The 55946-nt window shown below is 64.8% G+C and carries 55 protein-coding genes (2 of these 55 only partly in view); 20 read left to right on the forward strand and 35 right to left on the reverse strand.

Going from position 1 to position 55946, the window contains the following annotated elements; all coding sequences use genetic code 11:
* The 4 genes from KCN53_RS15155 to KCN53_RS15170 all read left to right on the forward strand — a co-directional run.
* Window positions 1-1560: the 3' portion of an SLC13 family permease gene (locus KCN53_RS15155; RefSeq protein WP_088713172.1), read on the forward strand. The gene continues 165 nt to the left of window position 1, outside the view; only the last 1560 of its 1725 coding nucleotides appear in the window; its start codon lies beyond the left edge, outside the window; its stop codon occupies window positions 1558-1560.
* Between the two features lie 77 nt (window positions 1561-1637).
* Complete coding sequence (locus KCN53_RS15160) at window positions 1638-2693, forward strand: efflux RND transporter periplasmic adaptor subunit (RefSeq protein ID WP_088713173.1); 1056 nt, start codon at window positions 1638-1640, stop codon at window positions 2691-2693.
* The gene (locus KCN53_RS15165) at window positions 2690-5770 is read left to right on the forward strand and encodes an efflux RND transporter permease subunit (RefSeq protein ID WP_088713174.1); all 3081 of its coding nucleotides are present in this window, start codon (window positions 2690-2692) and stop codon (window positions 5768-5770) included. The genes KCN53_RS15160 and KCN53_RS15165 overlap by 4 nt, the downstream gene beginning before the upstream one ends.
* Before the next feature lie 47 nt (window positions 5771-5817).
* Window positions 5818-6159 carry a PilZ domain-containing protein gene (locus KCN53_RS15170; RefSeq protein WP_088713175.1) on the forward strand — a complete coding sequence of 114 codons (342 nt, stop codon included), beginning with the start codon at window positions 5818-5820 and terminating at the stop codon, window positions 6157-6159.
* Window positions 6160-6166: 7 nt separating this feature from the next.
* On the opposite strand, the gene lipA is transcribed toward KCN53_RS15170, so the two are convergent.
* Entirely contained in the window at window positions 6167-7087 is a 921-nt protein-coding gene (gene lipA / locus KCN53_RS15175) for a lipoyl synthase (protein ID WP_088713176.1), read from the reverse strand.
* A 55-nt stretch (window positions 7088-7142) separates the two neighbouring features.
* Here lipA and KCN53_RS15180 point away from each other — a divergent pair, with 55 nt between their 5' ends.
* On the forward strand, window positions 7143-7787 hold the full coding sequence (locus tag KCN53_RS15180) for a carbonic anhydrase (RefSeq protein WP_088713177.1): 645 nt from the start codon (window positions 7143-7145) through the stop codon (window positions 7785-7787).
* 26 nt (window positions 7788-7813) lie between these two features.
* Here the strand turns inward: KCN53_RS15180 and KCN53_RS15185 are convergent, their stop codons facing one another.
* The 11 genes from KCN53_RS15185 to eno all read right to left on the reverse strand — a co-directional run bounded on the left by KCN53_RS15185 (window position 7814) and on the right by eno (window position 19639).
* Entirely contained in the window at window positions 7814-9088 is a 1275-nt protein-coding gene (locus tag KCN53_RS15185) for an APC family permease (RefSeq protein ID WP_172406286.1), read from the reverse strand.
* 103 nt (window positions 9089-9191) lie between these two features.
* Window positions 9192-9764: a DUF4142 domain-containing protein gene (locus KCN53_RS15190; protein ID WP_088713179.1), complete on the reverse strand. Its 573-nt coding sequence runs from the start codon at window positions 9762-9764 to the stop codon at window positions 9192-9194.
* Window positions 9765-9820: 56 nt separating this feature from the next.
* Window positions 9821-11224 carry a dihydrolipoyl dehydrogenase gene (gene lpdA / locus KCN53_RS15195; RefSeq protein ID WP_088713180.1) on the reverse strand — a complete coding sequence of 468 codons (1404 nt, stop codon included), beginning with the start codon at window positions 11222-11224 and terminating at the stop codon, window positions 9821-9823.
* Entirely contained in the window at window positions 11225-11524 is a 300-nt protein-coding gene (locus tag KCN53_RS15200) for a hypothetical protein (protein ID WP_143712254.1), read from the reverse strand.
* 264 nt (window positions 11525-11788) lie between these two features.
* Window positions 11789-13159, reverse strand: coding sequence for a pyruvate dehydrogenase complex dihydrolipoamide acetyltransferase (locus KCN53_RS15205; protein WP_088713182.1), 1371 nt, complete (start codon window positions 13157-13159; stop codon window positions 11789-11791).
* Window positions 13160-13249: 90 nt separating this feature from the next.
* On the reverse strand, window positions 13250-14926 hold the full coding sequence (locus KCN53_RS15210; RefSeq protein ID WP_088713183.1) for a sensor domain-containing diguanylate cyclase: 1677 nt from the start codon (window positions 14924-14926) through the stop codon (window positions 13250-13252).
* Between the two features lie 78 nt (window positions 14927-15004).
* Window positions 15005-16396: a pyruvate dehydrogenase complex E1 component subunit beta gene (locus tag KCN53_RS15215; protein WP_088713184.1), complete on the reverse strand. Its 1392-nt coding sequence runs from the start codon at window positions 16394-16396 to the stop codon at window positions 15005-15007.
* Window positions 16396-16746 (reverse strand): DUF4440 domain-containing protein, encoded by a 351-nt coding sequence (locus tag KCN53_RS15220; protein WP_088713185.1) that lies wholly within the window; start codon window positions 16744-16746, stop codon window positions 16396-16398. Before KCN53_RS15220 ends, KCN53_RS15215 begins: the two co-directional genes overlap by 1 nt.
* The gene (pdhA, locus tag KCN53_RS15225) at window positions 16746-17837 is read right to left on the reverse strand and encodes a pyruvate dehydrogenase (acetyl-transferring) E1 component subunit alpha (RefSeq protein ID WP_088713186.1); all 1092 of its coding nucleotides are present in this window, start codon (window positions 17835-17837) and stop codon (window positions 16746-16748) included. The genes KCN53_RS15220 and pdhA overlap by 1 nt, the downstream gene beginning before the upstream one ends.
* 86 nt (window positions 17838-17923) lie before the next feature.
* Window positions 17924-18235, reverse strand: coding sequence for an FtsB family cell division protein (locus tag KCN53_RS15230; RefSeq protein ID WP_088713187.1), 312 nt, complete (start codon window positions 18233-18235; stop codon window positions 17924-17926).
* 126 nt (window positions 18236-18361) lie between these two features.
* Window positions 18362-19639 (reverse strand): phosphopyruvate hydratase, encoded by a 1278-nt coding sequence (eno, locus tag KCN53_RS15235; protein WP_088713188.1) that lies wholly within the window; start codon window positions 19637-19639, stop codon window positions 18362-18364.
* Window positions 19640-19779: 140 nt separating this feature from the next.
* Here eno and KCN53_RS15240 point away from each other — a divergent pair, with 140 nt between their 5' ends.
* The 7 genes from KCN53_RS15240 to KCN53_RS15270 all read left to right on the forward strand — a co-directional run bounded on the left by KCN53_RS15240 (window position 19780) and on the right by KCN53_RS15270 (window position 23218).
* Window positions 19780-20343 (forward strand): hypothetical protein, encoded by a 564-nt coding sequence (locus KCN53_RS15240; protein ID WP_172406287.1) that lies wholly within the window; start codon window positions 19780-19782, stop codon window positions 20341-20343.
* Between the two features lie 5 nt (window positions 20344-20348).
* Window positions 20349-20780: a phage holin family protein gene (locus tag KCN53_RS15245; protein ID WP_172406288.1), complete on the forward strand. Its 432-nt coding sequence runs from the start codon at window positions 20349-20351 to the stop codon at window positions 20778-20780.
* Complete coding sequence (locus tag KCN53_RS15250; protein ID WP_088713190.1) at window positions 20777-21076, forward strand: hypothetical protein; 300 nt, start codon at window positions 20777-20779, stop codon at window positions 21074-21076. The genes KCN53_RS15245 and KCN53_RS15250 overlap by 4 nt, the downstream gene beginning before the upstream one ends.
* Window positions 21066-21755, forward strand: coding sequence for a hypothetical protein (locus KCN53_RS15255; protein ID WP_088713191.1), 690 nt, complete (start codon window positions 21066-21068; stop codon window positions 21753-21755). Before KCN53_RS15250 ends, KCN53_RS15255 begins: the two co-directional genes overlap by 11 nt.
* 117 nt (window positions 21756-21872) lie before the next feature.
* Window positions 21873-22250: a c-type cytochrome gene (locus tag KCN53_RS15260; RefSeq protein ID WP_088713192.1), complete on the forward strand. Its 378-nt coding sequence runs from the start codon at window positions 21873-21875 to the stop codon at window positions 22248-22250.
* Between the two features lie 21 nt (window positions 22251-22271).
* Window positions 22272-22892, forward strand: a complete 621-nt coding sequence (locus KCN53_RS15265) for an MlaC/ttg2D family ABC transporter substrate-binding protein (protein ID WP_088713193.1) — start codon at window positions 22272-22274, stop codon at window positions 22890-22892.
* A 65-nt stretch (window positions 22893-22957) separates the two neighbouring features.
* Complete coding sequence (locus tag KCN53_RS15270; protein ID WP_088713194.1) at window positions 22958-23218, forward strand: DUF4170 domain-containing protein; 261 nt, start codon at window positions 22958-22960, stop codon at window positions 23216-23218.
* 184 nt (window positions 23219-23402) lie between these two features.
* Here the strand turns inward: KCN53_RS15270 and KCN53_RS15275 are convergent, their stop codons facing one another.
* The 8 genes from KCN53_RS15275 to KCN53_RS15310 all read right to left on the reverse strand — a co-directional run bounded on the left by KCN53_RS15275 (window position 23403) and on the right by KCN53_RS15310 (window position 31753).
* A complete protein-coding gene (locus KCN53_RS15275; protein ID WP_224199784.1) occupies window positions 23403-24452 on the reverse strand; it encodes a D-alanyl-D-alanine carboxypeptidase family protein in 1050 nt (349 codons plus the stop codon).
* Window positions 24453-24718: 266 nt separating this feature from the next.
* Entirely contained in the window at window positions 24719-26905 is a 2187-nt protein-coding gene (locus KCN53_RS15280) for a 3-hydroxyacyl-CoA dehydrogenase NAD-binding domain-containing protein (protein ID WP_088713196.1), read from the reverse strand.
* 54 nt (window positions 26906-26959) lie between these two features.
* On the reverse strand, window positions 26960-28171 hold the full coding sequence (locus KCN53_RS15285; RefSeq protein WP_088713197.1) for an acetyl-CoA C-acetyltransferase: 1212 nt from the start codon (window positions 28169-28171) through the stop codon (window positions 26960-26962).
* 71 nt (window positions 28172-28242) lie between these two features.
* Window positions 28243-30045 carry an acyl-CoA dehydrogenase C-terminal domain-containing protein gene (locus KCN53_RS15290; RefSeq protein ID WP_088713198.1) on the reverse strand — a complete coding sequence of 601 codons (1803 nt, stop codon included), beginning with the start codon at window positions 30043-30045 and terminating at the stop codon, window positions 28243-28245.
* Between the two features lies 1 nt (window position 30046).
* The gene (locus KCN53_RS15295) at window positions 30047-30478 is read right to left on the reverse strand and encodes a MerR family transcriptional regulator (protein WP_088713199.1); all 432 of its coding nucleotides are present in this window, start codon (window positions 30476-30478) and stop codon (window positions 30047-30049) included.
* A 31-nt stretch (window positions 30479-30509) separates the two neighbouring features.
* The gene (gene hisI / locus KCN53_RS15300; protein WP_088713200.1) at window positions 30510-30869 is read right to left on the reverse strand and encodes a phosphoribosyl-AMP cyclohydrolase; all 360 of its coding nucleotides are present in this window, start codon (window positions 30867-30869) and stop codon (window positions 30510-30512) included.
* A 90-nt stretch (window positions 30870-30959) separates the two neighbouring features.
* Complete coding sequence (locus KCN53_RS15305; protein WP_088713201.1) at window positions 30960-31490, reverse strand: hypothetical protein; 531 nt, start codon at window positions 31488-31490, stop codon at window positions 30960-30962.
* Between the two features lie 14 nt (window positions 31491-31504).
* On the reverse strand, window positions 31505-31753 hold the full coding sequence (locus KCN53_RS15310; RefSeq protein WP_088713202.1) for a DUF7218 family protein: 249 nt from the start codon (window positions 31751-31753) through the stop codon (window positions 31505-31507).
* Window positions 31754-31878: 125 nt separating this feature from the next.
* Here KCN53_RS15310 and purF point away from each other — a divergent pair, with 125 nt between their 5' ends.
* The 5 genes from purF to KCN53_RS15335 all read left to right on the forward strand — a co-directional run bounded on the left by purF (window position 31879) and on the right by KCN53_RS15335 (window position 36757).
* Window positions 31879-33336 (forward strand): amidophosphoribosyltransferase, encoded by a 1458-nt coding sequence (gene purF, locus KCN53_RS15315; protein WP_088713203.1) that lies wholly within the window; start codon window positions 31879-31881, stop codon window positions 33334-33336.
* Complete coding sequence (locus KCN53_RS15320) at window positions 33333-33995, forward strand: SDR family NAD(P)-dependent oxidoreductase (protein ID WP_088713204.1); 663 nt, start codon at window positions 33333-33335, stop codon at window positions 33993-33995. Before purF ends, KCN53_RS15320 begins: the two co-directional genes overlap by 4 nt.
* 122 nt (window positions 33996-34117) lie before the next feature.
* Window positions 34118-34633: an EF-hand domain-containing protein gene (locus tag KCN53_RS15325; protein ID WP_088713205.1), complete on the forward strand. Its 516-nt coding sequence runs from the start codon at window positions 34118-34120 to the stop codon at window positions 34631-34633.
* Window positions 34634-34718: 85 nt separating this feature from the next.
* Window positions 34719-35441 carry a response regulator gene (locus KCN53_RS15330; RefSeq protein WP_088713206.1) on the forward strand — a complete coding sequence of 241 codons (723 nt, stop codon included), beginning with the start codon at window positions 34719-34721 and terminating at the stop codon, window positions 35439-35441.
* On the forward strand, window positions 35441-36757 hold the full coding sequence (locus KCN53_RS15335) for an ATP-binding protein (protein WP_088713207.1): 1317 nt from the start codon (window positions 35441-35443) through the stop codon (window positions 36755-36757). Before KCN53_RS15330 ends, KCN53_RS15335 begins: the two co-directional genes overlap by 1 nt.
* On the opposite strand, the gene def is transcribed toward KCN53_RS15335, so the two are convergent.
* On the reverse strand, window positions 36754-37290 hold the full coding sequence (gene def / locus KCN53_RS15340) for a peptide deformylase (protein ID WP_088713208.1): 537 nt from the start codon (window positions 37288-37290) through the stop codon (window positions 36754-36756). The two genes, KCN53_RS15335 and def, sit on opposite strands and share 4 nt — an antisense overlap.
* Before the next feature lie 61 nt (window positions 37291-37351).
* On the reverse strand, window positions 37352-37948 hold the full coding sequence (recR, locus tag KCN53_RS15345) for a recombination mediator RecR (RefSeq protein WP_088713209.1): 597 nt from the start codon (window positions 37946-37948) through the stop codon (window positions 37352-37354).
* Between the two features lie 78 nt (window positions 37949-38026).
* Here recR and fmt point away from each other — a divergent pair, with 78 nt between their 5' ends.
* From fmt to KCN53_RS15360, 3 genes are all read left to right on the forward strand, one after another.
* A complete protein-coding gene (gene fmt, locus KCN53_RS15350; protein ID WP_088713210.1) occupies window positions 38027-38941 on the forward strand; it encodes a methionyl-tRNA formyltransferase in 915 nt (304 codons plus the stop codon).
* Complete coding sequence (gene truA / locus KCN53_RS15355; RefSeq protein WP_088713510.1) at window positions 38923-39663, forward strand: tRNA pseudouridine(38-40) synthase TruA; 741 nt, start codon at window positions 38923-38925, stop codon at window positions 39661-39663. The genes fmt and truA overlap by 19 nt, the downstream gene beginning before the upstream one ends.
* 216 nt (window positions 39664-39879) lie before the next feature.
* Window positions 39880-40191: a hypothetical protein gene (locus KCN53_RS15360; protein WP_143712255.1), complete on the forward strand. Its 312-nt coding sequence runs from the start codon at window positions 39880-39882 to the stop codon at window positions 40189-40191.
* A gap of 67 nt (window positions 40192-40258) precedes the next feature.
* Here the strand turns inward: KCN53_RS15360 and KCN53_RS15365 are convergent, their stop codons facing one another.
* From KCN53_RS15365 to KCN53_RS15425, 13 genes are all read right to left on the reverse strand, one after another.
* On the reverse strand, window positions 40259-42151 hold the full coding sequence (locus KCN53_RS15365; RefSeq protein WP_088713212.1) for an XrtA/PEP-CTERM system amidotransferase: 1893 nt from the start codon (window positions 42149-42151) through the stop codon (window positions 40259-40261).
* Window positions 42151-43698, reverse strand: coding sequence for an exosortase A (xrtA, locus tag KCN53_RS15370; protein WP_088713213.1), 1548 nt, complete (start codon window positions 43696-43698; stop codon window positions 42151-42153). Before xrtA ends, KCN53_RS15365 begins: the two co-directional genes overlap by 1 nt.
* A 12-nt stretch (window positions 43699-43710) precedes the next feature.
* Entirely contained in the window at window positions 43711-44946 is a 1236-nt protein-coding gene (locus KCN53_RS15375; protein ID WP_088713214.1) for a TIGR03087 family PEP-CTERM/XrtA system glycosyltransferase, read from the reverse strand.
* Window positions 44947-44949: 3 nt separating this feature from the next.
* Window positions 44950-45975 carry a FemAB family XrtA/PEP-CTERM system-associated protein gene (locus KCN53_RS15380; protein ID WP_088713215.1) on the reverse strand — a complete coding sequence of 342 codons (1026 nt, stop codon included), beginning with the start codon at window positions 45973-45975 and terminating at the stop codon, window positions 44950-44952.
* A 16-nt stretch (window positions 45976-45991) separates the two neighbouring features.
* A complete protein-coding gene (locus KCN53_RS15385; RefSeq protein WP_088713216.1) occupies window positions 45992-46828 on the reverse strand; it encodes an XrtA system polysaccharide deacetylase in 837 nt (278 codons plus the stop codon).
* A gap of 20 nt (window positions 46829-46848) precedes the next feature.
* Window positions 46849-47886 carry an ExeA family protein gene (locus tag KCN53_RS15390; RefSeq protein WP_088713217.1) on the reverse strand — a complete coding sequence of 346 codons (1038 nt, stop codon included), beginning with the start codon at window positions 47884-47886 and terminating at the stop codon, window positions 46849-46851.
* 5 nt (window positions 47887-47891) lie between these two features.
* Window positions 47892-49532 (reverse strand): porin family protein, encoded by a 1641-nt coding sequence (locus KCN53_RS15395; RefSeq protein WP_143712256.1) that lies wholly within the window; start codon window positions 49530-49532, stop codon window positions 47892-47894.
* A complete protein-coding gene (locus KCN53_RS15400; RefSeq protein WP_088713219.1) occupies window positions 49522-50442 on the reverse strand; it encodes an XrtA-associated tyrosine autokinase in 921 nt (306 codons plus the stop codon). Before KCN53_RS15400 ends, KCN53_RS15395 begins: the two co-directional genes overlap by 11 nt.
* 9 nt (window positions 50443-50451) lie before the next feature.
* Window positions 50452-51984, reverse strand: coding sequence for an XrtA system polysaccharide chain length determinant (locus KCN53_RS15405; protein WP_088713220.1), 1533 nt, complete (start codon window positions 51982-51984; stop codon window positions 50452-50454).
* Between the two features lie 38 nt (window positions 51985-52022).
* Window positions 52023-52688 carry an XrtA/PEP-CTERM system exopolysaccharide export protein gene (locus KCN53_RS15410; RefSeq protein ID WP_088713221.1) on the reverse strand — a complete coding sequence of 222 codons (666 nt, stop codon included), beginning with the start codon at window positions 52686-52688 and terminating at the stop codon, window positions 52023-52025.
* Window positions 52689-52827: 139 nt separating this feature from the next.
* Window positions 52828-54054 carry a pyridoxal-dependent decarboxylase, exosortase A system-associated gene (locus KCN53_RS15415; protein WP_172406314.1) on the reverse strand — a complete coding sequence of 409 codons (1227 nt, stop codon included), beginning with the start codon at window positions 54052-54054 and terminating at the stop codon, window positions 52828-52830.
* Window positions 54050-55546 (reverse strand): acyl-CoA ligase (AMP-forming), exosortase A system-associated, encoded by a 1497-nt coding sequence (locus KCN53_RS15420; RefSeq protein ID WP_088713222.1) that lies wholly within the window; start codon window positions 55544-55546, stop codon window positions 54050-54052. The genes KCN53_RS15415 and KCN53_RS15420 overlap by 5 nt, the downstream gene beginning before the upstream one ends.
* On the reverse strand, window positions 55543-55946 hold the 3' portion of the coding sequence (locus tag KCN53_RS15425; RefSeq protein ID WP_143712257.1) for a hypothetical protein. The gene runs 223 nt beyond the window's last position; 404 of the gene's 627 nt are visible here — the last part of the coding sequence; the start codon falls outside the window, past its right edge — the gene reads right to left on this strand; the stop codon is at window positions 55543-55545. Before KCN53_RS15425 ends, KCN53_RS15420 begins: the two co-directional genes overlap by 4 nt.

Consider the following 55946-nt stretch of genomic DNA (forward strand, 5'->3'; position numbering starts at 1 on the left):
GTCATCACGGTCGCGGCCGTTCTGATCGTCGGCCGGGCCATCGAATTGTCGGGTGTCGCCAGCGCGCTCGCCACGCGCCTGTCGCGCATGGAAGCCCCCTATGAGGTGCAGTTTTTCCTGATCCTCGCCATCGGGGCGTTGCTTTCTGCCTTCATGAACAACATCGCGGCGCTCGTCATAACCATGCCCGTCGTCTCCAAGCTGGCGCAGGATGCCAAGCGCTCGCCCACGGCGGCGCTGATGCCGCTGGCCTTTGCGACGATCCTCGGGGGCATGACCACGCTGATCGGGACTCCGCCCAACCTCATCCTGTCGTCGATCCGGCGCGAACATCTGGGAGAGGGCTTCGGCTTCTTCGAAATGAGCGGCCTCGGCATCACCGTCACCGCCGCCGGCCTGATTGCCATGGCGCTGATCGCCGACCGGCTGCTGCCGGAACGTCGCGCCGCCATCCGCGCGGCCACCAATCCGTGGCGCGTGTTCGAGCTTATCCTGCCGAAGGGCGCGCAGGATGCAGCGCGGGTACGCGCCACGCTGCGCGATCAGGGGGCCCGCATGCTCGGCATCGCGCCCCCCGGCGTGCGCCGCTGGACCGGCGGCGACATGAAGTCGGAAGGGCGCCGCGTCCTCGTGCTGTCGCGAAAGAATCCCTGGAACCTCGCCGACGACACAAATTACGCGCCGGTTCATAGCCGGAACGACGCGCCCGACGCGGTAACCGTGCGCTGTGTCGTCGCACATGGCTCCTTCCTGATCGGCAGGAATTACGACGTCGTCGCGGCGCGCACCGAAGGGCAGCTGGCTATCGTCGCCGCCGGACCCCGCGCTGCGCGGGCACGCAAGGCGATGCAGGAAATGCAGATTCAGGCCGGCGACCAGCTGTTCATCCACGGTTCCGCGCTTGCCATTGCAGAGTTCGTCTCGAACGCACGCCTCCTCGAGATCGGCCGCCACGACGCGCAGGCGATCGACAAACAGAGAGCTGCGAGCATCCTCGGCATCTTCGGCCTGGCGATCGCCGCAGCCGCGCTGTTCGGCGTGCCGCCCTCCATCGCATTCGTCGCTGCCGCCGCCGCGATCCCCGCCTTCGGTCTGATGCCGGTGCGCGAAGTCTACCAGGCCATAGACTGGCCGGTGATCGTCCTCCTCGCCGCCATGATTCCGGTCGGCATGAGCTTTGAGACCACCGGGGCGGCGGAGGGCCTGGCCCAGTGGCTGAACGGAGCCCTGTCGACCGCGCCGGCCTGGCTTGCGCTGGCGGCGCTGGGCGCGATTACGCTTCTTCTGTCGGCCATTCTCAACAATGTGGCCACCGCGATCATCATGGGTCCGCTTGCCATCCAGGTGGCGCAAATCCGCGACTTTTCCACCGATGCTGCGCTGTTGATGATTGTCGTCGGAGCCTCGGCGGCATTCCTGACGCCCATCGGCCACCAGAATAATCTGCTGGTCATGCGGCCCGGCGGCTACCTGTTCAGCGATTTCGCGCGTCTGGGCGGACCTCTGGCGGTCGTCGTTCTTGCCGTTGCGACGGCTTACCTCTCCATTTTCTACCTATAGTCCGCTGACGCTTTTGCTTGGCAAGGGCACCCATCTCCTCTACGCGCTAATTTGAGTGGAACTCAGGAGCCTTGGGGATGAGTCTTCTGCGCAAGATGGTCATACTGACCGCCGGTTTGGCGCTGGCCGGGTGCGGTCAATCGGACCCGACTCCGCAAGCAGGGCCCGAGCGGGCCCTGCCGGTCGTGCAGACGACCGAAGTCCGCCTCCTTGAAGAGCGTGCCGCCATCCCCGCCGTTGGCACCGTACGCCTGCGCAGCGAGGTGTCGCTAGGGTTCACCAGTCCTGGCCAGATTGCGAGCATAGCTGTCGATGAGGGCGACCGGGTTCGCGAGGGGCAGCTGCTCGCTTCCCTCAACCGCGAGACCGTGGAAGCCGACCTTGCCACCGCGCGGGCCGAGGCGGACCGGGCTCAGCGCGATCTCGAACGAAGCCGCGACCTGTTTACGGAAGGGTGGGTCACCCGCGCCAGGCTCGACGACGTCGAAGCCGCTGTGCGCGCTGCCGACGCCCGGGTCGATTCCGCGGCGTTCGCAGCCAGGACCGCCCGTATCGTCGCCCCCAGCAGCGGAGTGGTGCTGCAGCGCTTTGCCGAGCCGGGTCAGGTCGTCGACGCCGGCCAGCCGATCCTGTCGCTGGGACGCGCCGACCAGGGGTTCGTCCTTGCCGTCCCGCTGACCGACAGGCAGGCGGCCGCGCTGTCGGTCGGGGCCGCCGCGCAAGTTCGCGTGGAAGCACTTGGCGAGGCGCCGCTGTCCGCACAGCTCGTCGAACTCGCCGGCCGGGCCGATCCGGCAACCGGAACCTTCGCGGCGGAATTCTCTCTGCCCTCCCGCTCGGGCCTGCGAAGCGGGCAGATCGGCCGGGTCATGCTGCCTGCTACCATTTCACAGGACGGAACCGAGCCTTCGCAGCTCTTACTGCCCGCCTCCGCGCTCACGTCGGCACGCGCTGGTGGCGCCGTGGTCTGGGTGGTCGAGCCAGAGGATACGACCGCGCGCCCGCGCACGGTCGCTACCGGCGATCTTGTCGATGAGGGGGTTGTCATCCTCGAGGGGCTGAAGGCGGGCGAGCGCGTTGTGACGGCAGGCGCCGACGACCTCGTTCCCGGCCAGAAGGTCGAGGTCAGGTGAACCTGACCGGCATCGCGGTCCGGCAATGGCAGCTGACGCTGATCATTGCAGGCCTGCTGGCCGCTCTTGGCATTTCGGCCTTCCTGACCATCCCCCGGTCGGTCGATCCGCACTTCCCCATCCCCATCGTCATCATCGTCGCGGCGCAGCCGGGCGCCGATGCCGCCGACATGGAGGAGACGGTGGCAAAACCGATCGAGGAGCGGGTCCAGGGCCTTGACGACATCAACTCGATCGAGTCGTCCTCGAACGACGGGCTGTCGATCGTCACGATCGAGTTCGACTGGGGGTCCGACGCCGACGAGAAGTTCAACGACGCGGTGCGCGAGGTCGGCGCCGTCCGCGACTCGCTGCCGCCGGGCACGGCGCTGGAATATCGTCGCGCCCGCACCACCCGCGCGGCACTGGTCCAATATGCGCTGGTCAGCGAGACCGCTTCGTGGCGGCGTATGGAGAAATATGCCGACGACCTGTCGGAGCAGCTGACGCGGGTGCAGGGCATCCGCGAGTCGGAAGCCTTCGGAATGCCGGACCTGGAGGTGCGCGTTGCCATCGACCCGGCTCGCCTGGCGCAATACCGGGTCCCGGCGGGCGCCGTAGCGCAGGCGCTATCGCGCGCCGGTGCCGATCTGCCGGCCGGCGTCGTCCATGCCGGCGACACGCGCTTCAACGTAGAGGCGGGCGGCGCCTTCCGCACATTGGAGGAAGTCCGCACCACGCCGCTTCGTGCGGGCGGCGGAACCGTGCTGACGGTCGGAGACGTCGCAGAGGTCTCGTGGAGTACCGATGAGCGCCTGCACATCGTGCGCGTGAATGGGAAGCGCGCGGTCGTCGTGGCGGCGCAGCAGAAAGACGGCCTCAACGCGCTGGCCATCCGTGAGGATGTCGAGGTCCAGATGTCCCGCTTCGCGGCGTCGCTGCCGCCCGACATCGAGCTGGTGAACGTCTTCGACCAGACCATCGAAATTCGCGAAAGACTGGGGGTCCTGGCGCGCGACTTCGCCATCGCCCTCGGCCTTGTCCTTATCACCCTGCTGCCGCTTGGCCCGCGCGCCTCGGTCATCGTGATGGTGTCCATTCCGCTCAGCCTCGCCTCCGGCGTCCTCATGATGCAGCTCACCGGCTATTCGCTGAACCAGCTGTCCATTGCCGGCTTCATCCTGTCGCTGGGCCTGCTCGTCGACGACTCGATCGTGGTGACGGAGAATATCTCGCGCCATCTCAGGATGGGCGCGTCGCGGCTGAAGGCGGCGCTGGACGGGACGAAGGAAATTCAGGCAGCGGTCCTCGGCTCCACGGGCGTCCTGATTTTCGCGTTCCTCCCCATCGCCTCCCTACCGGGCGGAGCAGGTCTCTTCACGCGCAGCCTGCCGCTCGCCGTCATCTACACCGTGTCGGCCTCGCTGATCGTGTCCCTCACCATCATTCCCTTTCTCGCCAGCCGAATCCTGCGCCGCGACGACGATCCGGAGGGCAATATCTTCATGCGTGCGCTGCAGCGCGGCATCCACAAGGTCTACACTCCCATCCTCCACAGGGCCCTGGCCCGTCCGCGGCGCTGGTTTGCGGGCACGATGGCGCTCTGCCTGTCGGCGCTGGCACTGGTTCCGGTGCTTGGCTTCACCCTGTTTCCGAATGCCGACGTTCCCTTTTTCACGGTCGAAGTCCGGACGCCGGAAGGTACCGGCGTGGAAGGCACGGATCGCGTCGTGCGGCGCCTGGGCGACCGTATCGGAGAAGAGCCCGGCATTCGCTATGTCATCGAACATTCCGGCGCGGGCGGGCCGCAGGTCTTCTACAACGTCTTTTCGGACTTCGAGCGCACCCGAGAGGGCATTATCGTTGCCGTCATGGACGAATGGGACCCGAGGCGGGGCCCGGAACTCCTCGACCGCCTGCGCGCCGATTTCGATGACGATCCCGAAGCCGAAATTCTCGTGCGGCGCTTCGCCAATGGCGCCCCGGTGGCCGCGCCGCTGGCGGTGCGTGTGACCGGCCCCGACCTGCAGGAAATCAGGCGGATATCCGGTGAAGTCGCTACGCTGTTCCGAACTCATGCCGGCACGCGCGACGTGGAGAACCCGCTCTCCGAAAACCGCATCGACCTCAATCTGGGCCTCGACCGCGACAAGGCCGCAATACTCGGCGTGGCGCCGGAGGCCGTGCGCGAAACGGTGAGGCTATCTCTGCTCGGCCAGCGCGGCGGCACGTTCCGCGACGAGGAAGGCGACAGCTATCCCGTGACCGTGAGGCTGCCCATGGGCGAACGGCGCCAGGCCGAGGCGCTGCGGGACATATATGTACCCACCACGTCGGGAGACATAGTCCCGCTGGGACAACTTGCGGATCCGTTCCTCGAAAGCGTGCCCCCGCGCATCGACCGCTACCAGCTCGAGCGGGTCAATGTGGTGACCTCGTTCGTCCGCGAGGGCTTCCTGGCGTCGAAGGTGCTCGCCGATCTGGAACCCGAGCTCGCCGCCATCGATTTGCCGCCCGCCTATGCCATCGGCTTCGGGGGAGAGGCGGAGGCGACTGCCGAGAGTTTCGCCGGTCTCGGTCTCATCGCCATGCTCGCCGTGGCTGGGGTATTCGCCGTTCTCGTGGCGGAGTTCGGCCGCTTCCGCGAGACCATCGTTGTGGCCGGGGTGATCCCGCTCGGCTTTTTCGGCGGCCTGATCGCGCTGTGGATTACGGGCAACTCGATTTCCTACACCGGGGTTATCGGCTTCATCGCCCTCATCGGGATCGAGATCAAAAACTCGATCCTTCTGGTCGATTTCACCTCGAAGCTGCGCGCGCGGGGCATGGGCCTGCGAGAAGCGGTTGAAGAAGCCGCGGAAATCCGCTTCCTGCCGGTCCTCTTGACCTCGGTGACGGCCATCGGCGGGCTGATGCCGCTCGCACTTGGCGGAACTGCGCTCTACGCGCCGCTGTCGATCGTCATCATTGGCGGCCTCATTTCCTCGACGCTTCTCAGCCGCATCGTCACACCGGTGATGTATCTTCTCATCGCACGCCGTAACGCGGCGGACGAGGACGGGAACTCAGCCAGCGGCAGCTTGGAAACCGCCTCTTAACCAACGCCTTGTAGCCACAAGTCTCCGAAGTGGAGGTAGAGTCGAACATGGCCGATTTGCTGGTCGAACCCACCCGCGAGCGCGAGCGGCGGGCCCGCATTCTGAGAAGCGGCACGATCCGCGTCGACGGCGTCACAAGAAAAGCGATCATCCGCGACGTGTCGGCCGACGGCGCCCTCGTACAGAGCGACATCGAACTGAGAGAAGGCGACAGCGTCGAACTGCGCATCAAGGATGCGCAGGCCATGCTGTGCGAGGTCCGCTGGGTTCGCGACAACCGCGCCGGCGTCCAGTTCGTCCGCAAGATCGGCGTCGGTACCGGAGTCGATGCCCTCGCCGCATCGCATAGCGAGCGGCAAGCCCAGTCCTTCACGATGTGGCGCGACTAGCGCGCGGCTAGCCCTTCGCCAGCTTCGCTTCGCGCGCTGCCTTCAGACGCGCGAAATCGTCGCCCGCATGATAGCTGGACCGGGTCAGCGGCGTGGAGGATACCAACAGGAAGCCCTTCGCGCGCGCCATCTCTCCATAGCTGCCGAACTGTTTCGGCGACACGAAGTCGATCACTTCGGCATGACGCGGGGTGGGTTGCAGATACTGGCCGAGCGTCAGGAAATCGACATCCGCGGAGCGCATGTCGTCCATCACCTGATGAACCTCCAGCCGTCCTTCGCCAAGGCCCAGCATCATGCCCGACTTGGTGAAGATCGTCGGGTCGAGCGTCTTCACCCGCTCGAGCAGACGCAGTGAATGATAGTAGCGGGCGCCCGGTCGGATCGTCGGGTACAGCCGCGGCACCGTTTCCAGATTGTGATTGTAGACGTCGGGCCGCGCCTCGACGATGGCGCGCACGGCGTCGTCCGCCTTGTTGCGGAAATCGGGCGTCAGGATCTCGATGGTCGTGTTCGGCGCATTCTTGCGCAGCGACTCGATCACCTTCACGAACTGACGCGCGCCGCCGTCGGGCAGATCGTCGCGGTCGACCGAGGTGATGACGATATGTTCCAGCCCCAGCTCGCCAGCGGCGACGGCGACATGCTCGGGTTCCAGCGGATCGACCGGCCGGGGCATCCCCGTCTTCACATTGCAGAAGGCGCAGGCCCGGGTGCAGGTGTCGCCCAGGATCATCACCGTCGCATGCTTCTGCGTCCAGCACTCGCCGATATTGGGACAGGCCGCCTCTTCGCAGACCGTGTTCAGGTTGAGGCGCCGCATGAGTTTGCGGGTCTCCGAAAAGCCCTTGGAGATCGGTGCCTTCACCCGCAGCCAGTCCGGCTTGCGGCGGCGCTCGGGGTCTCTGATCGGGGTCATGTCGTTCATACCCTCCCCAGATAGCGGATGGCGGCGCATCCGCAACTGCGCTAGCGCTTGCAGCATGGTCGCATTCACAGAACTTCTTTCCGGCTATGGCCGGTTTCGCAACGCCGCCTATCTGGATCAGAAGGCCCGCTACGATCAGCTGGCCGAGGGGCAGTCCCCGGGAACGATGGTGATCAGTTGCTCGGACAGCCGGGTCTCTCCCTCGCTCATCTTCGACGCCGGCCCCGGTGAGATTTTCATGGTGCGCAACGTCGCCAACCTCGTACCGCCCTTCGAGACCGGCGGCGGCCAGCACGGTGTCTCGGCGGCGCTGGAATTCGCAGTGACCCAGCTGCAGGTCCGCGACCTACTGGTCCTCGGTCATGGCGGATGCGGGGGCTGCGGTGCCGCGCTGTCGCGCCAGTTCCACGGCAGCGATCCGGGCAAGGGTTATTTCATCGCGTCATGGATCGGCCTGCTCGACGAGGCGCGCAATGCGGTCGAGGCGCGCTGCAACGACCTGAACGGGCCCGAAGCCCAGTTGGCGATGGAGCATGAGGCCGTGCGTACGAGCCTGCGCAACCTGCGCACCTTTCCCTTCGTCGAGGACCGCCTAGCCGACGGGCGGCTGACCCTGCACGGCGGCCATTTCGCCGTCGCTCATGGCCGGCTGTCGATCCTGCAGGACAGCGGCGAGTTCGAGGACATCAATCTGTCCTGACCCGGGGACCGGCGGATGGACTGCGCCTAGTGCCCTCCTCCGCCCAGCGCCGCTTCGCCGACCACGAGGAGGACGCAGGCGATCATCCCCCCAATGGGCACCCAGACCGGATAGGTCCGGACACCGCCGCCCGCTTCGATCCCGTCGCGCTTCATTTTCACGAGCGCTGCATTGGCGGCGAAGAAGACGCCGAGGATGATATAGCTGGTCAGGCTGGCGAGCTGCTCGGTTGGCAGAAACAGCGCGAGCGCGGTGACCACGGCGCCGGAAATGACGGTAGCCAGCAGCGGTGTGTGAGTGGAGCCGTTGATGTGCGACAGCCAGGACGGGGAAACGCCGCGCCGTTTCCCTAGGTCGTGAATCACGCGGCTGGCCATGACGATCTGCGCGAGCGCACCGTTGACGATAATGAGCAGGCTGAGGCCGGTCAGCACATAGCCGCTCCGCCCCTCCTCCTTCACCACATCGACGAGCGGCGCCGCACTCTCGTCCAGCCTGTCGGCGGACAGCGTGGACACTGCGGCCGCAGCGATCAGCACATAGAAGATAAGTGAGATAACAAGCGCCGCGAAAATCGCCTTCGGCAGCGAACGCTGCGGGTTCTCGGCTTCCTCGGCCAGCGTCACAAGGTCCTCGAACCCGATAAAGGCGTAAAAGGCCAGAAATGCCGCGAGCAATATGCCGATGCCGAGGCCCCTGCCGCCGGGAAGGCTGCCTTCGGACCAGGCCTCCCCGAGCATGGCCGGGTAGCCGGCCAGGTTCGGCACCGTGAACCACAGGACGTAGAGCAGGCCGATCAGGCCCGCCGCCGTCGTGAGGCCCATGAACCATGCCGACTGCTTCACGCCGATCGCCGCCACGAAGGTGAGCGCGCCGACCAGCGCAGGTACGGCCCACCATTTCGAGACGCTCATAACTTCGCCCAGATATCCGACGAACCCGGTAGCGATCGTCGCAGCCGACACGATCCCGGTCCCGACCAGCGCCCAGCCAACGACCGCCGTCAGCCACTTCCTGTCGAACCCGTGCGCTACGAAGGCGGAGGACCCGCCCGATTCGGGAACGCGCGCACTCAGTTCGGCATAGCTGAACGCCGTCAGTGCGGCCGCAGCCGCAGCCGCAAGGAACGCGAAGGGCGCAAGCGCTCCGGCTTCTCCGATGATTTTCCCGACGACGACATAGATACCGGCCCCGAGAATGGTCCCGAGCCCGTAAACGGCGAGCATGAACGGCGAAATACTGCGCGAGAGTTCCGCATTGGCTTTTGCGTCGTCGGCGATCCGGCGTCCCCTTCCGGTCATCGGACCTCGGAGCGGCCCGACATACAACATTCTGCGAACGGGTACCCCCTGCTTCCGTTCCAAAAAGACAAGGCGTTACAGGAGAATTGTCATAGGGGCATCGTTACAAGGTGGTCAGATCCTCGCCATGCTTTTCGAACCGTGCCAGCGCCTGTTTCGACCACTGGCGCAGGGCGGCGAAGTCTCCCGTGTCGGCATAGTTCGCAAGCGCAGCTTCGATCTCGTCGCAGGCAGCCCGCGTTCGTTCGAGATACATGTCGTCGACGCTGCGGGCACCGCGAAGCTGTGCGAAGTTTCGTTCCTGCTCGTCGCTGAGAACGGTCGAAACCTGGAAGTTCTCGTTCTGCTCGGCGAGGTCTCGAAGTCCCGTCAGCATGTCCTGGTGCACATCGACGGCCTGCCGGGCGAAGGCTTTGACCTCCTCCCGCTCCGCCTGGTCCATGGCGATCTTCGCCATGCCCACCTGGATTGCACCCTGCTGGGCCAGGTCGTCTAGAAACGCCTGGGTCTCGGTGAGAACTTCCGATGAGGCGACCGCCTGCTCGCGGGCTTCCTCGGCGTCTTCCGCAGCCGCGACTTCCTCGTCGGCGGTCGGCCCCGGAGCGGGCTCATCGGCCGACGAGCAGGCCGTCAGAACGGCGGCGAGAAGGAAAGTTGAAACCGAGATCGTCTTCATGGCGGGTCAGCTCCGGCTTGTACCCGCGCTGAACGGCGTTTCCGCCGAACGGTTCCTCAATAATGAAGCGCCCGGCCATAGGCGTCGAGGACGCTCTCGTGCATCATCTCGCTCAGCGTCGGGTGCGCGAACACCGTCTGCATCAACTGTTCTTCCGTCGTTTCCAGTTCGCGCGCGACGACAAATCCCTGGATCAGTTCGGTCACTTCCGCGCCGATCATGTGCGCGCCCAGAAGCTCCCCGGTATCCTTGTCGAAGATGGTCTTGATGAAGCCGTCGGCTTCACCGAGCGCGATCGCCTTGCCATTGCCGATGAAGGGGAAGTTACCGACGTTCACTTGGCGGCCCGCCTCCTTCGCCTTCGCCTCAGTCATGCCGATGCTGGCGATCTGCGGCCGCGAATAGGTGCAGCCCGGGATATTGTCGTAGCGCATGGGATGCGGCGCATGCCCCGACCCCCTGCCCAGGGCCTCGGCGATGGCCTCGGCAGCGACAACGCCCTCATGGCTTGCCTTGTGCGCCAGCCAGGGCGGCCCGCACACATCGCCGATTGCCCAGACGCCCTCGACGTTCGTCTTTCCATAGGGATCGGTCTTGATGTGCCCGCGGTCGGTTTCGATGCAAAGCTCCTCCAGACCGATCCTCTCGCTATTCGGCGCAATGCCGATGGCAAGGATCACATGGCTGAACTCGTGCTTCGCGGTCTTCCCGTCTTTCCCCTTGATAGAAGCGGTCACGCCCTTCGCACGAACGTCGACCTTCTCGACCGATGCCTCGGTCATGATCGTCATGCCGTCCTTTTCCAGGCGCTTTTTCATGTGCGCGGAAATCGCCTCGTCCTCGACGGGGACGATACGGTCGAGCATTTCGACGATCGTCACATCGGCGCCCATGTCGCCGTAGAAGCTGGCAAATTCGACGCCGATGGCGCCCGAGCCGATGACGAGCAGCTTCGTCGGCATCTCCTTCGGCGTCATGGCATGACGATAGGTCCAGATGCGCTCGCCGTCCGCCTTCAGGTGGGGAAGCTCGCGCGCACGCGCGCCGGTAGCGACGACGATATGCTTGGCGGACAGGGTCTTGTCGCCGACCTTCAGTTTCCCCTTACCGGCAAGCGCACCCTCCCCCTCGATCACCTCGACCTTGTTCTTCTTCATCAGGTGCTTGACGCCGGAATTGAGCTGTCCGGCGACCTGCCGTGAGCGCTTAACGACCGCCTCAAGGTCGGCCGACACATTGTCCGCACCAAGCCCGTAATCCTTGGCGTGATCCATATAGTGCTTGATCTCGGACGTACGGAGCAGCGCCTTGGTCGGGATGCAGCCCCAGTTCAGGCAGATCCCGCCCAGCTTCTCGCGCTCGACGATGGCGGTCTTGAGGCCAAGCTGCGCCGCGCGGATAGCGCCCACATAACCGCCGGGCCCGGACCCGAGAACGATAAGGTCGTAGGTGTCAGGCATTCAAGATCTCTCCATGACATCTTCGCGATTTGTTCGCCCGATGTGGAAACTGATCAAGGCAATAAGAAATGACAGCAAAATGTTGAAGTAACGACTGATTCGGGCGAGCGTACCAACATCGTCGCACTCCGACATGACCCTCCGTATAGATGCATCATGCGCTACAGACTTATTGCTCAATTTAATGCTGTCTGACTGATAATCTCTGTCAAGATTCTCCTCGATGATCTGCGAAAAATCGGACACGAGCGCCTCAACTTCATCCTCGCTCAATCCCTTTGCACGAAGAGCATTCTCCATCCTAAGTCTTTCTAGTCGTAAAACTATGTCAACTAAGTCCTTATCCATTTCCATCGAACTATACCCCGCACTCATTTGGAGCGCTTCAGTAGAAAGGCGGTAATACCCGAGCAGTTTCTGATTACACTCGTTTTCTTGCTTAGATATCTCGAAGTCAAAGAACTCGGAAATGGCATAGCCGCACAAAAGCACAACCAATAAAAATATAAGCTTTTTTCGCGCCAACTTATTGAAACAAAATTTAAATTTCAATTTCTTCAGCCATCAGGCCAGCATCCCCATCGGGCTTTCGATCAGGCGCTTGAACGCGGCCATCAGCTGCGCACCGGTGGCTCCGTCGATGGCGCGATGATCGAAGCTGCCGGTCGCGCTCATCACGGTAGCGATCGAAAGCGCGTCGTCGACGACATAGGGCCGCTTCTCGCCCGCGCCGACGGCAAGGATCATCCCCTGCGGCGGATTGATGACGGCTTCGAACTGCTTGATGCCGTACATGCCGAGATTGGACAGGCTGGCGGTGCCGCCCTGGAACTCCTCGGGCTTCAGCTTCCCGTCGCGGGCGCGCGCGGCAAGGTCGCTCATCTCCTCGGAAATGGTCGACAGGCGCTTTTCCGCCGCATCGCGGATGATGGGAGTGATCAGGCCGCCGTCGATGGCGACCGCGACCGAAATATCGGCGCGGCCATAGCGGATCATCTCATCGCCCGCGAACTGGACATTCGCGTCGGGAACCTCGGTGAGCGCGACGGCGAGCGCCTTTACGAGAAGGTCGTTCACGGACAGCTTCACGCCGCGCGCTTCCAGGTCGCCGTTCAGCTGCTTGCGCAGGGTCAGCAGAGCGTCGAGATTGCAGTCTACCGTGAGATAATAGTGCGGCACGGTCTGCTTCGACTCGGTCAGGCGGCGCGCCGTGACCTTGCGAATGTTCGACAGCTTTTCGGTCTCGTAGGGCGCATCCGCACCGGCCTTTGTCTGGACGGCCGTGTCGGTCGCCTTTGCCGGGCGGTCGCTTCTGTCCCCGGCAGCCTTTGCGGAAGCCTGCGCCGGCGCTGCGGACGCACCTTCGACATCCGCCTTGACGATGCGGCCCTTGGGTCCCGTTCCCTCGACCGTCCCGAGATCGACCCCTTTCGCCTCTGCGATACGGCGTGCGAGCGGCGTGACGTTCAGGCGCTCGCCGTCCTTCACCGGCGCCGGGCCCGCCGCGGGAAGATCATCGCCGCCAGTAGCCTGCGTATCGTCACGGCCGTACCCTGCCTCCTTGGCCTTGGGGGCGGGCGCGGGTTTCGGCGCCGGCGCCTGTTCCTCGTCCTTCGTCGGCTCATCCTCCGCGCGCGCCTTCAGCTCAGGCTCTTTCTTTGCCTCGGGCGCTTCCACATCGGCGGGGTCCTCGCCCTCTTCGGCAAGTATGGCGATGGGCGTGCCGACGGCGACCTCGTCGGTGCCTTCCTCGACCAGGATCTTCGCGATGACACCGGGATCGACCGCTTCGAACTCCATCGTCGCCTTGTCGGTCTCGATCTCCGCCAGCAGGTCGCCCGGTTCGACGCTATCGCCCTCTTTCACCAGCCATTTGGAAAGGGTGCCGACCTCCATGGTGGGCGAGAGGGCAGGCATGGTAAGTTCGGTCGCCATCGGGTTCCCTTTTGCAGTGCGCCGCGTCCAGGGCGATCCCACGGACGGCAGGCGGTCTCATGTGGCCGCTCTATCGGTCCCGCGTGCCCATCACAACGCCTCCGGCGTCTCGCCCGGCGCAAGCGCGACTTCCACGCGGTCGCGGCCATGGGCCTTGGCGAGGAACAGGGCTTCGTCCGCCCGGCGATAGATGCCGGTCCAGAAGCTTTCCGGATCCGCGCGCCCCTCGGCGACCCCGAAGCTCGCCGTCAGACTGACCAGCCCCCCGTCTGGTATCGCGAAGCGGGTGGCGCGAATCTCGTCGAGAATGCGCATCGCATGGTCGACCGGCCGCTCGTCGGAATCTTCGGGCCTCAGCACGATTCCGAACTCCTCGCCGCCCGCGCGCACCAGAAGAGTGTCTCTGCTGCGCCTGCGCAGGACGTCGCCCAGCCGGGACAGCACGGCATCACCTGCCAGGTGGCCGAACCGGTCGTTCACCGTCTTGAAGTGATCCAGGTCGAACAGGATGAGCGCGATGGGCGCGCCGCGAGGCCATTCGGCAAGCTGCCGAATCAGTCCGCGGCGGTTGAACAGACCGGTCAACGGATCGATGTCGGCGACCCGGCTCAGCTCCTTCTGCCGCTCCAGCGCCTCGTCGCGTTCCCGCCGCAGTATCAGGGCACGGTAGCCAAGCGCGACAGAGATGATCAGCACCTCGAATGCCAGCGCTGCAAAAATGGACAGGTCGAGAAGGTCGGTCTGCGGCAACAGCCCGAACGCACGCAATATTCTGAGCAGGATGACGATCAGCGCAGGCAGCCAGCTGATCAGGTAGATCCAAAGGAGCTGGCTGCCGTTTCGGTACGCCGTGACACAGGCGCATACCAGCACGACCAGCGCCGGAAGATAGAGGAGGTGGTAAACCTCGAACGCCCCTTCCGGCAGGTGCAGCGCGTAGAAGCCGCAGACCACCGAGCCGGTCAGGATGATGGCCCCCGTCACCGGCAGCGCAAGGCGCTGCCACGCGGCCAGGACACGGCGTTCGAGAAACTGCGTCAGGAAGAGGAGGTTGAAGAATATCGCGCCGCCCAGCGACACCCAGGTGCCGACGAAGCGCGTCTCGAATGACAGGCCCGGAAGGATGGCGAACAGGCTGTTCGACCAGAAGACCCCATATATGAACACGCACAGCGACATGAGCGCGTAGGAGCGCTGGAACGGCTCTCTGAGCGCGTGAAGCAGTGCCAGATTGGCAAAGAGCGGCACCAGCACGACGCCCGCCAGCAGGCCGAAGAGGAACAGCATCCGGCTGCCCTGCGCCCGCACGCTACGGATCGATTCTATCGTGGCGCTTTCAGCCAGATGGCCTTCGAACGAGCGGCCGAGTTGCATGCGAATTTCTGCCGGGGGCGCTGCACCTTCTGGAAGCGGAATGGCGAAGCGGGCGGCAGCGATCCAGTTTGCGCTGGCGACGGACTGATCATAAGCGCGGCGCACGGCACTGCCGTCCGCATAGCGAAATTCGATTTCCATCCGATCGAACCGGAAGCTTCGCGGTACGAAATAGTGAACGGCCTCGGGGTCGGCGAAGCGAGTTTCGGCGACGGCATAGGTGATTTCGCCGCTGGACATCGGCGTACCGACCTCCTCGCCGCACAGGTCGACCGAACAACCGGTGATCGCCAGGTCGCGTGCCAGGGCATGCCCGCCGCTTCCCATCGCCATCAGCACAGCCACAAGAAGTGCGCACAGGAAGGCAGGCCGGATCGCGTTGGGGCAGGTCATTCCCGCTTCGAAACTCCCTGCTCACCCCATGCCAAAGGGTCCCGGCCAGGAACCGGCCGACGTCAGATTAAACCCATGCTAGTTTTTATAGCAGACCTTTTTCGCTGCCGTCACGACCTCGTCAAGTTTCAGCAGCGCAGCCTTCTCAAGATTCTCAGCGTAAGGAAGCGGTACGTCGACATTGGTGACCCGCAGGACGGGCGCATCCAGATAGTCGAACCCGTCTTCCATGCAGATGGCCTGAATTTCCGACGAGATGGAACAGGTGGGCCAACCCTCTTCCACTGCCACCAGCCTGTTGGTCTTCTTCAGCGACGCCAGCACGGTCTCGCGATCGAGCGGGCGCAGCGTGCGAAGGTCGATGACTTCGGCATCGATACCGTCGCTCTCCAGCTCCTTCGCGGCGTCCAGCGCCACTCCGACACCGATGGAATAGCTGACGAGCGTGACGTCCGCGCCTTCGCGAACGACCTTCGCCTTACCGATGGGAAGTACCCAGTCATCCAGCTTCGGGACGTCGAAGGACTGTCCGTAGAGCAGCTCGTTCTCCAGGAAGACCACCGGGTCCGGCGACTGGATGGCGGCGCGCAGCAGCCCCTTGGCAGAGGCGGCATCATAGGGCGACACAACGATCAGCCCCGGTACGCTGGCATACCAGGGTCCGTAATTCTGGCTGTGCTGCGCGCCCACGCGCGCCGCCGCTCCGTTAGGGCCGCGAAACACGATCGGACAGCGCATCTGGCCACCCGACATGTACAGCGTCTTGCCGGCCGAATTGACGATATGGTCGATGGCCTGCATCGCGAAGTTGAACGTCATGAACTCGCAGACGGGCTTCAGTCCGCCCATGGCGGCGCCGGTCGCAACGCCCGCGAAACCATATTCGGTAATCGGGGTATCGATGACGCGCTTGTCGCCGAACTCGTCGAGCAGGCCCTGGGTGACCTTGTAGGCGCCCTGATACTCGGCAACCTCTTCGCCGATGACGAAGACCTTGCCGTCCGCGCGCATTTCCTCGGCCATGGCATCGCGCAGGGCCTCTCGAACCGTCATGCGCACCATTTCCGTGCCTTCCGGAACCTCCGGCTCGACCGACAGGCTGGCAGGTTCTTCGCCCGCCTTGGGCTGTTCGGCTTCGACATCGGGCGTGGCCGAGGACTGCTGCGTCTCGCTGCTGGCAGGCGGGTCGCCGCCATCTGCAGGGATGTCCACGTCACCGGCGTCTTCGTCCTCACGAGCGATAACCGCGATCAGCGTCCCAACGGCGATATTTTCGCTGCCTGCTTCGACCAGCAGCTTGGCCACAGTCCCGCCTTCGTCGGCTTCCAGCTCCATCGTCGCCTTGTCGGTCTCGATTTCCGCCAGCAGGTCGCCGGGGTTCACCTCGTCGCCCTCAGCGACCAGCCATTTGGCGAGTGTCCCCTCTTCCATGGTGGGGGACATGGCAGGAAGTTTGATCTCGATAGGCATCAGTTGGCCAGTGTCTGCTGATGTTGAACAATGCGCCAACCATTACCGACGGCGCGGTAGGTGCTGGAGCAGAATGCGGCGTAGGCCGGCTCCTCGCTGCGCCGGCTTTCCGCGCGATAGGCGATGACGATCAGGCTCTGCGCGGGCCGCACGAGCGACCGCTCGCGCATGTCGACGCTCTCCCAGCGCGGCGCGCGCTCAATCGATTTGCGAACGGATGCGGCATTGAGCGCGCCCATTTCTGGGAACACCATCAAGGCGTCGTTGTCGAGCAGCTCCGCATAGGCGTCGGCGCCGCCGGTCCAAAGACGTTCTTCGCGCGCCCAGACATCCTCGTCGGTGATCTCCATCAGCCGTAGCTCCCCACCAGAACATCGGTGTAAAGTTCCTTCAGGTCCGGTTCGGGCGTCTGCTCGGCAAAGTCGGCGGCCTCATTGACCTGTTCGCGGATTTCTTTCTCAATCGCCTTCAGCGAGTCCTCGTCGGTGCCCATTTTCATCAGTTCGGCCTTCGCGGCCTCGATCGGGTCGCGCTTGGTCCGGACATCCTGCACTTCGTCGCGGCTGCGATACTTGGCCGGATCCGACATCGAGTGGCCGCGGTACCGGTAGGTCATATATTCGACCAGCACGGGGCCGTTTCCGCCGCGCACCCAGTCAAGCGCCGTCTCAGCGGCACCCTGGACGTCGAGGACATCCATGCCGTTCACCTGCATGCCCTCGATGCGGAAGGATTCGCCGCGCCGGTAGAGCTGGTCCTCGGCAGAGGCGCGATTGACGCTGGTTCCCATCGCATACTGGTTGTTCTCGATGATGAAGAGAGCGGGCAGCTTCCACAGTTCGGCCATGTTGAATGCCTCGTAGACTTGGCCCTGGTTCGCCGCACCGTCACCGAAATAGATGACCGCAACGCCGCCATCTTCCTGATATTTGTGCGAAAAGGCGAGGCCAGCGCCCAGCGGGACCGGGGCCCCGACGATACCGTGGCCGCCGTAGAATTTATGCTCGGTCGAGAACATGTGCATCGACCCGCCCTTGCCCTTGGAAATGCCCGCTGCCCGGCCGGTCAGTTCGGACATCACGTCCTTGGGCGAAATACCGCAGGCGAGCATATGACCGTGCACCCGGTAGCCGCCGATCACGCTGTCGGCATCGGTCATGGCCGCCTGCACGCCGGTCACAACCGCTTCCTGGCCGATATAGAGGTGGCAGAACCCGCCGATCAGGCCCATGCCGTAAAGCTGGCCCGCCTTCTCTTCGAAACGGCGGATCATCAGCATGCGGCGGTAAAGCTCGGTCAGCTCCTCCTGCGAGGGCTCGTGACGGGACGGCATGGGCACCTGATCGATCCCATCGCGGGCTTCGGTAATCCGGACCCGCGACGGCGATTCCTCGCCCTTCCCGCCCGTATCCTTCGCATTTGCCGCTTTCTTGGCCGCCATGAAGCTCCCTTCCGATGGGCTGATCGGGGACTGCTCTAGGGGCTTCGACCGATCAACGAAAGGGCCGGGCAGCGCTTAAGTCCCGTTCAGTCGTCCAGTCGAACGATGATTTCGTCTTCGCGCACAAGACCGAGCCGGCGGCGGACGAGTTCCTCGGCATAATCCGGCTCCGCGCGCTCGCCCATCAGCTCGACGCGGTGCTCCAGCTTCTCGCGTTCCGCCGCCAGACGGGCGGCCTCCTGTCGCAAAAGGGCATGCTCGGCGCGAACTTCGCCAAGCGACATCAGGCCGTTTTCGCCCATCATCATCTGCCACAGGCACAAACCCGTGATGGCCGCCAGGGCGGCGGTCAGAATGACGGATCCGGTCCGTCTTGCGACATGACGTAAGCTTTGCATGGGTAACCCGCTTGAATCACGCGATATGGCGCGCGTCAATCGCCGGTCGCACGGACCGAGTCGAAATTGCGACGAACCGAGTCGTCAGCCGATGCGCGGCCGCGCATCGGTGCGAGGTTGCATGAATCAGGACCGCAGAATCGCCCTGCCGGCATAATCGGCCATGCCGCCCAGTTCCTCCTCGATGCGCAGGAGCTGGTTATATTTCGCCAGCCGGTCCGACCGGGCGAGGCTGCCCGTCTTGATCTGCCCGCAATTGGTCGCGACGGCGAGGTCGGCGATCGTCGCATCCTCGGTCTCGCCCGACCGGTGCGACATCACCGCGGTATAGCCGGCACGGTGGGCCATGTTCACCGCCTCCAGCGTCTCCGACAGCGTTCCGATCTGGTTCACCTTGATCAGGATCGAGTTCGCCGCTCCCTTGGCGATACCCTGCGCGAGGCGCGCGGGGTTGGTGACGAACAGATCGTCGCCGACCAGCTGGACCCGGTCACCGACACGTTCGGTCAGCGCTGTCCAGCCGTCCCAGTCGTCTTCGTCCATGCCGTCCTCGATGGAGAGGATCGGATAGGCGTCGACCAGTTTCTCCAGATAGGCGGCCTGCTCCTCGCCGGACCGGGTGACGCCCTCGCCGCCATAGACATAGGCGCCGCTCTGGTGGAACTCGGTGGCAGCGCAGTCGAGCGCCAGCATGACATTGTCGCCCGGTTCGAATCCCGCATCGCGGATGGACGCCATCACATAGTCGAGAGCCGCCTCCGCGCTGGCGAGATTGGGCGCGAATCCTCCCTCGTCGCCGACTGCCGTCGCCAAGCCGTCCTTTGCCAGCGCCGCCTTCAGCGTGTGGAAGATTTCGGCGCCCCAGCGCAGCCCTTCGGAGAAGCTCTCAGCCCCCACCGGCATGATCATGAATTCCTGGAAATCGATCGGATTGTCGGCATGTGCACCGCCATTGACGATGTTCATCATCGGAACCGGCAGAAGGTTCGCCGCCGTACCGCCCACATAACGATAAAGCGGCAGCCCCCGCGCCGACGCGGCGGCCTTGGCCACGGCCAGGCTTACGCCCAGGATCGCGTTCGCACCCAGGCGAGACTTGTTCTCGCTGCCGTCCAGGTCGCGCATGGCCTGGTCGATCTCAAGCTGGTCCTCCGCTTCGGCTCCCAGAAGCGCGTCGAGAATCTCGCCGTTGACCGCGTCGACCGCCTTTTCCACACCCTTGCCAAGATAGCGGGACTTGTCACCGTCGCGCAGCTCCACCGCCTCATAGGCACCGGTCGAGGCGCCCGAAGGGACGGCTGCGCGGCCCTGGCTGCCGTCTTCCAGCTCGACGTCGACTTCCACCGTCGGGTTGCCCCGGCTATCGAGAATCTGCCGCGCATGAATGTCGACAATGGCTGTCATCGGAACGTCCCGCTTCTTGTGATTAGCTGTTCGCAGCGCCTGTTAGAGACGCTTTTGCATCGCCGCAACGGCGCGGAACCATGCCCCCGTCGATCCGTTGCCGAAGTAAGACTGGGAATGAGAACAGAAAGGGAGCACCCATGCCAACCGAAGACGACAAGGCCACTTCCGTCGACGCCGTTGCCGATACCAACGTCCCCGGCGATGCAGCCCGCACGTCCGCGTCCGCGCCGATGAGCACGACGACGCATCCGACCATTGCCGAACATCAGGATGACGGCGCTTCGCTGTCTGCCCGCGTGCCGGAATCAGTAAAGGACCAAGCCAACAAGCTTGCCGGTGACGCTGCGACACGCGCGCGCTCGGCGGCGGAAGAGGGCAAGGCGAAAGCCTCGGAGACGGTCCGCAACCTCGCGGCGTCTACCCGCGATGCCGCGAACCAGTTCAAGGGGACGCAGGCCGAACCGCTGACGCAATATGTGAACGGCGCCGCCGACAGCATCGAACAGTTCGCCTCGACTCTCGACGAGAAGACGGTCGACGAACTGCTCGACGATCTGCGCGTCATGGTTCGCAAGTCCCCCGCCATCGCCATCGGCGCCGCAGCCGCGGTCGGCTTTGCCCTTTCGCGCTTTGCGAAGGCGAGCGAGCGGGCCTTCGACGCGACCGGCGGAACCACGACACCTGCCGACCGCGACGCCTAGTCCCGGTGTCGAAGGACACAGGAAGCCGCCACGGCGGCACGCCGTTGCCGCCGTCGGGCGAGCCGGACCTCGGCGCCCTAGTCGACCGCGTCAAGCGTGACGCGAAGGCATGGGTCGAGGCGGAAAAGGCCTATGTCAGTGCGGAAATCTCCGGACGGATCGAGATGGCCGCACAGCCGGCGATTTCGTTCGCAGCCGCGGGATTCCTTGGGTTTCTGGCCAGCATCGCCTTCACGGTCGCGCTGGCTCTCGGCCTGGGCCTCCTCGTCGGCGCACCGCTCGGATTTCTGATCGTCACGCTGCTCTATCTGGGCGGGGCGTATCTTCTCTACGTCAGAGGCCGGGCGCGCATGAAGCGGATGTTGAGAATGCAGGTTTCCAAGCGCGCCGCCGCCCCCGAGGCGGATTGGGCTCCGGAACGCGGAGGCGCAGAATGAACGAGGATATCCCGCCCCAGGTGAAGCGCGCTGCCGCCGCGCGGTACCGCGCGGATGTCGCCCGGCACGACCTGACGGCGAGTGTGGGCGAGCTCAAGGCCAGGCTGACGCCGCAAGCGCTGGCAAAGCGCACGGCGGATACGGTGACCGACCGGGCAGCGAAGGGCGTTCTGAGCGCCCGCAAAGCGGCACAAAGCCATCCTGCGGCCACCGGCGCCCTCGCGGGGCTGACAGGACTTTTTCTGATGTGGCGCGTTGGCAATAAAGTTAGGAAAGGAGACTCCCATGACGGGTGAATATAAGCAGCCGGCGGCCACGACGCCGCCCGAAGACAGCTCGACCTCCGACAAGGCCCGCAAGCAGGCCGAAAAGGCCAAGGGCAAAGCCCGCGAAGTGAAGGGTAAGGCCGAAGATGCCGCCGCCAAGGCGCGGGGCAAGGCCGAGGACACCGCGACGAAGGCGCGCGGCAAGGCGAACGAGGCCGCTATCTCCGTGAAGGACAGCGCGAAGTCGGCGCGCGACTACACGTCGGAACGCTACCAGGAAGCGCGCGACTACACCGCCGAGCGCTATCGGACCGCGCGCGACTATTCCCGCGAACGGGCAAACGAAGCGCGCGAGTATGGCGAACGGCGCCTCAGCGATGCGCAGGCAGGCTACGAAAAGGCACGTACCCGCGCGTCCGAAGGCCTCGAAAGCTACCCGCTTGCGGCGGCAGGTCTCGGCCTGCTGGCCGGCATGGCGATCGGCCTGCTTCTCCCGCGCACGCGTCAGGAGAGCCGCGTTCTCGGATCATACCGCGACGGGCTTTACGACCAGGCCGTGGAAGCGGCGCGTGCGGCCCGCGCAGCCGGCGAAGAAGAGTTTCGAGGCATCGCGTCCGAGGCCAAGGAACACGCGCGTGAACTCGGTGACCGCGCCGCAAGCGCGGCAAAGACATCGGCCGATGCCGCACTGAAAAAGGCGCAGGCTTAGCCTTACACTCACCCGCCCCCGCAAATCGGCCGAGTCTACAGTGCATAATTCACAGTGGATTCAGCCAGACGGCCCGATAAGGCCGGGCTAAACAAGGCCGATTTTGCGGGAGGGTGTATGAAGCTGTGGCTGTGTGTAGCGGCACTGGGAATGCTGGGCGCGGGCTCGAGTCCCTCGTTCGCGCAGGATGATCCTGCGAAGCTGTTCGCGAAACAGTGCGGCATCTGTCACGGCGATCCCAATATCGCGGACAGCAAATCGCGTTTGGGGCCCGACCTTCACGGCCTGTCGGGCCGCACCGCAGGTACATCCGATTTCGCGCGCTATTCCCCCGCGATGAAGCGGTCCGACATCGTCTGGTCCAACAAGACCCTCGACATGTTTCTAGCTGCGCCGCGAACCACCGTGCGCGGAACCATCATGGCCTATCCGGGATTGAAGGATGACAGCGCGCGAAAGCGGCTCGTCCGCTATATTCTCAGCGCTTCCGAGTAATTCAGTAGAGGCTTATTTACCATGACCAAGCGTCTTGCCGCCCTTCTTCTTGCCAGCGTCGCCGCTCCGGCGGCCTTTCTGGCTCCGACCGCCGTCAGCGCCCAGGCCGCCAGCGAGGCGGACGCGCAGCGCGCCGGCCAGTTCATCGACTCGCTCGCCAATGAGGCGTTCGGCGTCATCCGCAGCGGCAGTGCGAACAGCGCCGCCACGAAGACCGAACTTCGGAAGCTCCTCGCGGAGAATTTCGACGTCAACTATATCGGCCAGTATCTGATCCGCCGCCATCAGCGGGACATCGATCAGTCGCAGATGCGCGCCTATATGGAGGTCTTCCCCGCCTGGGTTGTCGAAACGTACACGAACAATCTGTTCGCCTTCAAGGATGCTGAACTGAACGTCATTCGCGCTGTCCCGAGTGGCTCGCGCGGACAGGTTGAAGTTTATACGCGCGTGACCTCGCCTGGCCAGGCACCGATCGACGCAGTGTGGCTCGTGTCGCCCGACGGCAATAGCTACAAGATCCGCAACCTGACGGTCTCCGGTGTGAACATGGCCATCACGCAGGAACAGGATTTCAACGCCTATATCAGCAAGAACGGCTTCGATGCGCTGGTAGACCTGATGAAACGACGGGTATCCTGATCTTCCAAATTGTTGCAGCGCAAGTCGATTGCGCGAACCGGGCGGCGCGGGTATAGGCGCCGCCCATGAAGCGCCATACCCAGGACCAGCTCCCCAATCCGAAGCTGCACCTTGTCTTCGGCGGCAGGGTAAAAGACCCTCGCGGCCTTGAATTCGAGGATTTCAGCGATCTCGATATCGTCGGGATTTTTCCAAATTACGCCGCCGCCGAGAAGGCATGGCGTGCCAATGCCCAGCGCACGGTGGACGATGCCGAGATGAAGTATCTCGTCGTCCACCTTCACGAGCTGCTTGAACCGGAAGACGGGGACCGCCCCGCCGCCTGAACTCAACGCGCGGCGCGGATATCCAGTTCGCGAGCGAGACAGGAAGTGCCGCGCCGGGTCCGGACAGCGGTCACGAAAAAAGGCCCCCGCGCTATGCTCGGGGGCCTTTTTCTTGTCTGGTCTCTTGTCGTCCGGGCCAGTTCTCGAGCGTCAACTCAGGACCCCCGGACCTGCCCGCTCCGCGTCAGCGCAGCCAGGAAAAGCTCTGGAAGGACGAGCCAGCGGGCGCGAAGGGCGACAGGGCAGCTGGCAGGTCGAGGCTGCTCGTGGGGTCGAACTTCAGCTCTTCGTCTTCGGAGAAGGGTTCGCCCGGGGCGGAACCCTGCGCGGTTGCCGGACCGTTCCACAGCTCGAACACGGGCTCGGGCTCGTTCATCAGGCTCGCGACGGTGGTGCGGGTGCCCGACCGGCGATCCCTCAGCACTTCGAACCCGGCCTCCGTCAGCGACGCGACATTGTCGTTACGGGCCCGGCTGGACGGCGCGCCGAGCACGATCGTGATCAGGCGTGTGCCGTCACGCTGGGCCGAGGCGGCGAGAGTGAAGCCGGACGCGTTGGTGTAGCCGGTCTTGATCCCGTCGAGCCCGACGACCTTACCCAGAAGGCGGTTGTGGTTCGGAAAATACTTGCCGCCCATATTGTAGGAGCGCTGCGAGAAGAACGCGTAATAATGCGGGAAGTCACGCATCAGCGCAGCCGACATCGTCGCAAGGTCGCGCGCCGTCGTGGAGTGGGCCGCATTGGGCAGGCCGCTCGCATTGTAGAATGCCGTTGCGTTCATGCCGAGTTCGCGGGCCTTCTCCGTCATGCGCTGGGCGAAGGCCGTCTCGCTTCCGGCCACACGCTCGGCAAGAGCGACGGCAACGTCGTTCGCCGACTTGGTCGTCAGCAGGCGAACCGCCTGTTCGACCGTGATCCAGCCACCCTTGCCGATACCGAGCTTGGACGGCGGCTGAGAGGCCGCATGGGCCGAGAAGTAGACGCGGTCGTCGAAACTGAGGCGGCCGGCGTCGATTTCCTCGAACGCCAGCATCAGCGTCATCACCTTCGTGATCGACGCCGGATGCCGCGCGGCGTCGGCGTTGCGGGCATAGAGAACTTCCTGCGTGTCCGCATCGACGACGATCGCCGCATATTTCTGATTGTCGAGAAGGCTGCTCGCCTGGACTGACTGGACAGAAAACAGTGCCACGAACATGGCCGCCAGGGCCATCAGGAACCTGCTGGGCTCCATGATCGTTCTGTGAGTTGTACGTTCTGCCTGTCTATCCATAGAATTCCCTCCGCTCTGGATACTCAATGTATGACGGAATTCTGCGGAAGGAAGGGCTTTTTGCGTCGCAGCGAGACGAGACGAGTCACAGTTGAGACGAACGGGGGCCGAGGCCGGAAACCCGCGGCACTCCCTGGGTAAAACTCCCTAAGAAGCTGAACATAAGATGAAAGAAGGCGGACGCGCCGACGCGCCCCCGCCCTCCCTCAACTCGTTTCTGAGCGTCGTCAGGCGGCCTGTTGCGCCTCCGGACGACTGTAGAAGCTCTCGCCCTTTTCGGCCATGTCGCGCAGCAGCTTGGGCGGCGAGAAGCGCTCGCCATGTTCCTGCGCCAGACGGTCGAGGACGCGCACGACATGGTCGATGCCGAGCGTATCCATGTGGCTGAACGGACCGCCCGTATAGGGCATGAACCCCCAGCCGAAGATCGCGCCCAGGTCGCCGTCCTGGGGCGTTTCCAGAACCCCTTCCTCATAGCAGCGCGCGCATTCGACGAGCTGACGATATTTCAGCCGTTCCTGCACCGCCTCGACCTGCGGCTGCTCCGGGCGGTCATGGGCGCCGAACGCCTCTTCCAGCCCCGGCCAGAGCTGCTTGCCGGCGTCGCCATAGTCGTAATAGCCCTTGCCGCCCTTGCGGCCGACACGGCCCTCCGCCATCATTTTCTCGACGACGGTATCGGACGGACCCTCCTTATAGGCGTCGCCCATGTCCTTCTTGGTCTGCTGCATCACCTTGTAGCCAAGCTCGATGGAGACCTCGTCGGAGACGGCGAGCGGACCGACCGGCATACCCATATGCTTGCCGCCATTCTCGATCAGCGCGGGCGTGATGCCCTCGCCCAGCATGGCGGTACCTTCCTGCACATAAGTGCCGAAGCAGCGCGAGGTATAGAAGCCGCGGCTGTCGTTCACGACGATCGGCGTCTTCTTGATCTGCTGAACATAGTCGAGCGCCTTTGCGATGGCCTCGGGGCCCGTCTTCTCGCCGACGATGATCTCGACCAGCGGCATCTTCTCGACCGGCGAGAAGAAATGCACGCCGATGAACTTCTCTGGCTTCGACCAGGCCTTTGCGAGGCCCGTGATCGGCAGAGTCGAGGTATTCGAGCCGAAAATGGTGTCAGCACCGACGACGGCCTCGGTCTTCTTCGTCACCTCGGCCTTGATGTCGCGGTCCTCGAAAACCGCCTCGATGATGAAATCGCACCCCTCGAGGTCGGCATAGTCGGTCGTCGGCGTGATGCGGTCGAGGATCGGCCGCAGCTTCTCCTTGTCCATGCGCTTGCCGAGCTTCTGCTCGGTATAGGCCTTGCCCTTCTCGGCGGATTCCTGCGACGTATCGAGTAGCACCACCTCGATGCCCGCGCGCGCCGAGACGAGCGCAATCCCCGCACCCATCATGCCCGCGCCCAGCATGCCGATCTTCTTCGTCGGCATGGGCTCGATGCCCTCGGGCCGGCGCGCACCCTTTTCCGCCGCCTGCTTGGAGACGAACAGCGAGCGGATCATGTTGCCCGCCTGCGGGTCAGCGACCAGCTTTGCGAAATATTTGCTTTCGATGCGGATCGCCGTGTCCATGGGAACCTGCGCGCCCTCGTAGACGGCAGAGAGGATGGCATGCGGCCCGTTGATGTTCCCGTGCGTCTTCGAGATCGCCATGGCGGTCCCGCCGACGAATGTCTGGCCGAAGCCGGGGTTGAGCGGTGTCGCCGGCCCGCCCGGGAACTTGAACTTCTTCTGGTCCCAGGGCTGCACGCCGCCATTCGGGTTCGCCTTCACCCAGGCTTTGGCACGGTCGACGATCTCGTCGGCGGGGGCCAGTTCCTGGATGACGCCAAAGCCGAGCGCTTCCTGCGGTTTCATATTGTTGCCCTGCACCAGGTACATCAGCGCCGGCTGCACGCCCATCAGGCGCGGCAGGCGCTGCGTACCGCCCGCGCCCGGCATCAATCCGACCATCACCTCGGGAAGGCCGAGGCCGATCTTCGGATTGTCGGCGCAGACGCGGTAGTGACAGGCCAGGACGACTTCCAGGCCGCCGCCGAGCGCCAGGCCGTTCACCGCGGCCGCAACCGGCTTGCCGCACGTCTCGAGGTCGCGGAGCATTTTGTTCAGCGCGAAAACGCCGTCGAACAGGACGCCCATCTTCGACTTGCCGCTATCCTTCGCGGCGCCGTCCGCATCGCCGAAGTTCATTCCCTTCAGGTCGGCGCCGGCCATGAAGCCGGATGCCTTGCCCGAGGTGATGACCGCGCCCTTGATCTGGTCGTCGGTGGAAATCTTCTCGATCAGCGCAGTCATGTCGCGCTGCAGTTCGGCATTGATCACGTTCATCGACTGGTTGGGCAGGTCGATGGTCAGCATGGCGATGCCGTCGCCGTCGAGGTCGTATTTGATCGTATCGGTATTCATCGGTGAGCTCTCCGCTCTGGAATTTCTGTTTGGCTCGGGTGGCGGGCGGCGGACCTAGATCCGCTCGATGATCGTCGCCGTGCCCATGCCCGCACCGACGCACAGGTTCGCAAGCGCGGTGCCCTTGCCGGTCCGCTCCAGCTCGTCGAGCACCGTGCCGAGGATCATCGCACCGGTTGCTCCCAGCGGATGACCCATGGCGATCGCGCCGCCATTCACGTTCAGCTTGTCATGATCGATGTTCAGCGCCTGCATGTAACGCAGCACGACCGAGGCAAAGGCCTCGTTCAGCTCGTAGATGTCGATGTCGTTCACATCCATGCCGGCACGATCCAGCACCTTGCGGGTGACGAATTCCGGGCCCGTCAGCATGATCGTCGGCTCCGACCCGATGGAGGCCATGGCGCGGATCTTCGCGCGCGGTTTCAGGCCGTATTTCTCGCCGATCTCCTTGTTGCCGATCAGGATCGCGGACGCGCCGTCGACGATGCCGGAGGAGTTGCCGCCATGGTGCACATGGTTGATCTTCTCGATCTCCGGATATTTCTGCAGCACGACCGAATCGTAGCCCGGCATCTGCGTGCCGATCCCCTCGAAGCTGGGGTTGAGGCTGCCGAGGCCCTGCATGTCGGTGTCGGGACGCATATGCTCGTCCTTCGCCAGGACGACTTCGCCGATCACGTCCTTCACCGGCACGACCGACTTGTCGAACCGGCCCTCCTGCCAGGCGCGTGCGGCACGCTTCTGCGATTCCACGGCATAGGCGTCGGCATCGTCGCGGCTGAACCCGTATTTCGTGGCGATCAGGTCGGCGCCGATACCCTGCGGCGCGAAATAGCTGTGAAAGTTGACCGCCGGGTCCATCGCCCAGGCACCGCCGTCGGAGCCCATGGGTACACGGCTCATGCTTTCGACCCCGCCGCCGATGGCGAACTCGGCCTCACCCGAAATGACCTTCGCGGCGGCCATGTTCGTCGCCTCGAGACCGGAGGCGCAGAAGCGGTTGATCTGCACCCCGGCCGTCGTCTGGGCATAGTCGGCATTCAGGACGGCGATGCGGGCAATGTCGCCCCCCTGCTCGCCAACGGGAGATACGCAGCCGAGCACGACATCGTCGACGTCGCCGGTGTCGATCTCGGTCCGGTCGCGCACGGCCTGAAGCACCTGCGTCGCCAGCTGGATCGGGGTGATTTCATGCAGGGCGCCGCTCGGCTTGCCCTTGCCGCGCGGTGTGCGCACCGCGTCGTAGATATAGGCTTCGGTCATATTCGGGTCTCCCAGTTCTTGGTTCAGGCGCCCTCTGTCGGGGCGTATTCGTTTAGCTTCGGGCTATTCGCTCAGGCGCGGGCGAAGGAGTCTTCCGGCAGCGCCATCAGGCTGTCCGCGCCGGCCTCCAGTTTGCGGCGCAGCGCGCCGACGTCGGGCAGATACCGGTCCATATAATAACGGGCCGTCGTCAGCTTACCCTCGTAGAACGCATCGCCCGCGCTTCCGTTCGACAGCTTCTCGGCGGCGGCGGTGGCCATCTTCAGCCACATCACGCCCAGCGCCACGATCCCCATCATGTGCATGTAGGGGACGGCACCGGCGCCGGCGTTGTTCGGATTGGCCGTACCGTTCTGCATCAGCCACATCGTGGCCGCCTGCATCTCGCCCGCGGCCTTTTCCAGCTTCTCGGCCAGCGGCTTCAGCGTCTCGTTCGCCTTCGCCGCTTCGATGTCGCCGGTGACCATCTGCGCGAACTGCATCAGCGCCTTGCCGCCCTTCCGGCCGAGCTTCCGGCCGACAAGGTCCATCGCCTGAATGCCGTTCGTGCCCTCGTAGATCTGGGCGATCCGGGCGTCGCGGACATATTGCTCCATGCCCCATTCCTGGACGTAGCCATGGCCGCCATAGACCTGCTGCGCCTCCACGGCAGTGGCAAAGCCCTTGTCGGTGAAATAACCCTTGATGACGGGGGTCAGCAGGCCGACCAGGTCGTCTGCCTCCTCGCGCTCTTCCTCGGTCTGCGCGTTGTGCGCCAGGTCGATCTGCAACGCGGCCCACAGCGTCAGCGCGCGGGCACCTTCGGTAAAGGCCTTGGCGTCCATCAGCATGCGCCGAACGTCGGGATGCACGATGATCGGATCGGCCTTCGCGTCCTCGTCCTTTACGCCGGTCAGGGCGCGGCCCTGGCGCCGGTCGAGCGCATAGTCGACCGCGTTCTGATAGGCGATTTCGCCCTGCGCGAGACCCTGGATGCCGACGCCGAGACGCGCGGCGTTCATCATGATGAACATCGCCTCGAGGCCGCGCTCGGGCTCGCCGACCAGATAGCCGGTCGCGCCGTCATAGTTCATGACGCAGGTGGCATTGCCGTGAATGCCCATCTTTTCCTCGATCGAGCCGCAGGAGACCGCATTCCGCTCGCCAGGCGTGCCGTCCTCCTTCACCAGGAACTTCGGCACGATGAACAGCGAAATGCCCTTCACATTGTCGGGCGCGCCTTCGCGCTTCGCCAGCACCAGGTGGATGATGTTGTCCGCCATGTCGTGCTCGCCGGCGGAAATGAAAATCTTCGTTCCGGTGACCGCGTAGGTGCCGTCGCCATTGTCCTTCGCCTTCGTCCGGATGAGGCCGAGGTCCGTGCCGCAATGCGGCTCGGTCAGGTTCATCGTTCCCGTCCACTCACCCGAAATCATCTTCGGCAGGTAGGTTTCCTTCTGCTCGTCAGAGCCGCGCACGGCGATGGCGGAGATCGCCCCCTGCGTCAGACCCGGATACATCGAGAAAGCCATGTTTCCGGCCGAGATATACTCCTCGAAGGCCATCGCGACCGAGTGCGGCAGGCCCTGCCCGCCATATTGCTTCGGCGCGCCGAGCGTGCCCCAACCGCCTTCGACGAACTGCTGATAAGCCTCCTTGAAGCCCTCCGGAGTCGTGACCGTACCGTCGTCGTGACGCGTGCAGCCCTCGCGGTCGCCGGACTGGTTCAGCGGAAAGACGACGCCTTCGACGAACTTCCCACCCTCTTCCAGGATCGCCGACACCATGTCGGGCGTCGCATCCTCGAACCCGGGCAGGTTGGAATATTTCGCCAGGTCGATCACTTCGTCGAGGACGAAGCGCGTGTCGCGAACGGGAGCGGTATAGCGGGGCATCTCAGGAGGTCCTTTCGGAAATACCGGCCTCGGCCGGCAGGGTTTGGAGCGTATTCAGAAACTGTTGCAGCTCGGCGATTGTGGCCTCGAGATCGTCGCGCTGGGCTTCCAGCGCCTCGACGCGGCCTTCGACGCGGTCCGCCAGCGCGCGGCGCTGCTTCGCCGGACCGGCATTTTCATACATGTCGAGAAGTTCGGCGATGTCGGCGAGCGAGAAGCCAACGCGCTTGCCGCGCAGGATCCAGCCCAGCCGCGCACGGTCGCGCTTGGAATAAATGCGGGCCTGACCTTCCCGAGCGGGACTGAGCAGGCCTTCGCTTTCATAGAAGCGGATGGTCCGCGCGGTGACCCCGAACTCGCTGCTGAGCTCGCCGATCGTGAATCTGTCCTTCGCCGCTGGTGTGACGATGGACAGGAAATCGGTTGGCTGCATGGGCCCCATATGGGTGCCCTTTACGTTAACGTCAACCGGTGAAGCTTAGTCCGTCTTGACCCACCTCGCGGTAAAAGCAGGTGCGGCGACCCGTGTGACAGGCCGGCCCCGCGGCTTCGACTTTCAGGAGCAGCGCATCCTGGTCGCAGTCGACGAGCACTGCGCGAACGCGAAGGATGTTTCCGCTGGTCTCGCCTTTCTTCCAGAGCGCTGCCCGCGAGCGCGACCAGAAGTGTGCCTCGCCGCTCTCCAGCGTGCGGTCGAGCGCTTCGCGGTTCATATGGGCGAGCATCAGAACCTCGCCACTCTCCGCATCCTGCGCGATAGCGCTGAGGAGGCCCTTCTCGTCGAACTTGGGGAGGAATTCAGCGGTTTCGTCGCGGTCGGTCATGCCGCCGTATTACCGGCGCACCGCCGTCCGAACAATCGCGCGCCTGCGCGCCGCGGCGCGAACAATTGCGTGCTTCCGGCCGCAACGATCCTACCCGCGGGGACCGGTGAGGCACGGGTCTTCGATGCCCTCCTGTTCGCCGCCTTGAACCTGGCTCGGGCGCTCATGACCCTCATGACCGTCATGACCGCTGCCCTTCTCCTGCAGCGCGCGGTATGCCGCCTCGGCTTCGACCAGGTCGCAGCTCAGCGGATAGCGGTAGGTGCCGTCCGATAGCGGCTTCAGGAAATAGCGACCCACCGGCGGCAGCGTCGTTCCGCACGCGGCGCTGGACCGGACCTGGCAGCGGCCGTTCATCTCCATCGCCTCCTGGCGGACCTGGAAGGACTCGCCGTCCGCTCCGGTCACGACATAGGTCTGATAGGTCCGGCCATCGGGGCCCTGTTCGCAGTCGGGCGCCTTGATGTTCTGGGCAACCCGCCCTTCGACGATCCTGTATTCGGACAGCACGTCGGTCGCGTTTGCGGGCTCCATCGGGCCGGGTACCATGCAGCTGCACGCCAAGGCGGGCGCCGCCAGGAATCCGGCGGCCACCGCGCCGGCGGTCTTGAGCGAGAACATGAGCGCTATTTCCCTCAATGGTTGCGAAGGGCCTCGATCAGTTCGTCCTTCGTCATATCGCTACGGCCCTCGATGCCGATTTCCTGCGCCTCGTCGTACAGCTCATCCTTGGTCCGCTCCTCATAGGGGCGGCTGTCATGCTCGACATTGTCGTTCGACTGGGCGTTTGCGATGCGGGCGGACTTCTCCTTGGAGTAACCCTGGTCGCGAAGTTCTTCGTATGTATCGTCATTCTTGACGGAACTGCCATGGTCTTTTGCCATATCGACATCTCCTTTCAGGATGGTTCATGCGCCCAACGCATGGGCGCGATGTTTGTGACAAGAGGGCGACAAAGCCGACGACCTTTCCTATATGCGCGGCGTCTTCTCCTTTTTCCGGACTTCCCATGCTGACGACCGACCCGTTCGATCATGACAAGCTGCGCGAGGAGTGCGGCGTTTTCGGAGTGTATGGGATGGAAAGCGCATCGGCGCTGACGGCCCTTGGCCTCCACGCCCTTCAGCACCGCGGACAGGAAGCCGCCGGCATCACGAGCTGGGACGGCAGCCAGTTCTACACAAAGCGCGCCGCCGGACATGTCGCCGAGAATTTCAGCAACGAAAGCGCGATCCGCCAGTTGCCGGGCGACGCCTCGATCGGACATACCCGCTATGCCACGACCGGCGAGACGGCGATGCGCAACGTGCAGCCGCTGTTCGCGGAACTGTCGTCCGGCGGCTTCGCGGTCGCGCACAACGGCAATATCTCGAACGCTCAGCATCTGCGCCGAGGGCTCAACAAGCGCGGCTCGATCTTCCAGTCGACGTCCGACACCGAAGTGATCATCCACTTGGTGGCGACCTCCAGCTACCGCCCGCTTCTGGACCGCATCATCGATGCGCTGAAGCAGATCGAGGGCGCCTATTCGCTAGCCTGCCTGACGCCGGAGGGGCTGATCGCCGTTCGCGATCCGCTCGGCATCCGTCCTCTCGTTCTCGGCCGCCTCGAAGATGCTCACATCGTGGCCTCCGAAACGGTCGCGCTCGACGTCGTCGGCGCAACCTTCATCCGCCAGATCGAACCCGGCGAGATGATCGTCATCAACGAGAAGGGCATCCGGTCCATTCGCCCCTTCGCCGAGCAGACGCCGCGCCCGTGCATTTTCGAGCATGTCTATTTCTCGCGTCCGGACAGCTTTCTCGACGGGATGAGCGTCTATCAGGTGCGCAAGAATATCGGCCGCGAGCTTGCGAACGAAAGCCCGGTCGAAGCCGATCTTGTCATACCGGTCCCCGACAGCGGCAATCCGGCTGCGCTCGGCTATTCGCAGCAGTCGGGCATTCCCTTCGAACAGGGGATCGTCCGGTCGCACTATGTAGGCCGGACCTTCATCCAGCCGGGGCAGGCCATCCGCGACCTCTCCGTGAAGCTGAAGCACAACGCCAACCGCGAGCTGGTGAAGGGTAAGCGGATCATCCTCGTCGACGATTCCATCGTGCGCGGAACGACCAGCCTGAAGATCGTGCAGATGATGCGCGATGCCGGCGCGAAGGAGGTGCATATGCGCATCGCCAGTCCGCCGACGCGCAACCCCTGTTTCTACGGCGTCGACACGCCCGAGCGCTCCAAGCTGCTGGCAGCGCAGATGACGGTCGACAGCATGAACGAGTTCATCAAGACCGACAGCCTCGCTTTCATTTCCGTCAACGGACTTTACCGCGCCGTGGGGCTCGAGGGCCGCGACGACAGCCGGCCGCAATTCTGCGACGCATGTTTCACCGGCGCCTATCCCACCTCTCTCACCGACCAGGAAGATGACGGCAGCACCGAACAGTTCCAGCTGCTGACGGGGGCCGCTGCGTGAGCGTCGACGACAAGCCGCTCGCTCTCGTCACCGGTGCGTCGCGCGGGATCGGTGCGCAGGTCGCCCGGCAACTGGCGGCGAAGGGCTATCACGTCATCCTGACCGCGCGGACGGAAGGCGCCCTCGAGGAGGTCGAGGACGCGATCCACCAGGCAGGCGGCACTGCCACGCTGGCGCCGTTCGACCTGGCCGATGCGGAGGCGATCAGCCGCCTTGCCGGCGCAATCCACCAGCGGTGGGGCCGGCTGGACGCCCTCGTCCTCAATGCCGCCGTTCTCGGCGACCTCGGGCCGATCGCACATGTTTCCGACAAGCAGTTCGCGGAAATCTTCACGATCAACGTCGCGGCGAACTACCGCCTCCTGAAGGCGTTCGACCCGCTTCTTCGCGCCGCCGAGAGCGAGCCGGCAATCGTCGGTGTGACCTCGTCGGTCGCGCAGGCCCCGCGCGCCTATTGGGGACCCTATGCGGCCTCGAAGGCCGCGCTGGAAAATCTCCTCAATACCTATGCCGAGGAGCATAAGCGCGCGAAGGTGGAGATCTACAATCCCGGCGGCACCGCGACGAAGATGCGCGAATCCGCCTTTCCCGGCGAGGATCCTTCGACCCTCAAATCCGCCGAGACGGCCGCGTCCGAACTGATCGCCCTGATCGGCTAAGCCGCCGGCTACCCTGATACAAGCCGCGACAAGTTTCCTTTCCGCCGACAAATCTCTGCGACAGGGCGGCCCCATAACGGCACGCAGCAGGGAACTACGGACTGCAACGGAAAGGAAACCCCATGAAATCCACCCTCATGCTCGGCGGTGTTGTCGCCGCTCTTGCCCTTACCACGCCGGCGATCGCCCAGCCGCGCGGCCCGCATGGCAACCCGGATGCCAATGGCGACGGCGTCGTCACCGTCTCTGAGATCAATGCCAGCATCGCCGCTCGCTTCGCCGAAGCGGATAGGAACAATGACGGCGCGATCACCCAGGCCGAGTTCGAGGCCGAGCTCGCAGAGCGCGCGGACCGGATGAAGGAACGAGCCGAAGAGCGTGGCAGGAAGGGACCGCGCCGCGAACTGACGCCGGAACGCCGCGAGCGCATGGCCGCCCGCATGTTCGAACGCGCCGACACCGATGGCGACGGCCAGATCATCCTCGCCGAGATGGAGGAGAAGGCGCTGGAACGCTTTGCGTCGGTTGATACGAACGGCGACGGACAGATCGACGCCGACGAACGGAAGGCGCAGCGCGCGAAGATGCGCGACCGCATGAAGGACATGCGCGAGCGGCGTGCGGATCGCAGCAACTAAGGGCTGCGGATAACTTCCACTTTGACGAACGGAGGGAGAGGCCGGAAAGTCCGGCCCCTCCCTTCCCCGTTTCCGGAGAGCTGAGCTGACGTCCCGGCCCCACCTTCTTCTCGTCGAGGACGAACCGTCGATCCGCGCGCCCCTGGCCGCCTTCCTTCACAAGAACGGCTACAGGGTCAGCGAGGCAAAGGATGCGGCCGAAGCGCGAACGCTGCTTCCCGCCCATGCCATCGATCTCGTGATCCTCGACATCATGATGCCTGGCGAAGACGGGCTGAGTCTTGCCCGCTTCATCCGCGCGAACGGCGACCTGCCGATCATCATGCTGACAGCGATGACCGAGGATACCGACAAGATCGTCGGCCTCGAAATGGGCGCCGACGACTATCTGGCGAAGCCCTTCAATCCCCGCGAACTGCTTGCCCGCATCAGGGCGATCCTGCGCCGCAGCGCACAAGGCGGCCGCTCGGGAGCAGAGGCCTCCCCCGGCACGAAATACCTGTTCGAAGGGTTCGCCTTCGACATCGAGTCGCGTCAGCTGACCGGACCGGACGGCGAGGCAATTCCCCTCACAACGGGCGAATATGACCTTCTGAAAGTGCTGGTGACACGCCCTGGCCGTGTCCTGTCGCGCGACCAGCTGCTCGACCTGACAAGGGGGCGAGAAGCACATGCCTTCGACCGGGCGGTCGACAACACGGTCAGCCGGCTTCGCAAGAAGATCGAAGACGATCCCAAGACCCCCCGTCTCATTCAGACGGTCCACGGCGCGGGGTACACATTCGCCTGCACGCCGGAGCGGGTGTGATGCGCTTCCGCCGGCTCGGCCTGACCGCTCAGCTTCTGATCGTCGTCGCCCTTGCGCTCTTCCTCGCGCAGGCGGTCAACTTCGCGCTGATCTTCAACGAGCGCCGACAGGTCGAGACCACCAGGTCCGTCGAACCGGCCGTCGCACGTCTGCTGATTGCCGCGGAGCGACCCGACTTCTTCGACGGCGGGCGGGGGCGGCCGGGCTTCCGCGAACGTTTTCTCGATCGCATCGAGCGGCGCGGACCTCCGAACATTCCCGAAACCCGGCGCTATGTTCGCCTCGAACAGGCCGTCTACCTTCGTCTCGAACAGGCCGGGACCCCGGCGGAAGAGGTCCGCATCTTCGCCATGGACCGCCGCGCGGAGCGGAAGGGCGACCCAGGCCGGCTGGTCGTCTTCGCGAACTTTCCCGAGATCGGATGGCGAGTCGTTTCCACCCGGCCGCCCGTGCCGCCCTTCCCCCTCTTCGGTTACCTGTTCTTCCAGACCCTCGTGATTTTCGCTGTCACGCTCGTACCGCTGCTTTTCTTCGCGCGCCGCGCAAGCCGGTCTCTCGCTACGCTCGGCGCCGCGGCGCAGCGCTATCGCGGTACCGGGGAACCGGAGCCGGTCCAGCCTGCCGGCCCCGCCGACGTGCGGGCGCTGATCGTGGCCTTCAACGACATGCGCGCGCGCCTCAGCCGCATGATCGCCGAAAAGGACCAGATGCTCGGCGCCATCGGTCACGATCTGCGGACGCCCCTCGCCTCCCTTCGCATCCGCGCCGAGTCGGTCGAAGACGCCGAAGAGCGCGCCGCCATGATCGAGGCCATCGAAGAACTGAACACCAATTTGGAGGACATTCTTGTCCTCGCCCGCATGGGCCGCGCCAAGGCCCCGTCGGAGCCGACCGACCTTGCCGCGCTGGCGGCGAAGGTCGTGCGCACTGCGACGTCCGGTGGGCTGGAGGCACGGCTTTCGGCGCCGGAGGCGGTGATCGCCCCCGTGCATGTGGCCGCGGTGCGGCGGGCGCTCCAGAATCTGGTCGACAATGCGGCGCGCTACGGCGGACGGGCGTCGGTCGGCCTGACGGCAACCGAAACCACGGCGTGTTTCGTCGTGGAGGATGAGGGGCCCGGCATTCCGGAGGCCGACCTGGTGCGCGCTGCCGAGCCGTTTGTTCGGCTGGAACATTCGCGCAACCGCGAAACCGGCGGGTCGGGACTGGGTCTGGCCATCGCAAAGGCCGTCGCGGACCTTCACGGGGGCAGCCTGAAACTGGAGAACTGCCCCGCAGGCGGGCTGCGGGCCGAACTGTGCCTGCCGCGGCGCTAGGCCGCCATCTTGCGCATCTTCTTCAGTTTTTTCAGAACCATGTCGCGCTTCAGCTTCGACAGGTGATCGATGAACAGGATCCCTTCCAGGTGATCCATCTCATGCTGCAGGACCGTCGCCAGAAAGCCGTCGATCTTCTCTTCATGCTGGTTCCCGTCATAGTCGAGCCAGCGAGCCATGATCCAAGACGGACGGTCGACCTCGGCATATTGCTCCGGCACCGACAGGCAGCCTTCGTTATAGGTCGTGACCTCTTCCGACACTTCGAGGATTTCAGGGTTCACGAAGTATAGCGGCTCGCGAATTCGCTTGTCCTCGTCGGTCTCGCCCTCGGGCAGTTCCTGCAGGTCGATCACCAGCACGCGAATGGGGCGGCCGACCTGGATGGCGGCAAGGCCGATACCCGGCGCATCGTACATCGTCTCGAGCATGTCATCCATGAAGGCGCGCAGGTCGTCATCGACGCCTCCTACGGGTTCGGAGACGGTCTTGAGACGCGGATCGGGGACTTCGACGATAGGAAGAATAGCCATAGCGGGAATTTAGGAGCGCAGGTCCCGAACCGCAACGCCCGGCCAAACTCTGTCGGCTGTTCTAGCCGACGGCCCGGCGCGCCCGCAGGGCCTGCGCGATTGTCCCTTCATCGAGGTAATCGAGTTCGCCGCCGACGGGAACGCCGTGGGCGAGCGTCGAGACCGTGATGTCGAAACGGTCGAGCTGTTCGGCCAGATAGTGCAGCGTCGTTTGCCCCTCCATCGTGGCGTTCATCGCCAGCACCACTTCGGCCACCTCTCCCGTTTCGACACGCGAGAGAAGGCCGCCGATGGCAAGGTCGTCGGGGCCGACGCCGTCCAGCGCCGAGAGGCGGCCTCCCAAGACATGATACCGGCCGGAAAACAGCCGCGACCGGTCCATCGCCCACAGATCGGCGACATCCTCCACGACGGCCAGCAGGCTGCCGTCTCGGCGATGGTCGCGGCAGATATGACAGGGGTCCGAGGTATCGATATTGCCGCACGTGCCGCAGGACAGCATCCGCTCATCGACCGCCTGCAGCGAAGATATCAGGGGCTGCAAGGCGCTCTCGCGCCGTTTCAGCAGGTGCAGGACGGCGCGCCGCGCGGAGCGGGGGCCCAGACCGGGCAGGCGCGACAGGGACTGAACGAGGGCTTCGATTTCGGGCGACGACATGGCGCATCATTTAAGCATGAACCGCGCCCGACGCGAGAAGTGGTTGCGAGGCCGCGGCACGGGGCGTAGCCCGCGGGAATGCGCCTCGTCTACATGGGAACGCCGCCCTTCGCCGTGCCTGCCCTCCAGGCTCTGGCCGGGAACGGCCATGACATCGTTGCCGTCTATACCCAGCCCCCGCGCGCCGCGCGCCGGGGCAAGAAGCTGCAGCGTACCGCCGTTCACGACGCGGCGGAGGCCCTCGGCCTCACCGTACGGCATCCCGAGACGCTGAAGCCCGCTGATGTCCAGGAGGAGTTCGGGGCGCTGGGCGCGGATGCCGCGGTGGTGGCGGCCTATGGCCTCATTCTGCCGCCGCCTGTCCTCTCTGCACCCCGTCTCGGCTGCCTGAACATCCACGCATCGTTGTTGCCGCGCTGGCGCGGCGCGGCACCGGTACAGCGCGCCATCCTGGCGGGCGACCGCGTCACCGGCGTTACCATCATGCAGATGGAGGCAGGGCTCGACACCGGCCCGATGCTGCTTACGCGGCAGGTCGAGATCGTCGGCAAGACGGCCGGCCTGCTGACGGACGAGCTGGCGCTCGTGGGCGCTGAACTCATCGTTGAGACGCTGGCGGGCACCTTGCCCACGTCCGAACCCCAGCCGGATGAGGGCGTCACCTATGCGAAGAAAATCGAAAAGATTGAAGCCGCGCTCGATTTCACGAAGCCTGCCGTCGACGTCGACCGTCAGGTGCGCGCCTTCAACCCGGCACCCGGCGCTTGGTTCGAAGCCGCCGGCGAACGCATCAAGTGTCTCGAGGTCGCGGTCGAGGCCGGCAGCGCCGCCCCGGGCACGGTCCTCGACGGCGGCCGCGCCATTGCCTGCGGAGAGGGCAGCGTGCGCTTGCGGCTGTTGCAGCGTCCCGGCAAGCGACCGATGAGCGTCGAGGATATCCTCAACGGCTTCGACATGCCCGAAAGTGTACCCCCCTGCCCCGTTTCAAGCTGACCATCGAATATGACGGCCGGCCCTTCATGGGCTGGCAGCGGCAGGCGCACGGGCCCTCGGTGCAGCAATGCCTGGAAGAGGCTGCAGCGGCCATCTTCGGCGGCACGCCGCTCGTCTATGGCTGCGGGCGTACCGATTCCGGCGTGCACGCGCTTGGCCAGGTTGCGCATGTCGATTGCCCGAAACCGCTGTCCCCCTTTCGCCTGTCGGAAGCGTTGAACGCGCGCCTAAGGCCACATCCCATCGCCATTCTGGAGGCCGAGCAGGTCGCGGACGATTTTCATGCCCGCTTCGACTGCACCGGCCGCGCCTATCGCTACGTCATTCACAACCGGCGCGCACCGCTAACCCTGACCGCCGGCCGCGAATGGCGCATTTCCAAGCCGCTGGACGAGACCGCAATGGCAGACGCGGCCGCGCATCTCGTCGGCAGGCATGATTTCACGACTTTTCGCAGCGTGCATTGCCAGGCCGAAAGTCCGGTGAAGACCCTTACCCGGCTGGAGGTTGAACGACAGGGCGACCATGTGGTCGTAGAGGCGGACGCCCCGTCCTTTCTCCACCACCAGATAAGATCGATCACCGGGTGCCTCGCGATGGTGGGCGACGGGCGCTGGAAGCCGCGCGACATGAAGGCCGCGCTCGACTCGAAGGACCGCGCTGCTCTCGGGCTGAACGCCCCGCCCGACGGGCTCTACTTCGTGCGCGCAACATATGAATAAACCGAGAGTCGGCAGGCTTTACAGTTAACGCCTCCTTAGGGACAAATCGCCTCCTAACGATTGGTTTTTCGGGATGTTATGGGTTCGGCATGCCTTTTGCATGCCTTTCGTTAAAGCCCTCGTTGATGTAGAATGAGGCAAGCAGAATTTGGGTCGATCGTCATGGTCATGCAGAGAAATCAGCCACGTTCCAAGCCCCCGTCCAACGGGATGCTCGTGGCACTTGCGGGGGTAGTCCTCATCATGGGGGCCGGCTTTCTCTACGCCTATGACACGCTGCGCAGCGAGCGGGTGACCTTCGGCACTCCTGCCTTCGCCGGCGAGTCGACCAGCCTGTCTGCCGACGGTCTGGCGCCGCCTCCCGGACTGGGAGCCAATAACGAGGAATATCAGGATCTGCTGGAACTCGGCATCGATCCGGAAACGACGTCGCTCTCTCCCGAGGCGCGCGCCGCCATCGTCCGCGCGCATCGCGCGGCCCGCACCGAGGGCACGGCAGCGGCGGCGGACGCCAGCCCCTCCAACTGATTTCCACTATCTGATCGCGGCTTTCTGATCGCGCTGCCTTTCTTTGGCGAGCGAATAGTCCCCAGCCTCAGCCGGCGCCGAGCTTCGCCAGCGCCTTTTCGAGCATCAGAGCCTGCCATAGCGTGCGGCTATGGTCGCGTTTGCCGGCCCGGTGAGCGAGGTTCATCTCCTTTAATGCCTCCATGTCGAAATAGCCCGAGCCGGAGAGCGCGGAGGCGTCGCAGAGCCGGTCCACTTCTGCCGATAGCGGGCCTTTCAGCCATTCGCCGATGGGCACCACGAACCCCATCTTCGGCCGGTCGATCAGGCGGTCTGGCAACAGCGGCCTGACGGCCTCCTTCATCAGCCATTTTCCTGCTCCGCCGCGGATCCGGTCGCGCGCGGGCAGCCGGGCCGCCCACTCTACAAGCTCGTGATCGAGCAGCGGATCGCGGGCTTCCAGACTGTTCGCCATACTCATGCGGTCGACCTTCACGAGAATGTCGCCCGGCAGATAGTGGCGTATGTCGGTATATTGCGCCTTGCCGAGCGTCGTCTCGGCAGGGGCATTACGGAACGTCTCCATGTAGAGTTCGCGCGCATCGTAGCCTGCAAGCTCACGCTTCAGCTGCGGCGAGAACAGCGCCGAACGTTCGGCCGACCGGGTCACGGAGACGGCGTGGAAATAGGCTTCGGCCGGGTCCATCCCGAGAGCTTCGAATGTCGACTTGAAGCGCAGCGGGCGAGGCAGCCGGTCGAGCTTTGGCCACGCCCGGCCGAGCGGGCGGAACAACACGGCGCGCACGGCGGAGGGAATGAGGCTCCTGACCGTCTCTTCGCGCTGGAACATCGCGTACCGCCGGTAGCCGGCAAACGCCTCGTCCGCGCCGTCCCCCGACAGGGCGACCTTCACATGCGCGCGGGCGAGTTCGCACACCCGGAATGTGGGAATGGCGGAAGCATCGGCGAAGGGCTCGTCGAACGCATCGGCAAGACGGTCGACGAGACCGTAATCGTCCGCCGTCACGATGCGCTCATGATGCTCGGTGTCGTAGCGCTCGGCGACGAGCCGCGCATATTCGGTTTCGTCGAACGCCTTCGAATCGAAGCCGATGGAGAGGGTCTTGAAGCGCTGCTCCGACGCCGACGCCATCAGCGCGACGACCGCCGAGGAGTCGACGCCGCCTGACAGGAAGGCCGCAACCTCGACATCCGCGACGAGGCGGCTCCGCACCGCATCCTTCAGCCGCTGGCGCAGGTCGCCCGCCCTGCTCGCCTCGCCATCCAGGTCTTCGGAAAAGGCCAGGTCCCAGTAGCGCGTCTGCACCAGTTCGCCGCCCGACCGGTCCAGCAGCGCATAATGCGCCGGCTGGAGCTTCGTCACCGCAGAGAGAAGCGAGCGGGCCTCGGGCACATAGCCATAGGCAAAATAATCCTCGATTGCCCGCGGCTCGATCCCGCGCGGCAGGTCCGGATGTTCGAGGAGGGCTTTCAGTTCCGAAGCGAACAGGAGCCGTCCGTCCGGCAGGTCGGCCATGACCATGGGTTTGACGCCGAACCGGTCGCGGGCAAGCAGCAGCTGGTCGGTCTTCCGGTCCCACAGCGCGAATGCGAACATACCGCGCAGCCGCCGCAGCATGTCGGGGCCCCACGCCCGGTAAGCCTCCAGAAGGACTTCGGTATCGCTGTCGAGGCGGAAGCGGTGCCCCGCCCGCTCCAGCTCCGATTTCAGTTCGCGGTAGTTATAGATTTCACCGTTGAACACGATTTCGAACCGCTCGTCCGCGCTCGCCATCGGCTGCGATGCGCGCTCGACGTCGATGATCGACAGGCGGCGATGACCCAGCGCCGTGCCGGGTTCGTTCAGCGTGCCCCGGCCGTCGGGACCGCGGTGCGACAGCGCGTCGGTCATGCGGTCCAGGACATTCTGGTCGGCAAGACGCTTGCCGCGCCGGTCGAATATGCCGGCCAGGCCGCACATCAGTCGGTGAGGACCGCATCCGACAGGACTTGCCGCGGCGAACCCAGGGCCGCGCGGAAGTCTTCGAGCGCGCGCGCGCCGGTTCCGCGGGATCCGATGCGCTCCACGGAGATAACCACCGTTCCCGCCAGCGTGTCCCCGCCGAGAAGCTTTGCCCGCAGCGTGTCGAGCTTCGCCTGGTAGTCACCGCCGCTGATGCGGTCCCCCACAACAAAGTTCTGCCAGACATCGCGTACATAGGGCCGCTTCTGCAACTGGACCGACCGCGTCGTCGGCGGTCCGTCGATATTGCGGCCCCAGCTCCAGTCCCCGTCGGGCTCCATCAGGCCGTTGCCATACGCGATCATCTCATGATCCTCCGACTGGCGCTCATACGCCGCCAGGAACAGGTCGACCTCGCGCCCCTCGGCGTCGCGATAGGTCTGCATCAGCGTAGCCGTGGCGTTGTCGTAGAGCGGTTGCCAGCCACTGCCCCCGCTGCCATCGACCTTGCTCCAACCGGGGATGTCGGGCGCGCGCAGCCCGGCGATCCGCATGTCGGCCGCGCGGTCGGCGACGATCAGAGCATAAGCGGGCGCCACCAGGGCGGCGACTAGGCCGACGGCAAGGGCAATGACGAACCGGCGCGCGATCGGGGCACGGCGCGGCGGCGCGGGCTCCAGCCGCCGCGGATCGAAGGCGGGGTCGTCGACCGGGCGGTCGAAAAAGAACCACCCCACACCCAGGACGATCGCCATGATGACGGCAAAGAACACCCAGCCATAAACCACATGGTCGACGCCGCGCGCGAAGGACGGGTCGGTCAGGTGCGCGATATAGATCGTCCCCCATGCCCGTATGCCGTTGGCGACGATCGACAGGACGATGGCGCTGACCACGCAGACCACCCGCCTCAGCGTGCTCTTGAAACACAGATGCGCAACGAGAACCGAGAAGGCGATCATCGCGATCAGGAAACGGACGCCCGAACAGGCTTCGGCCACCTCGAAACTGCCGTTCGGAATCTCGATGAAGACCCCGTCGATATAGGCCGGCACCTCGAACAGGTTGAGGAGCAGGATGCACATGTCGGCCGTGATCATCTGCAGCCAGGGGATCAGCTGATCGCCGAACGGGATCATGAAGATCGCGTAGAAGAGCGGGAAGGTCAGGCCGCGCGCCACCACCAGGCCCAGCACCAGGGGCACGCTGACGATCAGCATGCCGATCAGCGCCGTATGGCGAACCAGTGCCACGCCCGCGACGTCGCCGAGCAGCCAGCCGACCCCGCCGATGAAGAGAAGGCCCGCCGCGGGAAGGAAGGGCCGCGGCGTCAGCGACATTACCTCGCCGCGCCTGATCCATACCAGATAGGCGATGATCGGCGGAACGAGCAGCGCATGCTGATAGGTGGAGTTGTTCAGCCAGAGCGACACGAGCGCCGCCGTGTCCTGCCAGAATAGCAGCAGGATCCCGACCGCAAGGGCCGCCCAGGCCGGAAAGGCCAGCCGCCAGGCGGGAGATGCCGGAATGTCGCCGCCTGCGGCTTCGCTGGAAATGGTGGCCATCTTGCGCCGCTCTTAACCGGCCTTGGCGTGCCGGGCCATAATCTCGTCGAGATGCGCCAGTCGTGCGTCCCAGCTATAGTAGGAGCGCATCTTCGCCCGTGCCGCGCGGCCCATTCGAGCGCGCCGTTTCCCGTCTTCGAGCAGGTCCGCGACGGCTCCGGCGAACGCGTCCGCCGTATCGGCAACCAGAAGGTCGTGTCCGGGCTCTGCATTGATGCCGGAATAGGCCTGTGAACTCGCGACAACGGGCTTGCCCATCGCCATCGCTTCGAGGACCTTGTTCTGAACGCCCCGCGCCGTCCTGATGGGCGCGACCGAAATCGCCGCGCGGCGCACATAGGGGCGGATATCCTCGACAAAGCCGGTGACCTCGACGCCTTTCTTCCGCGCCAGCCGCCTTACCGCGGGGACGGGATTCGATCCGACGATGGTCAGGTCGGTGCCGGGAACCCGTCGGCGAACCCGCGGCAGGATATCGCCGACGAGCCACTCCACCGCCTCTATGTTCGGCGGATAGTCCATGGCGCCCGCGAACACGAGCCCGCGACCCGCTTCGGCAGTTGTCTTTGCGTCGGCGCTCGGGGTCCCGCCAGCCGGCGAGAAGAAGTCGAGGTCCACACCGTTTTCCAGCGCATACACCGTGTGCCCGTAGGACCCGGCGATGCCGCGAAACAGCTTTGCCTCTGCCTCACTGACGAAGAGGCTGGCGTCGACCACGCGCGCAGTCTGTTTCTCGAACTGCTTCAGCTGCGCAGCTTCTTGGCTGTACAGGCCGCTGAAGGGCCATGAGGCCGTAGCCGCATATTGCCGGAACTTGTCGGAATCGACGTCCACGAAATCCATGATGATCGTGCGGCCGCTGGTTACGTGCCGGTGGACATAAGGGGCCATCTGCCCCGAAAAGACATAGGCATTCTGGATCGACCGGTCCGACAGGCAGTCATCGACATAGCTCTTCATCTCGGCGCTTCCCCAAAGCGCGACGCTAAGCGGCAGCGATCCCAGCCATGCGCGGGCCAGACGCGCAGGATTGCGGCGCGATCCGACCTTCAGGAAACAGGTCGAAGCGCAAAGCTCTTCCAGCACCGGGACGTAGCGCCAGTCGGCATCGTCGTCGATGAACGCCCCGAGATGGATGTCATATGATTTTGCCAGGTGACGCAGGACGTTCCACGACCTGATCTTGTCACCCTTGTTCGGCGGATAGGGGATCCGGTGCGCGAGAAATAGAAGTTGTGGCTTTCCCAAGATCTAGGCCAGATCTTTGGCAATCAGGGGACCGAGCCGGTTGCTCAGCCACAGCGGCAGCTTCGCCCATGTCTTCGTCATCAGCGCGAATTTCGGATTGTTCGGATTGAGGTCGGGCACTTCGCCGCCCTCGAGCAGCATATACTCATAGACCATCGGCTGCGGTTCGAACCCCCAGTTCTTCTTGTAGGAATAGGGCCCGGTGCCAATCTTCGACCGCCCGAAGTCGAAGCGGCGGCAGCCGCGTTCACGCGCATGTTCCATCAGCATCCAATACATGTGTTCGTTCGCGCGCAGCTGCCGTGCGGCGAAAACTCCCCCACCCCAATAGGGGTATACTGTTCCCTCATGGTAAACGGAAAGGACAGATGCGACGGGCGCTCCCTTGTGGAAGACGGTCAGGATGTCGGCGTCATCTCCGAACCGGTCGAGAATTTCGGCAAACAGCTTCTTAGGAAAGACCGGCGTACCGAGATTGCGCACGCTTTCGCTGTACATCGACCAATGGGCGGCCCGGGCGCGTTCGTCGCTGCCTGTCTCGACGCGAAGACCGGACTTCAGCGATTTGCGCACTTCCGCGCGCTGCTTGCGCGGGATCGCCTTCAGATTCTCGTCGGACTCGGATGCGATATCCTTCACGAAGTCGGCATAGACGTCTTCTTTCCGCGCCAGCCCGGTATGGCGGTCGTCTGCCGCGCGATACTCGACAACCGCGATGTCCTGATCCCGCGCCAGGTCGCGGGCGGCCCCGTCGAGGGCCTCGAGGGCGTCGGCGTCGTCGGCAAGCGGGCCCCCGCCCACGGCGAACCCGTTCGAGACAAGCGACTTGCCGAACAGCCGCGACCTCACTTCCGTCAGCGGCAGGGCTCCTACCGGGATCCCCGCTTTAAGCGCTGTCAGGTGATGCTGCCGGTGCCCCGTCGCCGCCGAAATGGCGTCGCCCCACGCGCGGCGGTGAAAGGGCGTCGCCGCAGCGCTGCGTTCGATATAGGCATCATAGGGTGCCGGATCGGTGACCACTTCGATCATCTCGTACCTTCCCCTTTCAGGCTGCCGCGCGCTTTTGGTCATCCAGAAAGACGCGGTCCACCCGGTCCCAGGAGAATCTCCGCAGCGCGCGCCGCAGCTTGTCCGCCATAACGTTCAGCTTGGTATAGTGCCGCACGCGCGATTTCAGCGGCGCCCCTTCGATGCGCGGCTGCGTGGGGTCGATCTCCCAGGGATGGAAGTAGAACATCGCAGCCTGGCCGTCGGCGGTGTTGATGCGCTGGATAGCCCAGGCGGAAAAGCGGTAGGGCAGCAGGCGGAAGAAGCCGCCGCCGCCACAGGCGAACCTCATCTTGCCATATTCGACCGTGCTCACCGGTATTTCGAGCATCGGCGAACCCTCGACGGGCAGATAGGGAAAGCGCGGCGCCTCCGGCCAGCCATAATGGTCCGAGCGGATCGGCGCGACCGAGGAGGAATAGTCATACCCCTCCTCGGCAAGCACCTTCTGGGCCCAGGCATTGTCGACCCCGATCGAAAAACTTGGGGCGCGGTAACCGCGCACTTTCATACCCCCTGCGTCTTCCAGCAGGCCGCGCGAGCGCCGCAGATCCTCGCGAAACTCCTGTTCGGAAAAGCCGTGGACGCGGTCATGGCCATAGCCGTGGCTGGCCAGTTCATGCCCACGCTCCACAATCTCGCGAACCAGGCCCGGAAAGCGTTCCGCGACCCACCCCAGAGTGAAGAAAGTGGCCTTCACCCCTTCCTCTTCGAACAGGTCCATGCAGAAGCGGGTGTTTCGTTCGACCCGCGCGGGGAAGGAATCCCAGGAGGCGCGGCTGATGACCGTTTCAAAGGCGCCGACCTGGAAATAGTCCTCGACGTCGACCGACATGGCGTTGACGGTGCGTGCTGTCACTGGCTCGTCTCCGGATCGTCGGTTGCGTGGCTTGCGGAATGGGCTGGTTCGGCGGCAGCGCCGTCTTCTTCGGCCAGCATATCGCTGACCAGCGTTATCAATTGCTTGATGGCCCGTTCGTGCCGATCCATCCGCGTTTCCAGCGACTGGAGGCGCGGTTCTAGGTTCGCAGGCATCATTCCGCTTCCGGGCTCGGTGCTCGCCGATGTGGAAGGCAGCGCGTTGTCGCCCCGAAGGTCTTCAACGACGTCCCCGATCAAGTCCTCGTCAATGTCGTCGCGCTCGTCGAGAGCCGCGAACAGCAGGGCCCGTCCCGCCAGCATGTTCACCATGCGCGGCACCCCGCCAGCAGCGTCGTTCAGCGCTTCGATCGCGCTCGCGGAAAAGGCTGGCCGCCCGGTCCAGCCGACGCGGGTCAGTCGTTCGCGAACATAGGTCGCGACATCGTCAGCCGGCATCGGCGAAATATGGTGCGATGCGATCACCCGCTGGCGGAGCTGCTCCAGTTCCGGCGAAGAGGCGATCATCGTGCGAAATTCGGGCTGGCCGAGCAGGACGATCTGGACCAGCGGCTGGCTGCCGTCCTGAAAGTTCGACAGCATGCGCAGTTCTTCCAGCGCCTCGAACGTCAGATTCTGCGCTTCGTCGACGATGACGACGACGCGCTTTGCGCGCTCCCGCTTCGCGCGCAGGAAGGTCTCGATCGCGCGCAGATGATCGGCTTTTTCCTGGCCGCGTTCCTCGATCCCCAGAGAGGCCATGACGAGCTTCAGGAGAGATGTGCTGTCGACCTGAGACGACACCAGCGAGCCCACGACCGTATCGGCTGCGAGCTTTTCGGCGATCAGCCTGGCGACCAGCGTCGTCTTCCCCGTCCCGACGTCGCCCGTCACGACGATGAAGCCCTCGCCCTGCGACAGGCCGTAGGTCAGATAGGCCATGGCGCGGGCATGCGTTTCGGTTTCCACGAACAGCCCCGGATCGGGCGTCAGCTGGAACGGCTTGGCAGAGAGGTTGAAATAGCTGTCGTACATGGGCTTCAGAACCTGTAGCCGACGCCGACACCGAGCGCAGCCAGCGAGTTCTTGCCGGACGTGGAGCTGCGGCCGCCCGTCGACGCCGACAGGCTCGCCAGCAGGTAGAGATCCTCCGAGATGCCGCGCCGGTAGTTCAGGTTCGAAGTATAGCGTACGATCTGTTCCCCGTCGAAATCTTCCGTCACCGCGACGCGCATCGCCGCCGAAATGCTCTGATCGTCGAGCATCCGCTGCGATACCGCCAGATTGCCACCGAAGCTGTAGGTCGCTCCGCGATTGAGCGCAGGGACTTGAACAGGGTCCGCGCCCTCGATCTCCTCCGGGTCGAGATAGTCGCGCTGTTCGTAGAAGGCCGAAGCCGACAGGCTCGACCGGTTGCGCTGCCAGCGCGCAGACAGCGACCCGCGCGTCTGGCGAAAGCTACCGCTCAGGATCGGCAGCGCTTCGGCGAACACGCACTGCTCACCCTGCTCGGAAAACCCGCCGGGACATTCGAAACCGATCTCGTCCAGATCCTCCGCTTCCCCGTCGCCGTCCAGATCGACCGTCGTCGTGTCGCCCAGGACGAAGCCGCGGTTTCGCTGCCCCCGCTCGCCCGCCGTGCGCAGCGAGCGGTCGACCGTGGCGGACAGCGAGGTGTAGTTGCCCGCGCGGTACCCCAGCCGTCCCGACAGATAGGCTCCGCCGTCCTGATAGCCGGCGGTCATATTGGCCGCGAAGCGGGGCGAGGGCGTGTAGGATACGTTCGCCAGTCCGAAAGCCCCGCGCCGTTCGAAGCCCGTGACCCGAACGCCGGGATCGGTCACCACGTCGCCGTCGTCGTCCAGCACCGGAAAGCCCGTGAGCGGATCGAGGATGATTGCCGCCTGCGTATTCTCCACGGTCTCGTAGCCGACATTCACCCCGCCGCGCAGCGACCGGTCGACATAGAGGTTCGCCAGTGCCCCGACCCGTGCGGTCTCGAAGCGCTGGTCGAACCGTTCCTGCCTCGTTTCTCGCCAGCTCGACTGCAGCCCCAGCGTCAGGCGGCTGCTGCCGGGCTGCCACCCGATCGACGTCTGGGTCCCGTGTGTGAAGCTTTCGCGCAGCCCGGTGGCGTTGGTGCCGGCCAATCCGGCCTGCCCCCCGCGGCCGGTCGTGAAGGTATAGCCGGCGTTGTAGCTCGCATACATGCTGAGCGAGCGGCCGAAATTCTTCGATAAGCGCGGCTGGGCATAGAAGGAATAGATCTGAAGCGTGTTCTCGGCGTCGAGATTCTGCACCCCGCCCGCCAGGCTGCCGGTGGTTTCCCGCCCCTGCTGCGCCGTCGCTGCCAGGTCTAGAATGACTTCCCCCGGCACGAACTGCGCCGATGCGTTCGCCTGCCCCAGAACATATTCGCTTTGCGCCAGTTCGCCGAGGATCGCCTGGCGATAGCCGGCGGAGCCCGCGATGCTCGCATCCAGCCGGTTATAGTTGGCGGTCAGCTGCCCGCTCACTCCCATATCGGCCCAGGATCTCAGATCGTCGGAGAACTGGTCGGTGCTGACCACCCCGCGAAGCTGTGCGCTGAGTGAATTTTCGATGCGGGCGCCCGCGCCCGTCTGCAGGGTAAGGGCGACGCCCCACAAGCCGGCTCTGAACAGCCGGGCTTTAGGTACCATAGCCGTAATAGGTGCCGAACCGGCGCCCGATCCCGGCATAGCGCGCCTTGTTGAGGAGCATGGTGACGTTGTCGCATACCGACATCATCTGCAGCCCGTCGCGTACGATCGCCTCGCGGGTGTTTTCCGCCTCAACCACGAACAGAACCTGGCCGACATGGAGGGCCAGGACCGACGCGGCGGAGGAGGCCAGACAGGGCGGCGAGTCGAAGATGATGATGCGGTCGGGATAGCGATCGGCAATTTCGTCGACGATCCGCCCCATGCGTTCTGAGGCAAGCAATTCCGTGGTGAGGTTATGCTGCCGCCCGGCGGGCAGGACGGAGAAATTCTCGATGTTCGTCCGGATCAGGCAGTCGCTGAGGTCGAGTTCGGGGTCGGCGACGACATCGATCAGCCCCTTGCCGCCTTCCAGCCCCAGCGTGGACAGGATTTCCGGCTTCGCGAAGTCCGCGTCGACGAGCAGGACGGTCAGGTCGCGTTCGGACGCAATCGACAGCGCCAGGTTCGTCGCACAGAAGGTCTTGCCCTCGTTCGGCTGGCTGGAACAGACGAGGATCAGGTTGCCGTTTTCGATGCGGTTCTCGCCGCTCGCCATCGCGTTCAGCAGCAGCTGCCGCTTGACGATGCGGAATTCCTCCGCGGTGGCCGTCGCCGGGCTGTCCGGCACGACATAGCCGAGGTCGCGCAGCGCCGCGAGGTCGATGGTACCGGTCCGGCTGCGCTTGCGGCCGCCCGCGTCCTCGGCATCGCCCGAAGCCGCAAGAGCCGGTCCGGACGTCACGAAGGCGGGTTCGTCCGAGGCGACCCGCGATCCCGGCTTCGGCTGCGTCTTCGCGGGCTCGCCCTGCATCTGGGCCGCAGCACGCTCGAGCAGGGACCGCCGCCGTTCTTTCTTTTCGTCGGACATGTCCTCTTCCTAGACCATCTCGTACAGAACAAGGGCACCCCAGATCGCCACCAGACCGAAGGTCATGACGAGAAGGATGGCAAGCCTGATCCGGTTCATCTGCCGATCCTCGTCGGTCACGATCTCGCTGACCGCGCCCAGCACCGGGGTGTCGTAACGGGCCTCCAGCTGCCCGGCCGTGATGAAGCCGCCGCGCAGCTGGCTCATCAGGAAGCTGATGCCAAGGCCCGCACCGAAGGCTGCGATCAGCACGACCGACAGGTAGAGCGGCCGGTTCGGCGCCGAGGGCTCGCGCGGCTGCGACGGGGGATCGACCACGCTGAACCGGACCTGCTGTGTCTGCGTCTGCACATCGCTTTGCAGGCGGATCTCCTCACGGCTGCGCAGCAGCGCGTCATACTGGCTTCTCAGGACGCCGTAGTCGCGGTTCAGCTTCGCCTGCTCCGCGGCAATACCCGGCTGTTCCTGCTGCCGGCGTTCCATATCGGCGATGTCCTGCTGCAGCCGGTCGCGCCGTGCCCGCAGCGCCGCCACCTGGCTTTGCGCGTCGAACACGCGCGAGCGCAGGTTCACATATACGGGATTCGACGTGGGCGCGCGCACGCCGACGCCGTCGGCCCGCATTTCCGCTTCCTCGGCCTCGGCCTGCTCCCGCAGCCGTTCCAGCTGCCGCTTTGCCAGGATGACGTCGGGATGGCTGTCGAGCTTTCCGGCGGCGTAGAGGTCGCTCAGCGTTTGCTCCATCTGGTTCACGCGCTGCCGCGCGGGCGACTGGATCGGGTCCATCGATCCCTGGTCGAGCGCTTGCGGGACGCTGCCAAGCTGGCTTTGCAGCGCATAGAGGCTCCGGGTCGCCTGCTCCAGCTGCAGCTGCACGTCGTTCAGCTGGTTGCGCGCGGCGCGAACATTGTCGTTGATGTTCCCCTCGCCGGCGAGCCGTCCGAGATAGCGTTCCTCGAACTCGGCGCGGCGCTGCTCGGCTGCCTCCAGTTCGCGTTCGCGCTGCGCCAGCTGATCCTCGAAGAAGCGCACCGCCTCATTGATGTCGTCGCGGTTGGAGGTGACGTTCTCCTCCATGAATATCTGCAGCAGATTGTCGACGATGTCGCGCGCCAGGTCGGCATTTTCCTGATCGGTGAGCTCAGGGTTCGACGATTCATAGGAAATGGTGAACAGGTTGCCCGACTGGCTAGAGACCGAGATACCGTCCGAAATCGTCGAGATCGCCGCGTCGATCTGAGCGTCGTTTTCCAGTTCGGCGTCCAGCTCGGTCCGGCGCAGGACCTTTTCCAGGTTGAGGCGGCTGGTCAGCGTCTGGCGCACAACTTCCAGCTCGCGGCCCGAATCGCGCAGGCCCATCTCGCTCTGCAGCAGCGACCCTGTCTCGACCAAAATGCGCGCGCTCGAGCGAAAGCTGTTCGGAATGGTCGCGACGAATGCCCAGCCCATCAGGCAGACGAGCCACGCGACGAGCACAGCCCACCAGCGCTTTCGCCAGACCCCGTACAGGGTCGTCATGATCTGTTCTTGTATGGTCGTCATGACAGGTCTTTAGCAGCGGCCCTTCGAAAGCAGCGGGCTTAGAGGAAACTTTCCGGGATGATGATGACATCGCCCGGCTCGATCGCGACATTCGCCGAAATGTCACCATCCTGAAGCAGGCTTTCGATGCGCAGCGCATATTCCTGCTGCGCCCCCGTGTCCGGGTCGGTACGCACCAGACGGGCGCTGTCACCCGCAGCGATCGGCGAAAGGCCCCCGACCGCCACCATCACATCGAGCAGCGTCATCTTGTTGCGATAGGGAATGGCGGCGGGCTGGGTCGCTTCGCCGACGATCCGTACCTGGCGCGACAGCGGGCCGTTGAAGCCCGATACGATGACCTGGACGATGGGGTCGGCAATATAGACTGCCAGCTCTTCCTCGATGATGTCGGCCAGCTGCGCCGGGGTTTTCCCGGTCACTTCCAGGTCGTCGATCAGCGGAATGGTGATGCGGCCGTCGGGCCTCACGACCACGTTGGTCGACAACTCCGGGTTACGCCACACGAAAACCTGCAACCCGTCCAGCGGGCCGATCCGGTATTCCTCTTCCAGCGCCACCTCGTCGGCGAAGGCCTGCCGCGCGGGCGGCAATTCGGGTAGTCCCGACGTGCTGGAGCAAGCCGAAACGGCGACAGCTAGTGCAGCGACAAGGAGCCCGTTCCTACGGCCTGCCTTCGCGGCGGCCGCCCATGCCTCTCGCATCGACCCTGAACTCCCCTCAATCAAACGCATCCGAAACGACCCCGTTGTGACACGCCAACGACTTTCCCCCGAAAAAGTCTCATTAACGCATCAAGCCGTTGCCCGGCATAGCGTAAAGTTTCACTTAACTTAACCGGAATTACACGAAGATTTCGCGGGCCGGCGGATGGCCGAGAAAGGCTTCGGGACTTGCCGTGCGTCCATAGGCGCCCGCCATGAAGACCGCGATCAGGTCGCCGGGTTCGGCGCGGGGCAGCTCCACCTTCTCACCCAGTTTGTCGAGCGGGGTACAAAGCCGGCCGACGACGTTCACCGTCTCTTCCGCCGGGGCCGCAAAGGCAGACGCCTTGGCGAGCGGATAGTTGCGGCGGATCACGGTGCCGAAATTCCCGCTGGCGGCAAGCTGGTGGTGCAGCCCGCCGTCGGTAATGAGGAAGACCTGTCCGTCGGAGCTTTTCCGGTCGATCACCCGGGTCAGGTAGACCCCGCATTCGCCGGCGATGTAGCGGCCCAGCTCGACGGTAAATCTGGTCCCGGCCAGCTCCTTGCCGCGCCCTTCCAGCAGTCTTCCCAGGTCCGCCCCCACACGGTCCAGATCTAGCGGGGTCTCGCCGGGGAAATATGGCAGGCCGAAGCCGCCGCCGATATTCGCTTCTGGCGCATCGACGCCGGTCTCGCGTACCAGCTCGGCGATCAGCGATATGCCGGCGGCCTGCGCTTCGGTGATCGCCTCCGCGCGCAAGTTCTGGGAGCCTGCGAAGACGTGATATCCGCGAAAATCCGCCCCGGCCGCCACCAGACGCCGGGCCATGGCCGGCACGCGTTCGGCATCGACACCGAAGGGCTTGGCGCCCCCGCCCATCTTCATTCCCGACCCTTTCAGGTCGAAGGGGGGATTGATCCGCACCGCGGCGCGCACCTGTCTGCCGCGTTCGGCGGCGATGCCGAGCGCGCGCTCCATCTCGCCCTCGCTCTCAAGGTTCAGCGTGACGCCCGCGGCGATGGCCGCGTCCAGTTCGTCGTCGCCTTTTCCGGGGCCCGCGAAGCTGATGTCGCCCGGGTCCGTACCGGTCTCCAGCGCCATGGCAAGTTCGCCGCCGGAGGCGACATCGAGCCCATCGACACGCGCCGCAATGTGCGAAAGGAGCGGCGCGAAGGGGTTGGCCTTGATCGCATAGTGCAGCTGAACCTCTGCCGGCAGCGCGGCGCGCAGCCGCGCGATCTTCGTCTCCACGACCGACCGGTCGTAGGCGAAGAGCGGCGTGCCGCCCGCCTCTTCGACCAGGTCGGCCGCCGGCCGTCCGCCGATCAGAAGGCTGCCGGCAGCGTCCGCCTCGAACAGGCCCGCAAGGCGCGGATCGTCAATCACTCGGCAATTCCCCCTTCAGTGCGACCCGGTCGATTTTCCCGTTGGGTGATCGCGGCAGCTCGGTGCGCCAGGCAATTGTTTGTGGCACCATATAACCCGGCGCCCGTGCCTGCATCGCACGCCGCAGCTCGCGCTCGTCCCCGCCCGCCGATCCGTCCGTGCCTGCCGCGACGGCGAACAGGTGGATCACCTGACCCTGCCGGTCGTCGCGAACGCCGAAGGCCGCGGCTTCGCGCACCAACCCCGTGGCATAGGCCAGCTCCTCGATTTCGGTCGGGCTGACGCGGTTGCCGCTCACCTTGATCTGGTCGTCCGCGCGCGTTTCGAAATAGAGCAGCCCGTCCTTGCCGCGACGGACGCGGTCGCCCGACCAGACCGCATTGCCGCCATAGCGCGAGAAGGCCGGCGCCGGCCGGAACTTCGCGCGGGTCTTCTCGTCGTCCTGCCAATAGCCCTGCGCCACAAGCGGACCGCAATGCACCAGCTCGCCCGGCTCATCGGGGGCCGCCTCGCTGCCATCGGGCCTCAGCACGAACAATTCGGCATTGGGGATGGCCTTGCCGATCGAGTTCGGCTTCTCCAGCGCCAGCGCGGGATCGAGATAGGCCGAGCGAAAGGCTTCGGTCAGCCCGTACATCAGGAAGATGCGCGCCGCCGGGAAGATTTCCGCAAAGCGCCGCGTCAGCCGCTCGGGCATATGCCCACCCGTATTGGTCAGCGTCTTCAGCCCCCGGCGCGCCGCCTCCGGCCAGTCGACATCCGCAAGCTGCATCCACAGCGGCGGGACGCCGGGAAGCTGCGTGATGGCGTACCGGTCCACCGCCTTCACGACGTCCTTCGGCAGCAGATAGTCGAGAAGGACGGCGCAGGCGCCCTGGCGAAAGGCCGTGGCGACCTGGTTGAACCCATAGTCGAACGACAGCGGCAGCGGCACCAGCGTCCTGTCCTGCGCGCTCGTGCCGAGATATTCGGCGACGCTCGCGGCTCCCAGCGTCACATTCTCGTGACTGACCATCACCCCCTTCGGCTTTCCGGTACTTCCCGACGTGTAAAGGATCAGCGCCAGGTCGCCGGTGGACCTCTGCGCGACCTCGAACGGCTGCCCGAGAAAGGTCTCGAACTCCTCGCCCAGCAGCAACTGCGGGGTCCGGGTACCGAGCGTGCCGAGCCGGACGGGATCGCCGACGATCAGGGAGGCGCCCGAATCCGCAAGGATATGTTCCGCCTGCGGGGCCTTCAGCACCGGGTTTATGGGCACCGCGATCATACCGGCCCGCATGGTTCCCAGAACGGACACCACCGTATCGAGCCGCTTCGGTGCCCAGACGGCGATCCGCGCGCCAGCTTCCAGTCCCCGGGCGGCCAGCCCGCCGGCAAAGGCCGCGACCCGGCGCTCCAGCTCGCCGTAGCTCAGTTCCTCGTCGCCGGCGATCAGGGCCGTGGCCGCGCCCGGATGCGGCCTGTGAAGCGTGTCGACGAACTGGCTCATAGCTTGGCGACCTCGATAGTCGCACGGCGCGACAGAGTGAACCTGTCGGCGCTCTTCGTCGCGATCTGGACGGGGCCCAGGCCTGCCGCCACAACGCTGCCGAGGATTTCCGCGCCCAGCCTCAGATGCGGCGCGAGCGAGGTCCGGTTATAGTCGGCGATACGGCTTGCCGACCCGCGCAGTCCCTGCCCTGCCAGCCACAGCCCTGCCCCGGCCCACAGCGTGGCAAAGGCGCGTGTCATGCGGTGGCGCGGATCGATCCACAGCCCGGTATCCCATGCATGACCCGGCGGCGGCACCCAGCGCACGCGCACCTCGTCCTCATCGAACGGCGCGGCGGTCAGCCAGACGACGCCCAGCAGGCTGTCGCCGCGTTCGGCGGCGATCGGAACGAGCCCCT

The sequence above is a fragment of the Pacificimonas aurantium genome (assembly GCF_020092905.1).
Taxonomy (GTDB): domain Bacteria; phylum Pseudomonadota; class Alphaproteobacteria; order Sphingomonadales; family Sphingomonadaceae; genus Pacificimonas; species Pacificimonas aurantium.

Excerpts from the sequence above, each read along its gene's own strand:
- KCN53_RS15160 (WP_088713173.1), top strand. The coding sequence starts at position 1,638 with ATGAGTCTTCTGCGCAAGATGGTCATACTGACCGCCGGTTTGGCGCTG.
- KCN53_RS15170 (WP_088713175.1), top strand. The coding sequence starts at position 5,818 with ATGGCCGATTTGCTGGTCGAACCCACCCGCGAGCGCGAGCGGCGGGCC.
- lipA (WP_088713176.1), bottom strand. The coding sequence starts at position 7,087 with ATGAACGACATGACCCCGATCAGAGACCCCGAGCGCCGCCGCAAGCCG.
- KCN53_RS15180 (WP_088713177.1), top strand. The coding sequence starts at position 7,143 with ATGGTCGCATTCACAGAACTTCTTTCCGGCTATGGCCGGTTTCGCAAC.
- KCN53_RS15185 (WP_172406286.1), bottom strand. The coding sequence starts at position 9,088 with ATGACCGGAAGGGGACGCCGGATCGCCGACGACGCAAAAGCCAATGCG.
- KCN53_RS15190 (WP_088713179.1), bottom strand. The coding sequence starts at position 9,764 with ATGAAGACGATCTCGGTTTCAACTTTCCTTCTCGCCGCCGTTCTGACG.
- lpdA (WP_088713180.1), bottom strand. The coding sequence starts at position 11,224 with ATGCCTGACACCTACGACCTTATCGTTCTCGGGTCCGGGCCCGGCGGT.
- KCN53_RS15200 (WP_143712254.1), bottom strand. The coding sequence starts at position 11,524 with ATGGAGAATGCTCTTCGTGCAAAGGGATTGAGCGAGGATGAAGTTGAG.
- KCN53_RS15205 (WP_088713182.1), bottom strand. The coding sequence starts at position 13,159 with ATGGCGACCGAACTTACCATGCCTGCCCTCTCGCCCACCATGGAGGTC.
- KCN53_RS15210 (WP_088713183.1), bottom strand. The coding sequence starts at position 14,926 with ATGACCTGCCCCAACGCGATCCGGCCTGCCTTCCTGTGCGCACTTCTT.
- KCN53_RS15215 (WP_088713184.1), bottom strand. The coding sequence starts at position 16,396 with ATGCCTATCGAGATCAAACTTCCTGCCATGTCCCCCACCATGGAAGAG.
- KCN53_RS15220 (WP_088713185.1), bottom strand. The coding sequence starts at position 16,746 with ATGGAGATCACCGACGAGGATGTCTGGGCGCGCGAAGAACGTCTTTGG.
- pdhA (WP_088713186.1), bottom strand. The coding sequence starts at position 17,837 with ATGGCGGCCAAGAAAGCGGCAAATGCGAAGGATACGGGCGGGAAGGGC.
- KCN53_RS15230 (WP_088713187.1), bottom strand. The coding sequence starts at position 18,235 with ATGCAAAGCTTACGTCATGTCGCAAGACGGACCGGATCCGTCATTCTG.
- eno (WP_088713188.1), bottom strand. The coding sequence starts at position 19,639 with ATGACAGCCATTGTCGACATTCATGCGCGGCAGATTCTCGATAGCCGG.
- KCN53_RS15240 (WP_172406287.1), top strand. The coding sequence starts at position 19,780 with ATGCCAACCGAAGACGACAAGGCCACTTCCGTCGACGCCGTTGCCGAT.
- KCN53_RS15250 (WP_088713190.1), top strand. The coding sequence starts at position 20,777 with ATGAACGAGGATATCCCGCCCCAGGTGAAGCGCGCTGCCGCCGCGCGG.
- KCN53_RS15255 (WP_088713191.1), top strand. The coding sequence starts at position 21,066 with ATGACGGGTGAATATAAGCAGCCGGCGGCCACGACGCCGCCCGAAGAC.
- KCN53_RS15260 (WP_088713192.1), top strand. The coding sequence starts at position 21,873 with ATGAAGCTGTGGCTGTGTGTAGCGGCACTGGGAATGCTGGGCGCGGGC.
- KCN53_RS15265 (WP_088713193.1), top strand. The coding sequence starts at position 22,272 with ATGACCAAGCGTCTTGCCGCCCTTCTTCTTGCCAGCGTCGCCGCTCCG.
- KCN53_RS15270 (WP_088713194.1), top strand. The coding sequence starts at position 22,958 with ATGAAGCGCCATACCCAGGACCAGCTCCCCAATCCGAAGCTGCACCTT.
- KCN53_RS15275 (WP_224199784.1), bottom strand. The coding sequence starts at position 24,452 with ATGGAGCCCAGCAGGTTCCTGATGGCCCTGGCGGCCATGTTCGTGGCA.
- KCN53_RS15280 (WP_088713196.1), bottom strand. The coding sequence starts at position 26,905 with ATGAATACCGATACGATCAAATACGACCTCGACGGCGACGGCATCGCC.
- KCN53_RS15285 (WP_088713197.1), bottom strand. The coding sequence starts at position 28,171 with ATGACCGAAGCCTATATCTACGACGCGGTGCGCACACCGCGCGGCAAG.
- KCN53_RS15290 (WP_088713198.1), bottom strand. The coding sequence starts at position 30,045 with ATGCCCCGCTATACCGCTCCCGTTCGCGACACGCGCTTCGTCCTCGAC.
- KCN53_RS15295 (WP_088713199.1), bottom strand. The coding sequence starts at position 30,478 with ATGCAGCCAACCGATTTCCTGTCCATCGTCACACCAGCGGCGAAGGAC.
- hisI (WP_088713200.1), bottom strand. The coding sequence starts at position 30,869 with ATGACCGACCGCGACGAAACCGCTGAATTCCTCCCCAAGTTCGACGAG.
- KCN53_RS15305 (WP_088713201.1), bottom strand. The coding sequence starts at position 31,490 with ATGTTCTCGCTCAAGACCGCCGGCGCGGTGGCCGCCGGATTCCTGGCG.
- KCN53_RS15310 (WP_088713202.1), bottom strand. The coding sequence starts at position 31,753 with ATGGCAAAAGACCATGGCAGTTCCGTCAAGAATGACGATACATACGAA.
- purF (WP_088713203.1), top strand. The coding sequence starts at position 31,879 with ATGCTGACGACCGACCCGTTCGATCATGACAAGCTGCGCGAGGAGTGC.
- KCN53_RS15325 (WP_088713205.1), top strand. The coding sequence starts at position 34,118 with ATGAAATCCACCCTCATGCTCGGCGGTGTTGTCGCCGCTCTTGCCCTT.
- KCN53_RS15335 (WP_088713207.1), top strand. The coding sequence starts at position 35,441 with ATGCGCTTCCGCCGGCTCGGCCTGACCGCTCAGCTTCTGATCGTCGTC.
- def (WP_088713208.1), bottom strand. The coding sequence starts at position 37,290 with ATGGCTATTCTTCCTATCGTCGAAGTCCCCGATCCGCGTCTCAAGACC.
- recR (WP_088713209.1), bottom strand. The coding sequence starts at position 37,948 with ATGTCGTCGCCCGAAATCGAAGCCCTCGTTCAGTCCCTGTCGCGCCTG.
- fmt (WP_088713210.1), top strand. The coding sequence starts at position 38,027 with ATGCGCCTCGTCTACATGGGAACGCCGCCCTTCGCCGTGCCTGCCCTC.
- KCN53_RS15365 (WP_088713212.1), bottom strand. The coding sequence starts at position 42,151 with ATGTGCGGCCTGGCCGGCATATTCGACCGGCGCGGCAAGCGTCTTGCC.
- xrtA (WP_088713213.1), bottom strand. The coding sequence starts at position 43,698 with ATGGCCACCATTTCCAGCGAAGCCGCAGGCGGCGACATTCCGGCATCT.
- KCN53_RS15380 (WP_088713215.1), bottom strand. The coding sequence starts at position 45,975 with ATGATCGAAGTGGTCACCGATCCGGCACCCTATGATGCCTATATCGAA.
- KCN53_RS15385 (WP_088713216.1), bottom strand. The coding sequence starts at position 46,828 with ATGTCGGTCGACGTCGAGGACTATTTCCAGGTCGGCGCCTTTGAAACG.
- KCN53_RS15390 (WP_088713217.1), bottom strand. The coding sequence starts at position 47,886 with ATGTACGACAGCTATTTCAACCTCTCTGCCAAGCCGTTCCAGCTGACG.
- KCN53_RS15395 (WP_143712256.1), bottom strand. The coding sequence starts at position 49,532 with ATGGTACCTAAAGCCCGGCTGTTCAGAGCCGGCTTGTGGGGCGTCGCC.
- KCN53_RS15400 (WP_088713219.1), bottom strand. The coding sequence starts at position 50,442 with ATGTCCGACGAAAAGAAAGAACGGCGGCGGTCCCTGCTCGAGCGTGCT.
- KCN53_RS15405 (WP_088713220.1), bottom strand. The coding sequence starts at position 51,984 with ATGACGACCATACAAGAACAGATCATGACGACCCTGTACGGGGTCTGG.
- KCN53_RS15410 (WP_088713221.1), bottom strand. The coding sequence starts at position 52,688 with ATGCGAGAGGCATGGGCGGCCGCCGCGAAGGCAGGCCGTAGGAACGGG.
- KCN53_RS15420 (WP_088713222.1), bottom strand. The coding sequence starts at position 55,546 with ATGAGCCAGTTCGTCGACACGCTTCACAGGCCGCATCCGGGCGCGGCC.